Origin of the sequence: Nostoc sp., from assembly GCF_036919575.1 — a bacterium.
GTDB lineage: Bacteria > Cyanobacteriota > Cyanobacteriia > Cyanobacteriales > Nostocaceae > Nostoc.
Genome location: NZ_JBALBY010000007.1, coordinates 1 through 57,083 on the forward strand (window position 1 = coordinate 1; position 57,083 = coordinate 57,083).

Consider the following 57,083-nt stretch of genomic DNA (forward strand, 5'->3'; position numbering starts at 1 on the left):
TATTTAATTTGTATATTGGACGCGCTCATGTTGCCCGCACTACAATATTTTTGGGTTTTCGTGTTATACAATTTAGCTGCACATCAACTTATCAGTTAAAACCGACTTTAGCTATTAGAAAAGGAACTTCAGTTCCGGGCGGTTTATGTCTAGTAGGACTTACGCAAAATATCTCTCAAACTCTGATTTCTCCGTGCCGCGCCAGTTGCTACAAACTCCTCCACCCCCGCAACGCACTGGCTTCTCTGTGCCTCTGCGGTTCGTTATTCCGTAACTCGTGCGTCAGTCCTATCTAGAATGAAATAGCCCTGTGTTTCGACACGATTCAAAAATTTGAAGTTACAGTCATGGAGTTAGTGTTTTACTACTCAAACAAATATACTCAATTACGCGATCGCTTGAACCTCATTGAGTAAGTATCTAGCTAGTGTGTCTACTAGGGTAGGAGAAATCTATGCTTAATAAGCTTTATCAGCGTCGTCGCTTTCTTCAAAATACCGCGCTATTCTCTACTGGTTTAATCACCTCACTAGTCCATCCTCGTCCTACGAGTGCTGGAATTGTCGAAAATGAAAAGGCTCAATACGATTATGTGGTGATTGGTGCCGGCTCTGCGGGTAGTGTTGTCGCAAACCGTTTGACAGAAAATCCCGCAACCAGAGTTTTGTTACTCGAAGCGGGTAATCCCGATACCAAGCCAGCAATTCAGGTTCCTGTAGAGTGGCCTACCTTACTAGGCACGGAGGTGGACTGGGCATACTTCACTGAAGAAGAACCGTACTTGAATAAGCGGAAAATCTTTCACCCTCGTGGCAAAGTCTTGGGCGGTAGCAGTTCGATCAATGCCATGATTTACATCCGAGGTAATTGTCATGATTATGATCACTGGCAAGAGTTAGGCAATCCGGGCTGGAGTTATCATGATGTCTTGCCTTACTTTAAGAAATCGGAGGATCAGCAGCGAGGAATATCATTATTTCATGGGGTTAATGGGCCCCTTGGCATCAGTGATCCAGCGGCTCCAAGTCCGGTGTCACAACGCTTTGTAGAAGCAGCGATTTCGAGAGATTATGAATCTAATCCCGACTTCAATGGCATACAACAGTCAGGCGCGGGACTTTACCAACGGACTATTCAAGATGGCAAACGCGAAAGTACAGCGATTGCGTTCCTGCGTCCGATTTTCAATCGGACTAATTTGACCATTAAAACCGGAGCATTGGTGAGTCGAATCCTCTTTGAGAAAACGCGCACGGTTGGGGTGGCGTATATCCAGAATGGAACTGAATATCAAGTAAGAGTTAGCCAGGAAGTGATTCTAAGCGCTGGCACATTTGATTCCCCCCAACTGCTAATGCTTTCTGGAATTGGGCCAGCAGAACATCTGCGGGCGTTAAACATTCCTGTAGTCGTTGATTTGCCGGGTGTCGGTCAGAACCTCCAAGATCATCCGATGGTTTCTGTAGCCTACCAATCCCTGCAAGAACTCCCTCTTGCACCAAGCAGCAATCTCGGTGAAGCTGGGCTGTTCGTGCGTACTAATCTGAGCTTAGATGCGGCACCAAATATCCAGCTGACCTTGGCTCCCATTTTATTTGTCAATCCTGCTTTTGCCCGTCCAGGTGCGGCATTTAGCATCCTTGTTATTAACAACCACCCCCAAAGTCGTGGCAGTGTCAGTTTGCATTCTTCTAACCCCAAAGAGCCGCCACTAATCCGGGCGAACTATCTCCAGAATAAATCTGACTTGAAAATATTGGTTAAAGGAATTAAGATTGCGCGTCAAATTGCCCATTCGAGCCGATTAAATGAGTTTCGGGGTGAGGAAATTGCCCCTGGCACTGAGGTGTCTAACACCAAAGCGATTCAAGCCTATATTCGGCAAGCGTGTGATACTGTGAACCACCCTGTCGGGACGTGCAAAATGGGCAAAGATCCAATGGCAGTTGTTGACTCCCAACTCAGGGTACGGGGTATTGATGGGTTAAGAGTTGTAGATGCATCAATTATGCCACTCATCACTACCGGAAACACAAATGCACCCACGATCATGATTGGCGAAAAGGCAGCCGATATGATTAAAGCTGCACAAAGTGTTTCACAAAAGCGTGTGTTACCTAGTTGATCCTATTTTGCGAAAAGCCTGATGCAATTTCCCCCCCTTGCTCAACAACAGAACAACAGCTTGCCGTCCGCTTATCAATTTTAGGTTTTGGAGAGCGGATATGGCGAACGAGTAAACTTTTTTGAACTCAATCACTCCATCGCCTTAATCTGCTGATTAGCATCATTCTGCCCTCGCGCGATCGCCTGCTTTAATGGTTGTTGTCCCAATAAGGCGCTGATAAACTGGTTATCAAAGTTATTGACGATCGCACTTGGATACTGACCTACCTGCCACGGTGTAGCATAACTAACTCCCGCCACTAATGGCGATCGCAACGGGTCTTGGTCATAGCCCAAATTCTTGGCCACTGATTTACGTGTTGGCAAAGCAAACCCTGTTCCTGTCCACTTCTGCATCCCTTCTTTACCCGTGAGATAGGAAATCAACTCCCAAGCCTCGGCTTTGTGCTGTGCTTGTTTATTCATCACGTAGGCAACCGTAAAAACCATCGTGCCTTTTTTATTATTAATAGTAGGTAATTGCGCGGTAGCAAACTCTAGCTGAGGAAAGGTTTCAGTTAAATAGGGAATTGCCCAATTACCTTCAATCACCATTGCCACTTTACTCTGACCAAACATTTCACTACCTGAGTTTGTCCCCACATCAGATTTTTGGGCTGAAGAGCGGTCTTTTTGATACTGGTCTACCACCAACTCTAAACCCTGTAAACCTGCGTCACTGGCAAAGATAGCATAACCATTTTGATCAACGAGTTGTCCACCAAAGGCTTTAATTTTATAAGCCTGACGCGCCAATTCGGGGATTTCTCCAAAGCCGTATCTGTTAATTTTGCCTGTCAATTGTTTCGAGTAGCTACGTAATTCATCCCAAGTAGCTGGCGGATTACTCAAGCTGGCGGCGGCGAAGGCTTTTTTGTTATAAAACAGCGCCAGGGTGGAATAGTCTTTAGGAAGTCCATAAATGTGGTTTTGATACTTAAAGCTGTTAAGTAGGTTATCCTCGAAGTCTACTAGGTCAAATTTAGGGGTGATGTAAGCATCTAACGGTTCCAGGACATTTTGACTCATTAAAAAAGGAGCTTCCAGCGCATCCAGATAAAAAACATCAGGTGCGGCTTCCCCAACCAAACGAGTTTTAATTACATCCATATATTGGTCAGAGATTACTTCATATTTGACCTTAATAGTTGGATGTTGTGCCTCAAAGTCTTGCAGTACTTGTCTCAAGAGTTTTTGCTCAACAGGAGAGCCTCCCCAACCACTGAGTTTAATGGTGACTGCGGTAGATGCTGAGGGTTTACTTGGTAATTGTAAGCTTTGACAAGCAATAATCGCGATCGCGATCGCCATCACCAATCCCAAAAAATTAAATAATCTTTTCTTGCCCACAGATAGATAACAATCTCTTTCTTCTAACTTATACCTTCTGTTGCTAAGGAGTGATATTTTACTTCTCGGAAATTTCTGTTGAGAATTGCAAGCTAAAATAACGAAAAATTATCAAGGAATGCAAATTAAAGCCTACTGAGTTCCTCTGCAACCGGATTTATCGACCAGAATTCAGGAGTCAGGAGTCAGAATTCATTCTGAATTCTGACCGAAAAAGCGGATGAATAACCTCTTTTTAGACCCCCACCAAATTAAAAATTTGGTGATGCAACAATTCAGTGGCGGGTCCAAATCCCCCACTGAAAGATTGGTGAATTCTGAATTCTGAATTCTGCATTCTTCTTCAATCCAGGGTATTTCACCCATAAACATAGATTATGGATTCTGTTCAGATTGAAACAACTGCGCCACTAACTCTGGAATTTCCCCAGATTGCCTCACCACCAACAACACTTTCTCCAACCTCTCGAATTCCCAAAGATGCTGTTCGCACCAGCTTAAAAGCTTCAACTGCGGATTCTGTTTTAGCAGCGGTTTACTCCCTTGGAACTAGCGGGATTTTACTCAGCAATTTCTTGGTGGAATTGGGTGCTAGTCCAATGGTATTTGGGATGCTGTCCTCTATCCCCATGTTGGTCAATCTTATTCAGCCGTTGGGTGCTTACTTGTCTGAACGCACCACCAGTCGCTTTCAATATTCTCTTCGGACACACGGAATTGGTCGGCTGCTATGGCTGGTTTTAGTAATTGGTATTGCCAGCGCCAGTTGGGGAGTGGTTAATACTCACCAGTTAGTGATATTGACACTCTTGATTGTCCTATTCAGCCATCTTTTGGGAGGATTAGGAACCGCATCGTGGCTAAGTTGGGTGGCAATGATAGTTCCCCGGCGATTACGAGGCAGGTATTTTGGGATACGCAATAGTGTCGGTAGTCTCACCAATTTGCTTTGCGTACCAATGGCTGGTATAGCTGTATCACATTGGTATGGGGGAACTCTACAAGGCTATGGGGTAGTTTTGCTGGTAAGCATTGTATTTGGGATTGTGGGATTGGGGTGTCAATATTTCCAGGTGGATATGAATCCGCGATCGCAAAATAGTTATATAAGTGAGATTCAGTCAGAGGTTGTAAAAGATGAATCCTCTGAAATACCTGAATCAATTCATATACCAAAAAACCAGTTAACTAATAGTATTTGGAAAAATAGTAACTTTTTGATATTTCTACTGTATTCTAGCTTCTGGACGCTTGCTGTTAACCTCAGCGCTCCTTTTTTTAACCTCTATATGCTGGACACGCTGGATTTAGATGTAAGTTACGTGACTATCTACAACAGCCTTCAAGCGGGAGCGACTTTGCTAATGCTCATCCTGTGGGGCAAATTAGCAGACAAGATAGGTAATCGTCCCATCCTCATCTGTATTGGGATTTTAGTTGCAGTCACACCACTGCTGTGGCTGGGGATTAGTGCTAATCGCCTTGACATCTGGTTGTGGTTCCCACTGTTACACATCTTTCTTGGAGGTACTTGGGCGGCGATTGACTTGTGCAGCAACAATATACAATTGGCGATCGCACCAATTAAAAATCAGTCTATCTATTTTGCGATCGCAGCTGCCGTTGCTGGAGGGAGTGGTGCTTTAGGCGCAACTATAGGCAGCTTCATTATCCAATTTTCTCAGTCTGGAGGATTACTAGGCTTGTTCGCCCTCTCTAGTCTATTCCGACTAGTAGCCCTTGTTCCACTCATGTTTCTCAAAGAGCCGGGGAGAGGATGAGGGAGTGGGGAGTGGGGAGTGGGGAGTGGGGAGTGGGGAGTGGGGAGTGGGGAGTGGGGAGTGGGGAGTGGGGAGATGAGGGAGATGAGGGAGAAATAACCAATGCCCCATGCCCAATGCCCCATGCCCATGCCCCATGCCCAATGCTTTATTCTGCGGCGGTAGAAGTCAAAGACATTGTTTCCCACAACACCATATGAGGTGGTGTTGTTAATACAGGCTGGTGTAGGGCAATCAGCTGGGTTAGGGTGTTCTTTAATAGGGTACGGGGTACGATATCATCAACAAAACCGTGCTGGAGCAAATCTTCAGCAGTCTGAAAATTATCGGGTAGTTTTTCGCGCAGGGTTTGCTCAATCACTCGCCGACCGGCAAAACCAATGGTTGCTTTGGGTTCTGCCAAAATGATATCGCCCAACATCGCAAAACTTGCGGTAACGCCGCCTGTTGTGGGATTAGTCAAAACAGGAATATACAATAGTCGGGCATCTTGATGGCGCTGGAGGGCTGCGGAGATTTTCGCCATCTGCATCAAAGAGAGCATTCCTTCTTGCATTCTTGCACCACCAGAGGCGCAAACGATAACTACAGGATATCGCCGTTGAGTGGCTTGCTCAATCATCCGGGTGAGTTTTTCTCCCACGACTGAACCCATGCTACCACCCATGAAACGAAAATCCATAACCCCAAGGGCAATGGGCAAGCCATTGATTTGACCTAAACCAGTTTTAACCGCGTCTATTAAGCCAATTTTATCTTGTGTTTCTCGTAGGCGATCGCTGTAGAGTTTGCGATCGCGAAATTCTAGGGGATCGGTTGGACGCAAATGCTCGTCCAGAGGTTTCCAGGTATTGTGATCTATCAATTGACGGATGCGCTCATCGCTGTCTACCCGATTGTGATGACCACATTCGACACAAACCATCTGATTGGCTTTCAGGTCTTTTGTATATGCCAAGACACTACACTTAGAACATTTATGCCACAGACCATCAGCAATTTCACGTTCTTGGCGTTCGAGGCTGGTAGATCCTGATTTCCGTCGATTTGCAAACCAATCAAATAGAGACTTTAAACCGCGTGATTCTTCGTTGTTAGCCATTTTTTATTTTATTTTAAGTGGGTATGAGGTCGAAAACACATTAAAGTACGCTTTTAAGCAGTTGGAACCTTAATTTTCATCTTTGGTTGCCAGCTTAACGAAAATACTTATGCCAATACAAGTCTCTTGCTCTTTTTTTCAGCAGACTTAATTATCTGGACGTAGTGACAAAGCCATGAGAATACCAACCTCCAAATAAGATGCTTTCTCCCTCCTACCCAAATCAATTATTCGTATTGCTAGGTTATGAGCAATCAGCATCTGTTGCACTAGTTATGCTTGCCAACGGTTAATCGTCGTTAAGAGGGTAATACAAGTCACAAGCTGAATATTATCAAAATATGAAGGGCAGATGGGGTAATGCTGGTTACAGTCACGAATTATAAATTTTTCTTATGAAAGGGTATTGGGCAATTCAATTTTGGATTTTGGATTGACGATTTTGGATTGACGATAGCGCCACGGAGAGTGAGTCCGCGTACCCCTACGGGAAGCAAGCTACGCGCAGCGTCTCGTAGAGAGCGTCTTTTGGATTAAATTTCAATCCCAAATCTAAAATCTAAAATCTAAAATTCTTTCTCTCCACTCCAGTTTAAGACGCTGGAAAAAATAACCGTAGGTAGCTGGACAATATCGCTTCGCCGCTAAACAGAGTAATCACTGATCCTAAAGCCAGAAAAGGGCCAAAAGGGATCTTTTGTCCTAACCTTTGTCGCGATCGCCGTATAATCACACTGCTACCAATTAACGCTCCTAGCGCACAAGCAATAAAACTAGCCAATAACAAATATTTCCAGCCTAACCAGGCTCCCATCATGGCTGCTAACTTGGCATCACCGGCACCCATTGCAGCTTTACCAAAGGCAATTGAACCCAATAGGGCGATCGCATCAAACAGCCATAAACCCAATACTGCACCAACTATCGCCATCATAAGATGATTTACCAATGCTACAGAGCTAGCTTCTGGTAAAAAACCAACCACCATTTGAAACAAAATCCCTACCACTAAACCCGACTGAGTAAGTCGATTGGGTAGGGTCATTGTATCTAGGTCGATAAGCGATAGCGCCAATAACCAACTACAAAAAGCCCAATAGCCTATTGTTAAAGTCGAAACTTGAAATACCAAAAAAATTAGTAAAAAAATTATGCCCGTTACCCCTTCTACCACGGGATAACGGACAGAAATTTTGCTTTTGCAATATCGACACCGCCCTCTTAAGGAAATCCAGCCGAATACTGGTACATTGTCGTAAGCTTTTAGCTGGTTTAAGCATTTAGGACAACGAGAAGGCGGCCAAAGAATTGACAACCCAGCAGGTAGCCGATAAACAATAACATTGAGAAAACTACCAATAGATGCACCTAAAGCAAAGACCATTACACTCGCCGGGACGGCGAACAAAATGTCCATACAATCATTTGTCCTTTGTCATTTGTCCTGTGTCATTTGTCGTTTATCTTTTGTCCTTTGTCGAGATGTCCTTTGTCAAGAACTAATGACTAATGACTAATGACCAATGACCAATGACTAATGACCAATGACCAATGACTAATGACTAATACATATGAGATTCAATTTGACTCAAGGGCACAAAACACTCTTGAGGTAAGAGAACTGGTTGGTTAGTAAAAATAACCTTACCTCGATGATTGATGCGATTAATTGCTACACCGGAAGGTTGCCCAGCTATTTCGGGATGTACTTCACAGTGAGTGTAGTATATCTGCCCAGCAGCTCTGATTACGGCGGGATCAATCAAAGGCGGCTGGTTTTTAGGGGCGGTAAAATTTGCTTGTCCTTGTCGTAATGCGTACACTATCGACTGTTATTTGATTGCTAGATTTCTCTCTAGTCTACCCGAAACTTATAGCAAAGGTTGCCAAATTGCCTAAGTTGCATTATTTAATTATTTTCCTTCAATGGCTCTAATCAGTGCATCGCCCATAGCGCGGCAACCTAAAAGATTTTTTCCTGGAGAAATTATATCCCCTGTGCGATCGCCTTGTTCTAAAACTTGCAATACGGCTTGTTCGATGTGGTCTGCCGCTTTTGGCTGGTCTAAACCGTAGCGTAGCATCATCGCCGCACTCAAAACCTGTGCTAGAGGATTTGCTTTATCCTGTCCGGCAATATCTGGGGCGGAACCATGAACTGGTTCAAACACACCAGGCCCAGAAGCGCCCAAACTAGCTGAGGGTAACATCCCAATACTACCCGTGAGCATGGCAGCAGCATCAGAGAGAATATCACCAAACAAATTGCCTGTAACGATGGTGTCGAACTGCTTGGGAGCGCGTACCAACTGCATAGCAGCATTATCTACATATAAATGAGAGAGTTCGATATCTGGATATTCTTGTGAAAGTTGAGTGATGCGATCGCGCCACAACTGAGATACTTCTAATACATTCGCCTTATCCACCGAACAAAGTTTTCCGCCGCGTTTTCTAGCCGCCTCAAAAGCCACCCGCCCAATGCGTTCAATTTCTGACTCGGTGTAAACCATTGTATTTACACCGCGTTTCTCACCAGTTTCTGTAGTAAAAATCCCCTTGGGTTTACCGAAGTAAATCCCGCCAGTGAGTTCACGCACCACCATAATATCGACGCCTTCCACAACTTCGCGTTTCAAAGTCGAGGCGTCGATTAGCTGGGGCAAAATTTTTGCTGGGCGCAAATTGGCAAATAATCCCAACCCTGCACGTAGTCCTAACAAACCTGCTTCTGGGCGTAAATTAGATGGCAGGGAATCCCACTTATAGCCACCAATCGCAGCCAGTAACACAGCATCACTGTGACGGCAAGTCTCTAGAGTCGCAGATGGTAGGGGTTCACCTGTAGCATCAATTGCTGCACCACCGATGAGGGCTTCTTGGAATTCAAACTGAATATCAAATTGCTTTCCTACGACTTTTAGCACATCTACCGCCACTGCCATTATTTCAGGGCCAATTCCATCGCCGGGGAGTAGAGTAATGCGGTAGTTCTGTGTCATAGCTGGTTATTACTGGGTAAATGCTTGCAGATTAAATATCATACCCAGCAAAATGTACCGATGGAGTTTTTAATTTATTTAGATGTGTGTTGTCTGAATCGCCCTTTTGATGACCAGGAGACACAAAAACGGATTCGTTTGGAAACTGAGGCGGTGCTTCGCATTTTGGCTATTGTTCAAATGGGTGATTGGCGGCTGCAAGGAAGCGAAACCTTTGATGATGAGCTTCGGAAAACTCCTGAAGGAGCAAGAAAACGGCAGATGCAGATTTGGGCTGCTTTAGCGATGAGCAAAGTTGATATAACCCAACAAATCGAGTCTCGTAGTAGGAAACTTGCTCAAAAGGGGTTTAAAGATTACGATGCGTTGCATATTGCTTGTGCAGAAGCTGGCAAAGCCGATGTTTTGCTCACAACTGATGACAGAATGTTACGTTTGGCTGCAAAGTACAAAGACTTGCTACAAGTTAGAGTAGAGAACCCGCTTCAGTGGCTCAGAGAGGTTACAAATGATCGATGTGAGTAAGTTGACTCAAACTGAAATTCAGAAATTAGGAATAGATACGCTGAGTTTAGCTCTTGGCCCAGCAGGAATGGGGCTATTTATGCGTCAATTCGATATAGGCAGGGGTGATTACACGCGAGATAGGAATGAAATATTGGGAAATTCTACTATTAAGGAAATAGTTGCCCGAATCAAAAAAAGGCGGATATCACAGGTTGAAAGTTCAGATGTTCTGCCCAAAGTTACAAATATGAAAATGCTAGATGTAACTAAACTTTCTCAGAGTGAGATTAGCCGGTTGGGAATAGAAGCGCTAACTAAAACCCTTGGTCATGATGGCATGACGCTATTTATGCAGCAATTTAAGAGGGGTAGTGGAGATTATACGTGAGATCGGGATCAAATATTAGGAGATATCACTCTTGAGTAAATCTTCGTCAGTATTGAAGAGGGACGACAATAGCATAATAAATGTGAGTAAGTTGACCCAGACGCGAGAACAGCACAAGCAAGGCAAGAAGTAGAAAAAAACTGTTATGTATTAACGATTATCTAGACTAGAAAATCCAGATATAGCGGTTCTCGCTTGAGTGGAGTAGAGTTTTGACCTCTCTCCAAACTTCTCTCCTACGAGTAGAGAGGCTTTGAATCTTACTCCCCTTCCCTTGTAGGGAAGGGGTTGGGGGTTAGGTCTGTATTGGACTCAACTGCAAACCCCTATAATCGCTACAAATGCCATCTGAATTTATAACCTTTTCCAAGCATGGATGAAGGCAATCACCGAATGTCCACAAGCATTCATCATTGCCCCATTTATCGTACCAATGATCGGAGGCCCTATGAAAGGCACTATTTTTACTACGTTGACTAAAGTTTTCTCGCCTGCTTTGGAAATTAACTTAATTCCTAAAGCTTTGTTTATCTCAGCAAATGTTTTACCAGGAATGGACCTCAAAGCTTTTTGAATAGCTTGAGTTCCTACTTGAGTTCCTACTTGAGTTCCTAATTGATTAGCCAGTTCAGATACACCAACTCCAGCAGCAGCTGCTAAGACTAAGGGCTGTGCAGATGGGTTGTAGGTGTTAATTTCATGTATAGCGAAAAGAGTAGATGCCAGCTTTACTTGGGCATAGAGTGTACTAGCAATTTCAAACGGTATCCCAGCTATGCCCACAACCCCACTAGCAATTCCGTTGCCCACAGACCACACTGTTGACTCATATATGGCATGATTTGCCATGCTATCTTTATCACCGTGCCAGCTTGAATCGTTGAGAAACGTTTGCCCCCACTTTCTGCCATCTTCAATTGCACTAGTAATAGTTTGCCCGATAAAAGGCATATTCATAATCGATTCAAAATCCATACAATTTTTACCTGATTAACTGAGAAGACCTAGAGATTTCTAGTTTTAGTATTCCACGTAGCAAAAGTTAAATATTGGTATTAATTAAAGCTTTAATGAAGTTATGTAAATTTAGTGTAAATAATGCCCATTACACAAAACGACTTTACATAAAGCCAGTTTCAATTTATGAAACCAGCCTGACAAAAGCTGTAGAAAGAGGTTAGGTTAACTATTAATCACAAGCCGATTCTTGCTGCTTGCTTTTTCCAACATGATGATGTCTCTAAACCCGCTTGTGAATAGCATTTGAGATCAGCTTACTCTAGTTGCGGCGGTTGGTTAATCAGTTCAAAGAAAGTGCTGGGGATACTTTGAAAGATCCGATAAAAGATACTGTCTGTTTTCAATGTAGGTTGTTTTACAGTTGATGAACATATTTTACACTTCGATGTTCATCTGCGTCACCGAACAGCCCGCACTTCGACAAAGCTCAGTGACCATCGTAGACATTGCTCACTCAAATTTTGCATCAAATCACTTGGACAACTGATGCCTTGATTCTATTTTGATTTGGTAGTAACGTACCACCAAAAGTTTTGATAAGTTTAAGATAAAGCGAAGTTTAAACTTTGGCGCACTCTATTGTTTTAGGATTTCGGTTGTGCAGCTTGCCTAACAACTTGTTCGTCCAAGCCTAAGCCTTGAGCTATCTGCTCAATACTCAACCCAAACGCTAATAACTGAGGTATTACTTCTAACTTAGCTTCTTGTTTAGCTTCTTCAAAAACTTCTTGCTTACCTTCTTGTTTAGCTTCTTCAAAAACTTCTTGCTTACCTTCTTTTTTACCTTCTTCAAAAACATCTTGGAAAAATCTAGTTTGCCTCAAGTCATTTAATTCAAACATTTTTCCTATCTCCTCCTGGTCAATCGCGGCAACTTGTAGATTAATATCGTCTCTATTAAACGCACTGTTAAGCCTTCGCGCACCCTATTGTTTTAGGATTTAGGTTGTGCAGCTTGCCTAACAAGTTGTTCGTCCAAACCTAACATTTGAGCTATCTGCTGAATACTTAAACCCAACGCTAATAAGTGGGGTATCATTTCTAACTTACTTTCTTGTCTGCCTTCTTGTCTGCCTTCTTCAAAAACATCTTGGTAGAATCTAGTTTGCTTTAACTCATTTGATCCAAACATTCTCCCTATCTCCTCCTGGGTCAATCGCGGCAATTTGTAGATTAATATCGTCTCTATCAATTGTATAATTTCTCTAATAGTAGCGACATCTGGAATTTGCTGTCGGACACTGTTGACTATTTCTACAGCTTTTGTTGTCGCAGTTGATTCGGGTTCGATAATCAGTTTAACTGTCTCTATGCCGATTGATGATGCTTCAATTGAGCTTAATTCGTCAAGATAGACGCGAGTCACTCGTTGTGAGTTGAGTAATTCTGTATATCTTTCGGTATCTCCAGTATCAACGCTGCGGTTGGGGAAGATGACAACACCACGCCAATTGTTGGTTAATTCGGTTTTGTCGAGATAGTTAAAGATTTCGGTGAATAAACGTGAGTAGAGTTTTTTGTCGGGTTGAAATTGGACTTCGGCAAAATAAATCGGTAACTCTGGTGCATTGGGAAGGAATACACCATCGATTCTAAACGCCAGTTGTTTGACTTCAACTGAAGAAAATTGATAAGCGCTAGCTAGTTGCGGTGGTTGGTTAATCAGTTCAAAGAAAGTGCTGGGGATACTTTGAAAGATCCGATAAAAGATACTGTCTGTTTTCAATGCAGCTTATTTTACAGTTAATGAATATATTTTACACTTCGGTGTTCATCTGCGTAGGCGTAGCCCGTCGTAGACATCGCACACTCAAATTTGGCATGATACAAAAAATATTTTAAAAATGTCAGGTGTTTAAAGCTGACATTAATATTGGCAATTCCCCCCTAGAATTTTAGGAATAGGGTGTTTTATAGTAAAAAAATTGATTGAGCATGAGACATTGGGCATGGGGTCAACTTTTTCCCTAGTTCCTAATCGCTAATCCTTAGCCCTAGTCTCAGACAACAAAGGGGAAATTCCGCCTAAAGGACTCGAAGCCTGCGTAAATCAGTATGGCCCGTGATGAGATGCGATCGCGTGTTTCGATCATTCGTGGGCGTTGACAGACTCAATTTCCAATTGGCTAGAGTACGGCAGAGTTATGACCCCCAGCATTACAGATTCGGCGGTGAAGGCTGCGATCGCAGCTATTGCATCGGAGTCAGCCACAGCAGAGGAAAAAATCCAGATGCTGATCGAGATAGCACAGGGCTTTCAAAAAAAGCCCAAAACTGCCCAAGATTTGCGGAATGCAGTTGGCTTATATTACCGGGCTTATGAAATGTGTGGTGAGGAGTATCCCCTACTGAAAGCCAGGGCGCAAGTGGGTATGGCAGGGACGTTACAGGCAATACCGGATGCTGAGTACCAACTGCTGCTGCAAGCAAAAGCAGGTTATGAAGAGGCATTACCAATTTTACAACAATTAGCAACGCCTCAGGAAGTAGCAGAGACGCAGATGAATTTTGGGCTGGTGTTGCAGTCGCTTGTACCATTTAATTTGGCACGCATAACCGACAGCATCCAAGCTTATCATGAGGCTTTGCGGGTGTTTACTTGGGAGAATTACCCGCAGGAATACGCGATTTTATATAACAATATTGCGATCGCTTACCTTTCTATGCCTCTAGCATCGGAACGGGAATACTTACGTCAAGGGTTAGCAGTGCAATCATTTGAGGTGGCGCTAAAGCATATTAATTTGATTGATCATCCCAGAGAATATGCGATGTTGCAAAACAACTTAGGTAACGCTTTGCAATATTTAGTGAGTTCCCATCCTGTGGAGAATAATTTAAGAGCGATCGCGGCTTACGATGAAGCGCTAAAAGTGCGTAATCTCAAAGATACACCCCTAGAGTACGCTAACACAATTTCAAACAAAGCCAACGCCCTATTTAACTTACCAGATGACCAAGAAAAACCAGAAGCTGGTAATCCTAAAAATCTTTTACAAGCGCGTATCTACTATCAAGATGCTTTAGAAATATTTACGAAATACCAACAAATTGGACAAGCAGAAGTAGTAGTTCAAGCATTACAAGATGTAGAAGCAGAAATAGGGAATAGGGAATAGGGCATTGAGCATTGGGCATTGGTTATTTCTCCCTCATCCCCCCACTCCCCACTCCCCACTCCCCACTCCCCTAATTAGGACAAAACAGCATGAGAGATATTTTAACAACCCAAAACGTGATAAATTTTATCACAAGTTTAGCAGATGGTGACTTAAACTTAGCAACAGAATTCGTGTGGATAATCATTGCAACAGCCTTGTCTATGATTGGCGGTGCAATTGGTGGAATGCTGTTAGCTGGAAAAGATATAGGCTATCAGTTTTCAGCAATGCTTGGCGCATTATTTGCCCCTGCGGGTGTAATTCCCGCTATCCTCTTAGGGCTTGTTGTCTTAAATTGGTTGACAAATTATTAGGAGAAAATATGTTAGAGATAGGGTGGTTTTCTGCCAAGTTATTTTTTAAAGGCAAGCTATTACGCGACCCGATGTATTTTGTCAAGCAAACTATCATTGGTATTGCTGTAGGTTTCTTACTGCTAGTGTTACTCGCACAAGCCCCAATTCCCTTCTACTTACCAATAACACTATCTAGCTTAGTGACCGGCATGATTATGCCATTTCTCCTCAAAGATTTCAAAATGAAGTGAATTGTCCTTTGTCCAAAGCTAACGACTAATGCCTGATGCCCCATGCCCAATTTGGGATTTGCAATTTTAGATTGTTCAATCCAAAATCCAAAATCCAAAATCCAAAATCCGAAATCTAAAATTCTTCTCTCCCATGTCCAACCTTGAAGAATTAGTTCAGGAAATTAACCGGTTTGAGGCGATTATATCCGAGTGGGATGAAAGCCAACGGTGTGTAGCGGTGGGTTTAAAAAGAGCAATTGAAGCTTTGCACAAAGCAGCATTGACTAATTTGATTAAAAGCCTAAAACAAGAATCAATGTCAGCTTTGCGTGATGCTGTTGCTGATGAAGTAGTATACGCAGTACTGCTTTATCACGAATTAGTTAAACCACCAAAAGCACCATTAGCACAACGCATTCAGATAGCCATTGAAGAAGTTCGCCCAGGTTTAAACAGCCATAATGGGGATGTAGAACTAGTAGCAATTAAGCCACCAGATACAGTAGAAGTCAGATTAATCGGAACTTGCAACAGTTGTCCGGCTTCTACTTTGACTTTATCTCAGGGAGTAGAACAGGCAATCAAAAACCATTGTCCCGAAATTACCAAAGTAGTTGCAGTCAATAACAACCCTACTGTTAAGAACACGAATTCTGGTTTAATCAGTCCATTTTCTTCAAAAATAACTTCTACTTGGATCAAAGTGGCGACTATTGATCAAGTTCCTGAATTTAGTGTATTGGCAGTACAACTTGCTGGTAATTCACTGATTTTACATCGTCAAGGTGCTACAGTAAAATGTTACCGTAATGCTTGTACTCATTTAGGATCTCCCCTAGAAGAGGGTAAGGTTGAAAATGGTATTATTACCTGTCCTTTCCACGGATTTCAGTACAAGTTAGAGACAGGTGAATGCTTAACTGCACCTGATATTTCGCTTCAGTCGTATCCAGTAAAGATTAAAGACGATAAGGTTTTTGTGAAACTGCAAAAATGATGATACGAAAGTAACATATCAGCAAATATAGCAGTCATAAATGATTCGTAGATATTTTCCTTCTTCTCTTGGCGCTATTGGCGACTTAGTGGTTCGATAATTTTTACAACTCAAATAGGATTGCTATATACTGTGTAATTAGGAAATCACAGATACTTTGCTTTTTCATTTCAGTAGACCTCTGGCAAAAAAGTTTTGTGATATTATTGTAGTTTGACAAAATTTCAAGTTAATTAGCTTTATATGCTAGTTGATACAGAAGGTAAATTATGACTTTTGAAGAATTGTTGCAAAGGTACGCTGCTGGAGAGCATAACTTTGCTGGGATTAACTTCGATAAATCTAAGATACTCAAAAATGTTGACTTGACAGGAATTAATTTGAGAGGCGTTAACCTGAGTGGCGTTCGCATTGAAAGAAGTAACTTAAGTGAGGCTGACTTGTTCGGAGCTTGTATGATTGGGAGTACTTTGATTGAAGTTAATCTGAGCAGAGCCAATTTGACTGGTGCTAGTTTGTGTCGAGTCGATTGGCGTGATGTTAACTTGAGCGAAGCCTGTTTGTCGGGAGCTAATTTGACTAAAGCTGGTTTGCAGAATGCCAATTTGTTCTTCACTAATCTGGAAGAAGCTATTTTGGTTCAAACTAGTTTGAATGGTTCTACTAACACTGAGTCGGTATTCCGAATCCATGATGCTTTTATTTGGAACCTGCGGCTACCTGACGGAAGTATTGATGAAGGGCCTCGGTTCGAGTTTCTGGAATATTGAGGAAGGGTCTAGATAGACTGGTAATCGAGCAGTAGGAAGATTTAAAAGCTTATTGATATCAGTATTACTTTCAATTGATTAATACGGAAGTTTATTAAAGGTTTTAACAATTGGAAAAAAACATAATGCAAAATTGTTACTGTTGTTACATGCTGATCAACATTAATGTTTTTAAATAATTATCAGCGTCTATCTGCGGTTCATGGATATCCCAATTAAAATTAATCCCATATCACAATTACCGCCAGAAGCAACAGAAATTTCTCAAGATTTACCTCTATCACCTCAAGGTGCAGAGGTAATTTTAGGTAACATTATTGAACCACAACAATTAGTGATACCTGTAGCACCTAGTCCCACAACAATGTTCGGGCCTCGTGCTGCTTGTTTGTTATCAGAAACAGGCCCTTTATGGGTATCAGATACAGGACATCATCGATTATTGGGATGGCAGAATTTACCCACCAGAGATAGTCAACCTGCTGATTGGGTAATTGGACAATCTGACTTTTATCATGAGGGACAAAATGCTAAAAGTACACCGGGAAAGGCAACCCTAAATGTACCAACAGGGATTTGTGCTTGCGGCCAAGGATTAGCTGTAGCAGATGCTTGGAATCATCGGGTTTTAATTTGGAAAAACTTACCAGAAGATAACAATGTTCCAGCAGATTTGGTGTTAGGACAAGCGAATTTTACGGATAATGAATCAAATCGGGGAAGTCAACAAGCATCCGCCAGTACAATGCACTGGCCTTATGGTGTTTTCTATCATCAAGGACGGCTATTTATTGCTGATACTGGTAATCGAAGGGTATTAATTTGGCATCAATTACCAACAGAAAATGGTCAACCTGCTGATTTAGTTTTGGGACAACCAGATATGATATCTCGCAATGAAAACGGCGGTGCTTCTCCCACCGCAGCGAGTATGCGTTGGTGTCACGATATCACCTTTTGGGGAGAGAATTTGGTTGTCAGTGATGCAGGTAATCACCGAGTAATGATTTGGCAGGGAATACCAACAAAAAATAATGCGCCTTGTGCGGTAGTTTTAGGACAAAAAAACTTTGATTTTATGGAAATGAATCAAGGAATTTATTATCCTAGTGCTAGTAGTTTAAGTATGCCTTATGGTGTGGGGGTGGCTGGAGATTGGTTAGTAGTTGCAGATACAGCCAATTCCCGTTTGTTAGGATGGAGAAAGCCAGAATCAATTTTATCATTGCAAGGTGTAGTGGCAGATGGTTTGGCAGGACAAATAAATTTTCAAAGTAAAGGTGAAAATCGTAATTTCGGACTACCGAAACGAGATAGCTTAAATTGGTGTTACGGCATAAAAATTTGTGGCAATACGGCGATAATAGCTGATTCTGGAAATAACCGAATTTTGCTGTGGCAGTTTAACTAATTCGTAATTCGTAATTCGTAATTCTTAATTCGTAATTTTGGAAAGTCACATTTTTATGCCGACTGAAGAAATAAGGGTTCGTGGTACTGTTCAAGGAGTAGGATTTCGCCCTACTGTATATCGTCTTGCTAAAGCCTGCGGTTTGCGTGGAGATGTTTGTAATGATGGTCAAGGTGTATTAATTAAGGTATCTGGTAGTGAGGAAGCAATAACCGAATTTGTTGCCAGATTGCAAAGAGAATGTCCACCGTTGGCAAGAATTAATCAACTAACAAGAATTATTTATGAAGGTGAATTTAAATTTGATAATTTTGTGATTTCTAATAGTGTCAGTAATGCCATTAAAACAGAAATCACTCCTGACGCAGCCAGTTGTCCGCAATGTCAACAAGAAATATTCGACCCCTTTAGCCGCTTTTATCGCTACCCCTTTAATAACTGTACTCATTGCGGTCCCCGCCTGAGTATTATTCGTGCCATTCCTTACGACAGATGCAATACCAGTATGTCTGCGTTTGCCATGTGTCCCGAATGTGCAAAGGAATACCATGATGTCGAAAACCGCCGTTTTCACGCTCAACCTATAGCTTGTCATGCTTGCGGCCCCACAGCTTGGTTAGAACGTGCCGATGGTAAACCGGTTACTGCTTCTATGTTCTCCATGCTAGATGATGTTGATGCCGTTTGTACCCTGTTGCAAAAGGGTGAGATTGTAGCAATTAAAGGGTTAAGTGGTATTCATCTAGCTTGCGATGCAACTCAGGAAGCTGCTGTTCAAAAACTGCGACAGCGTAAAAGGCGCTATCATAAACCCTTTGCTTTAATGGCGCGAGATATTGAAGTAATTGAAGAATATTGTACTGTCAATGTCAAAGAAAAAGAATTATTGACAAGTGCGGCTGCACCAATTGTTTTGCTACAGGCTTCAGGTAAAAAACAACTATCATCGTCAATTGCAGCAGGGCAAAATACCCTCGGTTTCATGCTACCTTATACGCCCTTACATCATTTAATTATGCGGCGGATGAATCGCCCAATTGTTTTAACAAGTGGCAATCTTGCTGATGAACCGCAATGTATTGATAATGATGAAGCCAGAGAAAAGTTAAGGACAATCGCTGATTATTTTCTCTTTCATAATCGGGAGATTATTAATCGGGTAGATGATTCGGTTGTGCGTGTTGTCGGCGATAAAGTTAAAATAATTCGCCGTGCCAGAGGATATGCACCAGCAGCGATTAGTTTACCACCGGGATTTCATAATGTACCACAAATTTTAGCAATGGGTAGTGAGTTAAAAAATACCTTTTGCTTATTGCGTGAAGGAGAAGCAATTCTCTCTCAACATTTGGGAGATTTAGAAAATGCTGCGGCTTTTAATGCTTACCAAGATACATTGAATTTATACTTAAATTTATTTGAGCATAAGCCAGAAGTAATTGCCATTGATAAACATCCTGAATATATCTCAAGCAAACTTGGTAAAGAACTTGCGGATACAAATAAAATTAAAATTTATCAAATTCAACATCATCACGCGCATATCGCCGCTTGCATGGCGGAAAATGGTATTCATCTAGATTCACCTCCAGTATTAGGCATTGCTTTAGACGGTTTAGGTTACGGTGATGATGGTACACTCTGGGGCGGAGAATTTATTTTAGCAGATTACCGGAAATTTAAACGATTAGCAACATTTAAATCAGTAGCAATGATTGGTGGTGAACAAGCAACTTATCAGCCTTGGCGTAATACGTATACTCAATTAATATCTGCTAAACTTTGGGATGATTGCCAACAACAATATGCTGATTTAGAAATAGTAAAATTTCTGAATAAAAAGCCACTAAAACTACTCAATCAACTTATAGAGAAAGGGATTAACTCTCCTCCAGCTTCCTCAGTGGGGCGATTGTTCGATGCAGTGGCTGCGGCTATGGGTATTTGCCGTGAAGAATGTAGCTATGAAGGACAAGCTGCGATCGCAATGGAAGCTATAGTAGATGTTAGGAGCTTAAATAATGATAAAGAAACGCTAATATACCCTTTTAGTTTTAGCATTTTAGATAGTATTTATTGTATAGACCCGCGTCCAATGTGGCAAGCCTTGCTCAATGACTTACAGCAGCAGATTTCACAACCAATTATGGCTGACAAATTTCACAAAGGTTTAGCGAATACGATTGTGGAAATGGTTAAGCATCTTTGTCAAGAAAATCTGATTAATCAGGTTGTCCTAACAGGAGGAGTATTTCAAAATTGTATATTGTTAGAGCAAGTTAGCAAAGGATTACAAACATTGGGAATAAAAGTACTGACTCACAGTTTAGTTCCAGCTAATGATGGCGGGTTATCTTTAGGACAAGCAGTTATTGCAGCCGCACAATTGATACATGAGTGTTGATAATTGAAAAACTTTGTCTCATAAATAAATCTCTCTGCGTCTCTCTTGCCTCGTGCGGTTCGTTTATCTTAAAAAAATAATGTGCTTAGGAATCCCCGGACAAATTATAGAAATTACCAACGTTAACCATAAATTAGCCATAGTTAACATTGGTGGAGTTAAGCGCCAAGTAAATATTGCTTGTATCGTAGATGAACAACATCCACCCGAAACTTGTATTGGTGATTGGGTGCTAGTGCATGTTGGCTTTGCCATGAATCGAATTAACGAACAAGAAGCGGCGGAAACATTACAACTATTCCAAGAATTAGTAGCAGCACAAACAGGGATTAGTACTTAAATAATAGACTGTTTTCGTCTCACCCAAAGGCACAGAGAAAAAGTTTAAAACTCATGCCTTTCTTTCTTTCTTTCTTTCTTTCTTCCTTCGCGCCCTTTGCGTCCTTTGCGGTTCGTTAAAAAAAACTCCTTACCACAAAAGCGAAATTAACTGATACACATCCTATGAAATATGTTGACGAATTCCGCGAACCAGAAAAAGCTGAAGCTATACGCCGTGAAATCGCCAAATTATGCAGCCAGCTAGAAAAACCCATCAAAATCATGGAAGTATGCGGCGGACATACCCATTCCATATTTAAATATGGTATCGAAGAAATATTACCCCAAGCCATTGAACTAATTCATGGGCCTGGTTGTCCAGTATGCGTTATGCCAAAAGGGAGATTAGATGATGCGATCGCAATCTCCCAAAATCATAACGTCATTTTTGCCACCTTTGGCGACGCAATGCGAGTTCCCGGTTCCAAAACGAGTTTACTGCAAGCCAGGGCACAAGGTGCAGACATCCGTATGGTGTACTCTCCCCTAGATAGCCTGCAAATTGCCAGAGATAACCCCGACAAAGAAGTAGTCTTCTTCGCTTTAGGCTTTGAAACTACAGCCCCCAGCACCGCCTTCACCATCCTGCAAGCCGCAGCCGAAGAAATTCATAACTTTAGTATGTTTTGCAATCACGTCCTTGTGATTCCCGCCCTCAAAGCATTATTAGATAATCCCGACTTGCAACTGGATGGATTTGTTGGCCCGGGTCATGTCAGCATGGTAATTGGCACTGACCCTTATGAATTTATTTCCCAACAATATAATAAACCAATTGTTGTCTCAGGATTTGAACCCTTAGATATTCTCCAATCAATTTGGATGTTATTGCAACAGCTAGTAGAAAATCGTTGTGAAGTTGAAAACCAATATAACCGAATTGTCGAAAAAAGCGGGAACACAGTAGCGCTACAAGCTATAAATAAAGTTTTCGCAGTGCGAGATAGTTTTGATTGGCGCGGCTTAGGTGACATCCCCTATTCAGGATTACAAATTCAACCTGAATATGCTCAATTTGATGCCGAACTTAAATTTACCATTCCTAATCTTAAAGTAGCCGACCATAAACTTTGTAAATGTGGAGAAATCCTCAAAGGAATCTTAAAGCCTTGGGAGTGCAAAGTATTCGGTACAGCTTGCACACCAGAAACACCCATTGGTACTTGCATGGTATCTTCCGAAGGTGCTTGTGCAGCCTATTACAAATATGGGCGACTCTCTACAATTGCCAAAAGAACAATCGCCCAAAAACCAAAAGTAACTATAACTCAAGAACCTCTCCCCGCCTGCGGCTTCATCTCAGACTAAATAATACTCTGCGTACCTCTGCGCTTCCCTCTGCGTTCCTCTGCGTTTAAAAAAATCCTCAATTTTAATATGAATATTTACCCCATAAACTCAATACAAAATCCCCTATTTCAAAAAATGGAACAAGTCCGCCGCCGCCAAGGTAAAGTGCGAGACACTCATATAACTCTCGCACATGGTAGCGGTGGTAAAGCCATGCGTGATTTAATAGATGATATCTTTGTCAGCAATTTTGATAACCCAATTCTCTCACAATTAGAAGACCAAGCTAGCTTCAACTTAGCGCCTCTTCTACAACAAGGAGACAGACTCGCATTTACTACAGATTCTTATGTTGTAGACCCGTTATTTTTTCCCGGTAGTGATATAGGAGAACTAGCTATCAACGGTACAGTTAATGATTTAGCTGTTAGCGGTGCTAAACCTTTATATTTAACTTGTAGCGTAATTTTAGAAGAAGGATTGCCTGTAGAAACTTTGCGGCGTGTTGCAGCCAGTATGAAAGCAGCCGCAAAAAAAGCTGGTGTTCAAATTGTCACTGGTGACACAAAAGTTGTACATCGCGGTGCTGCCGATAAACTCTTTATTAATACTGCTGGTATTGGTATCATTCCACGAGGAGTTAGTATTTCCGCCCACAATATTCAACCTGGAGATGCAGTAATAATTAATGGTGAAATAGGTAATCATGGGGCAGCAATTTTAATTGCCCGTGGGGAATTAGCTTTAGAGACTAATATTGAAAGTGACTGTCAGCCGTTACATAATTTAGTAGAAACTATTCTCCATGTATGTCCCCAAGTTCATGCTATGCGAGATGCTACACGCGGTGGTTTAGCCACAGTCTTAAATGAATTTGCCCTCAGTTCTAATGTGGGAATTCGTCTTTATGAAGAATCTATTCCAGTGCGTGAAGAAGTCAACGGAGTTTGTGAAATTCTCGGTTTAGACCCATTGTATTTAGCTAATGAAGGTAAGTTAGTGGTGGTGGTTCCAAAAGAGAATGCTGACAATATTTTATCCGCCATGAAATCTCACCCAGCAGGTAAAGATGCTTGTATTATTGGCGAAGTTATTCCTTCACCTCCAGGTATAGTTTTGTTAAAAACAGTTTTTGGTGCTGAAAGGATTATTGATATGCTGGTAGGCGACCAATTACCACGAATTTGTTAATAGATTTTATAGTATGCACGAATTCGGAATCACTCAAAATATTGTGGCAATTGTGACTGAACACGCCAGAGGTGCAAAAGTGCAGCGAGTTTTATTAGAAATAGGTAAACTTTCAGCCATTATGCCCGACGCTATCCGATTTTGTTTTGATATTTGCACTCAAGGTACAGTTTTAGAAGGGGCGATATTAGAAATTTTAGAAATCCCCGGTTTAGCAAAATGTCGGCAATGTGGTGCAGAAAATGTTCTAGATAAACCATTTGGTATCTGTAGCTGCGGTAGCGTGCAATTAGATTTAATTACTGGTGAAGAATTGAAAATTAAAGAAATAGAAATAGAGGAATTATGTGTGTAACCTGCGGTTGTTCTGATGATGGCGAAACTAAAATTACCAATATGGAAACAGGTGAAGCAGAACATAACCATCATCATACTCACACTTTACCAGATGGTACTATCGTCACTCATTCTCACAGTCCCGTAGAAGCGTCTCAAATTCATAGCGAAATACACAACACAACAATATCCTTAGAACAGGATATTTTGGCAAAGAATAATTTAATAGCTGCCCAAAATCGGGGATGGTTTAAAGGTCGAAATATTCTCGCCCTAAATTTAATGAGTTCTCCCGGTGCTGGGAAAACAACTCTTTTAACGCGAACCATTAATGATTTAAAGCATCAATTATCTATCAGTGTCATTGAAGGCGATCAAGAAACTGCTAATGATGCCAAAAAAATTAAAGAAACAGGTTGTAAAGTCATCCAAATCAACACCGGAACAGGCTGTCATTTAGATGCATCAATGATAGATAGGGGTTTACAACAACTGAATCCGCCACTAAACTCAGTTGTGATGATTGAAAATGTGGGAAACTTGGTTTGTCCAGCCTTATTTGATTTGGGAGAAAATGCAAAAGTCGTGATTCTCTCCGTCACTGAAGGAGAAGATAAGCCGATAAAATACCCGCATATATTCCGTGCTAGTAACATAATGATTCTCACGAAAATTGATTTACTACCTTATGTAGATTCTGATGTGCAAAAGTGCATAGAATATGCTAAACAAGTAAATCCCCAAATTCAGATTTTTCAGGTTTCTGCAACGACTGGTGCTGGGTTAGAGAATTGGTATGCATGGCTAACTCTATCGTCATAGCAAAAACTTTGCGCCCCTCTGTGCTTTCCTTTGCGTTCCTCTGGGTTTAAAGTAAAACCTTTTTTATCCAGCCCAAAATACCTCTTTGAAATAAAAATATAGATGATATTGTAACTCTTCTAAAATTGCAACACCCTGCACTTTATGAGTACAGGGTGGAAGACAGCGATAAGGATGAATAAGCTATATTTTTTGTGATTCCCAATTCATGCCTATTTACCTCAAAGCCAATCTCGATAAGCTGATATTTCATTTACGCTGATTTCAAACGGCATGCCCTTGCCAAATGGCGGATAAACGCGAATTTTCCCATTCTTAGCAAACCGCTCTAACCTATTACCCAACTGGGGAATATTGCTGACAATATGCCAGTAAGATAATATGTCAGGGCAGTCAATAATTAATGTTAGAATGGTAGCATTTGTTGTGAGATACCACTGACAATTAGATAACAGTACTCGCGTAATGCGATCGCACGCTAGATAAAAGCATCTCCCAGTAGACTGTTCTAGCTCCATTTGCAGCATTCCATCCTGTTTCGTTACCTCAGTGGGAGGTAAATCATCGGGAGGAAGCAGGTATAGTTTAGAAGACATAATTTCGCACCTCTTGGTTGTAGCGCGTCAAACTCTCCAGGTTTTTTTGCATATCCGCAGACGAGGGTTTGAGTGCTAGCGTACCTAAATTTAATTCGTCCTGAAATTTCTTGATTTTGTCTCGACAAGTCTCCACATCACCGATAATTGAGTTTTCAATCAAATAATCTTCGTCGAAACAAATGTTTGTGCGATCAAATGGTTTTTGGTTGGGATTCGCACTATTCTGTAATACTTCAGCCGAATTAGCTTTCATTTTCTGGCTAAATTGGCGAACGAAAGGTAACGCTTCACTCACTGCCTCATCAAATGTTTTGCCAACAAAAAAGAAGCGTGCTAGCACAAAGTTTTCCGCACCACTAGAATTTAAGGCTCGATATTTGGCAACAGTATCCTTCAATCTCTCTAGAGAAAATGGCGGCCCACCCATCAAGCTGAAGGAATGTTTAGCGGCAAACTCGATACCGTCATCACCGCCAGTGGCAACATACACTGGTATTTTACTCTGCAATGGTTTTGGGTAAATTGTCAGGCGATCGCATTGAAAATATTGCCCATTAAATGATACATCAGTTTCATATAAAAGCTTTTGAATCAATGCGATCGCTTCTAGCATCTTGGGACGGGATTCACTCGGTAGTGTCGCAAAATGCTTGTTTTGTTGAGGAAAGGGACCGCCTTTAGCAACCCCAAATAATAATCGTCCATTGCACAGGTTATCCAAAGTGGCAATATCTTCCGCTACCCTAATCGGGTTATGGAATGGCAGTAACACCGCCGCAGTCCCTAATTGGATAGTTGAAGTCAATCCCGCCAAGTGTGCCATTAACACCAACATGGACGGGCTGAGATTGGATTCACTAAAATGGTGTTCACTCACCCAGGCTTCTTCAAAACCTAAGCTTTCAGCCTGTTTTACCAGTGCGGTTTGCTCAAAGATGGCACGACGAGCATCTTGGTGAAAATTATCGTAATTGCAGAAAATTCCAGTTTTCATTAGTTGCGTTGATACTTTGTACTCACCATAGGTGCTGGTTATTCTAGTGGTCGATAGGTTTGTAGTAAGCACTTTACTGCTTAAATATTTGAGGAATAAAGTCCTCTCTACAAAAGTATTTACCCCTCTCAATTAATGCGATTAATCACTAAGTTGCAACCCACTGCAACTCCAACCATAGGCGTGGGTTGTTCTCTTTGACCTTCGACATCGGATCGCGCAACAATCGCTTGGCATTCATGCAGACAACTTGGATTAGACCCATATTGTTTGCTACTTCTCTGAGTATTTCTTTTTGAGCTTGCACACAGGAAATCATTTCGTCAGAGCAATAAATTCCTATATATTGCAAACGTCTGGCAGGTCGTCCCCAAAAACAGGTGATGACTTTCACATAACACCCATCCAGCAATTCCCCAACTTGCGGGTAGTAATGGTTGACGACTCTTGTGAATTCTTTGGCTAAGATATCTTCAGCAATCATTGGAACTGATATTTCTGTAGCGTCCATCACGCTATTTAATATAACATAATTTTGTCAGTTAAATATGACAAAATAACCTAATAGACTTAAATAAAATATTAAAATTAGACAAAAAAAGAGGCGTACCTTATTTGGTATCACCTCAGATTTGCGTAAAGCATTTCATACAGTCCGCGAAGGCGCACTTTGTTTGTGTAGCCGCGATTTCTAATCGCTAGGTATATTTGTAAAGGTGAGATGCTCCCAAATACTATGGTGTTGAATTCTAACTTTTGGATTTTTAATTATTATTATCGAGCATTGCGTTCACAAACTAAGACCTCTGCTATGATATCCGGCACATTTATAACGTCCGTAAATCGTTCAGAACCGCCGATAGGTGAAATAAATGTATAGTTTGGGTCACACACTCCATTGTCATATACTTGAATAAACCACCTATCGGGAAATCCTTCTACACCTAATTCCACAGTGTACCAACTCTCGCCAATCAGACGAGAGTTAAAGATTGTGAACCACTCTCTGTCCTCTTCTGAAATATTCCAATCTGCCATCAGCAGTTCTAAAGCAATTTGTCCCGCATCCGTTGATGTCAACAGCATTTTTACTCCTTATTTGCAACTTCAGGATTTGCAACTTCAGTATTGGGAACTTCCGGGTATAAACCCAATTCTTTAGCTAATTCACGCGCCACAAAAAATAAAAATTGGGCACCATCTTGATTACCTTCATGGGCAAACATAGTTGCTACTTGTAACATTGTTTGTACTAGACCAGAATCAATCAATTCTGGCTTAGATTCCAAAATTTCTGGTTCTTGACCATTAGGGCATTTAAGTAACTCATCAATCAGATTAAAATACAGCTGTTCGCGTTGTTCTGTCATGGTAAATTTGGTGATTTGAGTGAGTAAATTGTGAGTTGATTACTGTTCGATACTTTGCTGCCACAGTCTTTCCAACATTTCAACTTGTTCTCTTAAAACAGCCGCACGATGAACAAGATATCTGTCATAAAAGAGAATCCCTAAGCCAACACAAATAGGGGTTAACAAGAAGAACCATTGCAGGATAGTGGCAAATTTATATTGTTCAGCAACAGTCAGCATTTGATGAACCACATTACGGTCAGAGGATTGGATGCTAGTCTGAGAGGAATGTGTACCCTCTGTCTGGGGAGCAAAGGCGGGAGTATCTGTACTAGTCTTGTTGACTTCGCAGGCTAAATTCTGGGATTTTACTAACTCCAGATGTCGCTCCCAAACTATGCCAAATACTACTAGTCCTGGAGAAAGCACTGCTAAGGTAACTACACAAACTGTGAGAACATTTAAAAGTTTGGTTTTCATCTTGGCTCTCCCTTGCTAGGTAGTATGCACCCAGAAAGAAAATATCTTTTGCTGTTTATCTAAAGTAGGTATATCTTGGGAGCATCTCAATGAGTGTAAAAAGCCTTGTAAAACCTCACCCCAACCCTCTCCTTGGTAAGGAGAGGGAGCAAGAATTTTGTTTCTCATCTGGTATATTTGCAAAACTGAGATGCTCCCTATATATTTCTACCTCTCAAACAGTTTTGATATTAAAATATGTGTAATCGGTAATTTTCACAATCGTTAGTTGTCAGTTATTTTTCTAATTACCACTGACCAATGATGGCTAAAAAGTTACCAAACTTTTCACAAAATATCGGATTAATCAGTCAGAAATAACGCACTCACATTCCCCGAATGTGGTTCCATCCTACTCTCAAAAGAGAGATTAAGAAGTCCCCCCTAGTTCACTAAGCTTTCGCTCAGGAATGTTGGGGGGTAGAGGGGAATCTCTGCGTAAATCCTATACGATTTATATCAGCCGCTCTCCACAAAACAGTTTACCCCAGCCCAGTTAAGATTATTAAATTCATTAGAATAGTACTCAAAGCCTGTAATTCCTACCTGATAAGTCTTACAAAAATTAATTGGGGTATGGGTGCTAGTGTTTTTGGGATAGGGTTCTAGTATTTCCGAGGTGGGGTTCTGGTATTTTTGCACTCAACCTCAAAGCAATGTAGGCAATGGTTAAGGGACTGTTTTTGATGCAGTTTTGGGCGGACAAAACCTGCACTCAAAAGACAATATCAATGTCTCCTGATCAAGATAGACTAATAAATTAGGAAAAACAATTAAATATTTTGAAAGTAAATTATATTTCCATAACAAATAGAAAATAATGGTAAAAATTATTCATATATACAGAATTAAAGGCGAGTATCTCAATGAGTCTAAAAAGCCAAAACCTCACCCCAACCCTCTCCTTACCAAGGAGAGGGAGCAAGAATCTTGTTTTTCACCTGGTATATTTGGAAAACTGAGAAGCTCCCGAATTAAAGTAACCGAATCTCAGCCCAAGAGATAATAGTCAGCAATTGCAAATGGTAAAATACAAGTATGGTGAGCTAGACCTCTATTGAAGTGATAATCAATGGGAACATCTGATAAAAGTTCTTCCTAAACTTTCATATTTTGTGGTTTAGTTAGAATACATAGTATATGCACTCATTGCCACTAAACTAAAAATTCAATACACAAAAGCTTATTGTTATAAGTAAATACTTTGTACTAAGATTTGGGATTTTAGGAGTTAAATAATGCGGATTGCTCAAGACATAACAGAACTTATCGGACGAACTCCTTTAGTTCAACTGAACAAGATTCCCCAAGCTGAGGGAGTAGTAGCAAGGATAGTTGTCAAATTAGAAGGCATGAACCCGGCGGCTTCGGTGAAAGACCGCATTGGGTTAAGTATGGTACTCTCAGCAGAAGCAGCTGGCTCAATTTCCCCTGGAAAAACCATTTTAGTTGAGCCTACTTCAGGTAATACAGGTATTGCTCTAGCGATGGTAGCAGCTGCGCGTGGCTACCGTTTGATTTTGACAATGCCAGAGACAATGAGCCAAGAACGACGGGCTATGCTTAAAGCTTATGGTGCAGCTTTGGAGTTGACACCAGGGGTTGAGGGAATGCGGGGAGCAATTCGCAAAGCCGAAGAAATTGTGGCTAATACTCCTAATGCTTTTATGCTGCAACAGTTCCGCAACCCTGCGAATCCCAAAGTTCACCAAGAAACCACCGCAGAAGAGATTTGGGCAGATACAGACGGGGAAGTAGATATCGTCATTGCTGGGGTAGGTACTGGTGGGACGATTACTGGGATTGCAGAGGTACTCAAACAGCGCAAGCCGACTTTTAAAGCGATCGCAGTTGAACCCAGCAACAGCCCAGTCCTCTCTGGTGGTGAAGCCGGTCCACATAAAATTCAAGGTATTGGCGCCGGATTTATCCCAGATGTTCTCCGCCTAGAATTGGTTGATGAAGTAATTAGAGTCAGCGATGAACAAGCGATCGCCTATGGACGCCGTTTAGCAAAAGAAGAAGGCTTATTGTCTGGGATATCCTCTGGTGCAGCTTTGTGCGCCGCAATTCAAGTAGGTAAACGTCCAGAAAATGCCGGACGTTTAATCGTGATGATTCAGCCTTCCTTTGGCGAACGTTACCTCAGCACACCCATGTTTCAAGACTTGGACAAGTTACCGTAAAATCAATACTTTCAGCCTCAGCACTGACTAAGGTAAACTGATTTATTGGTTTAGCAGTCCGATAGCCATCTCAAGGTGCATCTTAGCCTTGTGCAAGTTCAGCAGGTTTTCCTGATCGTATCGGTCAGGATAGTTCATCACTTTACCTTCCATCGTCAGCTTAATCAGCGCGGCTTGCTCATCTGTGGGTGAGTTCATCTCATCTACCACCCCTTCAAGGAATTGAATAACGCTAAAACCTGGGGACTTTAACCCTCTTCCCTGCCTTAATTGAGCGATCGCTATTTGTGGGAATGCCATCAAAGAAACAATCCAACTAATCTTGTATCCCCCATTCCCAGTAGGCTTTAGTCCGTAACGCCTACACAAGTCTTTCAACTCACCAATGGTTTTGATTTCGAGTTCTGACCGTGTGAACATAAAATAGAATTACCTCTTGATAAAAGTGGTATCGGTGGTGAACTTGTTTTGCTGACTGTGAACACCACCGATTAAACATTCTCCACTGATATACATGTGGAAAATGACTTTATTCATATTTCTACACAATGTCTAAAAATAAAGGTAATCCAGATAATTTAAAGCCATTCACCACGGACAGAGAGCAACCACTAACTGAATATCTACATTTGCGTGTCACCAAGGAAATGAAGGAGGAGGTAAGGGCTAAGGACGACCCTCCAGAATTTTGCCGTGAAGCAATTCAAGAGAAGCTAGATAGAGAGAAGTAGTTCTTCAGATGCACCTCTAATCGCAGCGTCATGGCGGATAAGAGTATCGTCTAAGTCGAAAAGGACGGTTTTCATTGCAAAGCTAACTATGTCAGGACTTACGCAAAATCATGAAAAAACGAACCGCAAAGGAGAGGCAGCGCGTTGCGGGGGTTCCCCCGCCACTTGCTTTATGCCGGGGAACCCGTCCACCGCAGTGGCTCCCCGTTGTAGCGACTGCCGTCGCAAAGGACGCAAAGGAATAAAAGTTTCAGAGAGTTATTGCGTAAGTTCTATATGTATCAATACAGTTCAGTTAAGCATTTCTTCCTTCTCTTCCTTCTCTTCTTTGCGTCCTTTGCGCCTTTGCGGTTCGTTAAAAAAATGACTTTTACAAAGAGTTTTAGCCTTAACTGAACCGTATTGCTATATGTATTACAGCAGAAATCATGTATTTTAACCACATCTGTCGTAGGGGCGCAGCATTGCTCATGCGTGTCAACAAAGTTAAGCGATCGCAGCCGTATTTCACCTTCTAGACGCCAACAGCAACGTTGTCACGGACTTCCTGGCGAACTGGAATGCGGATTTGAAACTCGACTCCCTCGCCGGGTTCTGAGGTGCAAGAGAGTGAACCACCATGTTTTTCGGTGACAATTTGGTAGCTAATCGATAAGCCCATACCTGTGCCTTTGCCCACAGGTTTTGTGGTGAAGAAAGGATCGAACAGGCGTCCCCGAACGGACTCTGGTATACTTAGACCATTGTCTGCAATCCGAATTTCGATTTGATCGGCATCAATTTGTTCAGTGTAAATACTAATAGTTGGAGTTATTATTTGTTCTTGATTGTTCATTAATGACTCCTCCAAAGCATCGATCGCATTACTCAACACATTCATAAACACTTGATTCATCTGCCCTGCATAGCATTCCACTTCGGGCAAATCGCCGTAGTATTTAACAAGCTCAATACCGACACGATCTGACTTTGGTTTGAGGCGATGTTGCAGAATCATGATTGTACTGTCAATGCCGTCATGAATATTAACGGTTTTCATCTCGGCTTCGTCCATGCGTGAGAAGTTTCGCAGGGAAGCGACAATTTGGCGAATCCGATCTGCCCCAACCCGCATGGAGGAAAGTAGCTTGGGTAAGTCTTCTAGCAAGAATTCCAAATCAATTGCCAGAGCTTCTTGCTGAATCTCTGGATGAGGCGATGGGTAATGTTTCTGGTAAAGTTCCAGCAGTCCCAACACATCTTGAGTGTAGGTGTTGGCATGGGTCAGATTGCCAAAGATAAAATTGACCGGATTGTTGATTTCGTGGGCAACACCTGCTACCAGTTGCCCTAAACTTGACATTTTCTCGGTCTGCACAAGTTGAGCCTGGGTTTGTTGGAGTTTGTGCAGCGATTGTGCAAGCTGTTCAGCTTTTTCTCGCTCTCGTGTTTCGGATGCTTGGAAAGCTTCGTTTTTAGCTTCGAGTTCTTGTGATTTGGCTTCCAGTTGTTGCGAGTAGGTTTGCAGATTGCTGTAGAGACGGGCGTTGTCGATCGCAATCGAAATTTGTGCGATCAATAAACTCAGCACTTTCACCCGTTCTGGAGTAAAAGCACCAGAAATCAGATTATTTTCCAGGTAAATAATCCCAGTAAACTTACCAGAGTGAATCAAAGGTAGACACAAAATCGATTTAGATTGGTGAGTGGTGATATAAGCATCAGCCGCAAAGCGGGAGTCTTTAACACCATTATCTAAAACCAGATTGCTTCTGGTTCTTTCGACATAATTGAATAAGGCAACCGGGAGTAAGGGTGAATTAGTTTTGTCCTTTGCGTTAACAACAACGCTAATCTCCTTACCTACAAGCATTCCCGTCGCTTCTAGCAGCCATTGATTCTCGTGTTTGGTAATAAAGTAACCTTGTTGAGCGCCAGCATTTTCGATGACAATCTTCATCATTTTTTGAAGCAGGTGAGTTAGCACCATTTCTTCTGATAGTACCTGTGCAGCTTTCATCACTGTCATGAAGTCAAGAATATGAGCGCCTCCAGTAGTTGTAGAGCTTGTTTGAATAGTTTGCAGGTAATTCGTTTCTGGCTTTTCTGTGTTTGATTGCACAATCAATTGCGGATAACGTACTTCTAAATCTTTAACTTTAGCAACAGCCCCCCAACGACTATAGGCGTAGTAGGCATTTGTCATGTAGGTTTTAGCAATCGTTTCTTTACCCCATGACAAATAGAATTTAGCAGCGAGTTCATGAGCGATCGCTTCTTCGTTGATGTATTCGTTTTCTTTAGCCAGAGCGATGGCGCGATCGTACATCTCCATCGCTGCGAGTTTTTCGCCGAAAACACGATGCCTTTCTGCCTCTACTAAATAGAACTTGTGTAAATAATTCATTGGGGCATGATGCGCCCATTTCTGCATTTTTTCTTGATTAGCTTGGACGCGATCGCTAATTTCCTGTTGCTCTAACTCTGAGCGATCGCCATACACCGCTAGCCGTATTAAAGAATCGTAAAAATGGAATAGAGGAATCAGGGGTAATCCTACCACTGCGTCCAAATATTTCTCTGCGATCGCAATATTCTCAATCGCTTCTGAGTAATTGTCAAACCAGTAATTAAGTAAAAGTTTGTTCCAATATATGTAGTAAAGTCCCGTTTTGTCGTTCGCTTGCAGGAGCAATGGCAACCCGATCTGCTCATCGTAGGCTTCACCCTTTACAACGCAGGGATTTTCACTCTTTCCGAGCATATTTAAGATAGCTTGCCAATACATTTCTATATAACTAACCGCTATTTCTTGCTTCATTTTATTAGCAACATCTCTGTAGCCTGCTATCTCTCTTTCAAGGACAGTCAGTTCTTTGCCGCTAAAGTAGGCGAAATAGGAGTAAAGCATTAAACCAAAGGCAGCCCATTGTAAATCTCCCGTCTCCATGCCGATAGAGTAAGCTGACACTAAAGGTTCTAAGGTTTCTCTAAGATGCTCTTTCCCATGTCGGGTAAATATATTTACTGTGACGACTGTCTTGGCTTTGATTTCTTGAGCATTTAACTTTGACAATAAATTTAAAGCTAATTGACCGAACTGATGACCTGAATCAATATCTCCCACAATGCCACAAAGCAGAAGACCATAATTTGCATAAGCAGAGGGAGACACGGAAGCATTGCCATATTGGACGGATAAATCTACTTGTTTGCACAACGTCAACAGCAACAGTTGTGGGGCTGCAATATATGCAGGAGCAAAGAGACTTGATAAAATTCTGATGGCTGCTAGTTTATAGCGATCGCTCATTTGAGGCAGATCAATTAAATCCTCAATTCCCAAACCATTCAAAATGGCCGCAGTTTCTTCTAGTGCTTGCCCAATATCTGATGAGTTTGGCTCTGGGGGAAACTCTACTCCCAATAGCTTTAAAACTTCTAGCCCCGTGTTAACCCCTTCTAGCAGCCTGTTCTGCCCGACGTAAGCTTGCATCTGGACTTCATACACTTTAATTTTGTCCAGCAGCGTTTTGGCGCAGTTTTGGACGATCTCAACGAATTTCTGCATTCCTTCAAAATCACCGCTCAAAAAAGCTGCCTCTGCTGCTTCTGAGTGCAGTACTAATGTCAGTTCATATTGATTGTCCCAACTATCAGATGCCAACAGTCCTAAACCAACTTGCAAATATTTGATAGCGGAATCGTGCGCTGTGGCTGCTTTAGCTCTCTGACCAGCGATGAAATTGAGTTCTGCAAGTTGATATTTTTCTGTTTCAGATATCAGTAAATCAGTCCCGTAATTGAGTTGATTAACTAAAGCAAATACATTTTCTTGGCGTTCTTCTGGTGTAGTATTTTGCAGCAGTAATTGACCAATTTTCAGATGCGTTGCTTTCTTCTGGTCATCGGGAATCAGAGAATAAGCTGCTTGCTGTACTCGGTCATGTAAAAACTTATAATCAACCTTGATATCTGTCAAGACAATTCCGCCAGATTCCTCCTGATTAAACACTAAGGGAATCTTGTAATCCTGATTTAACGGCAAAATCAACCCAGCTTGCAGCGCTGACCATAATTGCGCCGCAGTTGTGAGAGAAGATGCTTCATTAACGATCGCCAATACATCTAAGTTAAACGTATTACCAATACAAGCAGCCAGTTTCAGGACTTTTTGCGTTTCTAATGAGAGTTTACGAATATTTCTCGCTGTCAGTTCAACCACATTCAGGTCGCTAATCCCGATCGCTTGAATATGTTGGATATTCCATTGCCACACCCCAGACTCGAAGTTATATGTTAACAAGTCTTCTTGATGCAGGGTTTTCAGCAGTTGCGTTAAGAAGAAGGGATTGCCGCCGGTTTTGTGTAATAGTAATTCTGCTAGTGGTTGACTTTGTTCTACGTGATTCAACGTATCGCCAATTAACGCTTCCACATCCGTTAACTGCAATGGTGCCAAAACGATGTTATCCACCACCGCACCAGATGCTTGAATCTTGGACAAACTCATCATCAGTGGATGGGTCGGCGAGACTTCATTATCACGATATGCCCCGATTAAAAATAAATATTTGCCATCGCTATTTGTCATCAATAGCTCAATTAAGTTCAGCGATGCCGAATCTGCCCACTGTAAGTCATCAAGAAACACAACTAAGGGATGGTCTTGATTCGTGAATACCCCAATGAATTGCCCAAAGACGCGATTGAAGCGATTTTGAGATTCTGTTGCTCCCAATTGGGTTACAGGTGGCTGAACACCAATAATTAGCTCGACTTCAGGAATCACATCGATAATAACTTGCCCGTTTTCTCCCAACGCGGTTAATAGTTTCTCTTTCCACCCTTGGATTTGGGCAACGCTTTCGGTAAGTAATTGCTGAATCAAAGATTGGAACGCCTGAATCAACGACGCATAGGGAATATTGCGCTTGAACTGGTCAAACTTGCCTGCAATGAAATAACCCCTTGCTCCCACAATCGGTTTATGAACTTCATTAACAACACTCGTTTTACCAATCCCTGAATAACCGGAAACGAGCATGAGTTCGCTGCTACCAGTTGCCACACGCTCAAATGCAGCCATCAATGTTGCTACTTCTGCTTCGCGTCCGTACAGCTTTTGCGGAATTAAAAAATGCCCTGATTTGTCCTGTCTTCCTGGCACAAAGTTTTTAATCTTGCCAGTCACTTGAAAGTGAAACAAGCATTCCTCTAAATCCGCTTTCAGTCCCCAAGCGCTTTGATACCGATCCTCTGCTGTTTTCGCTAATAACTTCAAAATAATTGCACTAATCGCCTCTGGCACATCTTCCAGAACGCGACACACAGTTTCTTGACAGGGTGCGGCTGGCATTTTGGCAATGTGACAGTGGATCAACTCCATCGGATCAGCAGCATCAAACGGCAAAGTACCCGTCAGCATTTCATATAAGGTGACACCCAACGAATAAAAGTCGGTGCGGTAGTCGCACACGCGGTTCATTCGGCCTGTTTGCTCAGGCGACATATAGGCAAGAGTACCTTCAAGCAAATTAGGATTGCTCAAAGTGGGATTTTCTTGATCAAGGCGCGAGGAGATACTGAAGTCAATCAGTTTGACTTCAAAAGATTCGGGATTAATTAAAATATTGTGCGGCTTAATATCTTTATGTATAATTTTTTGGGCGTGCAGTTCTCCTAAAATATGTGCCAGATTAATCCCCACCTTCAGGAAAGTAATCAAGGTGGTTGTTTGATTTGCAATCAGTTCTTTGAGCAAGCAACCCGGAATATCTTCCAAAACCAAAGCCAGACCATGCTGATAATTCTTTAACTCGTAGGCTTTAACAATGCCAGGAATTCGCAGTGGCTCAATGATTTGATATTCGTGGCGTAGTCGAGCAATGTCTTCTAGGGGTGGATGTTCGCACAGGAGAGTTTTGACAATGACAGAGGCGTTATCGGTTTCTCGCCGTCCACGATAAATGACGGTTTTGCTACCAGAGTGAAGGGTTTCGACGAGTTGATAACCGGCTAAAGTGGCTGTCATTGTTTTTTATTGCTATGTAAGCATTCTTAATATGCCCATGCAAGTTTAGATGTCTAATATATAACACAAAAGTATACATATTTTTACGAATACTAATTCCCTCCGAGGTTTTATTTTGATACATAAATTAGCCAATGTTGTGGGGCGGGCAAGATGCCCACCCCACAAGAAGTAGTTGAGTATTTTTTTATTTGTCAGTCGCTAAGTCGTGTACTAATGGTTACATTGACCTTGCTTTTGGTGTTGTTGAGAACCGTCACCGTGATTAGAGCCACGTTGCTGATTGTGGTGTTTATGACCGTGACTGTGGGAGCAGTTTTGTAAATCTTGCTTCATCAGATTTTCGCTGATTTCTCGCAAGGACTCATCTACAGGCTTTAAACCAATCCAAGCATCAATCTTTTCTACATCGAATCCTACCTCGCGGCGGTCGCCTATTTCTAACAAAGGACGGCGAATTAACAGAGGCTCTCTCAACATCAGCCCCAAAGCGGTTTCTGCATCAATTTTTTCAGGAACCACCTCACCAGATTTTACCTTTGGAGAGGAACGATTAAACCATTCGGCTACGGGGCGATCGCCAAAAAATGAACGCAACCGCTCAACTGTCCAAGGTTCTGTTAGCAGGTTGTATGCTATCACCTCATGACCAGCAGCTGTGAGCAAAACTTTTTGCTTAGTACCACCTTGACAGCCTGGTTTGCTATAGAAAATTACTCTTGCCATTTAACTATCTCCTAATTACTCAATTGTTTGTAGTTGCGCTTTAGCATTAAAGCGCCAACTACGAGCCGATGGGGAGCATCTCAGTGAAAGCAAATATACCAGATGAGAAACAAGACTCTTGCTCCCTCTCCTTGATAAGGAGAGGGTTGGGGTGAGGTTTTACAAGGTTTTTTACACTCATTGAGATGCTCCCAGCCGATGAAATTAATCCTGACGATTCCTAATTAAAAATTCCTAGCCTGATGAGTAACTGAGTCAAACTCAAATCTCTCATTTGGATCAGTTTCGCCGTAGATATTAAAAGTCACAGTTGGTTCATCACCCACTGCTTCTACACAGTGAATTGCATCGGGAGTAAAGCTAATAATGTCTCCTGGAAATAGAGCTACCTCTCCCGTTGCTTCAATTTTGTCCTGAAAATCTGGGTTATTAGTGCGTCGCCAAAAAGTATTTTTTTCCTGACCTTTTAACACCGCCACTATTCCCCACGTTCCATGATTATGAATGTTTGATCGGGTTCCTGGTGCAAATGTTACTGTTTGCACAGTCAACGGAAAACCCAATTCATCATATAGGAGTAAAACAGAGGTTCCCGTTTTGGGTGAAGGCTCTAAATATTGACTTCGCACCCAGTAGGAATTTACTATCAAGCGCCTTACGAGCATCCGAATTTCTGGCAGACGACTGGCTTCATCGTCAACACCATTGAGAACATCTTCCACCTCAGTTAAAAACCGATAAAGACGATAATTCTCTCTCAACAAATCCCATGCTCTCACAGATTTACAGGCTTGATACTGACCATCCCCTGTTAGCAGCCAATCTCTACCTTTCATAACTTTTAAATTGATAGCCCAGAAGATTGGATGACAATGATCGGAGAGACATTAGGAAGACTGCCTACAGGAGCTTTAGTAGGTATGATGATAGCAGGGAAGATAGAGTTACTATCAGTAGCCGCTCCCAATAGGGAGTAAGAGGAATATGATGTAGTAGATAACCAATTGTTCATGATTGTTCACCAAAAGGGCATTAGGCATTGGGCATTGGGAATTGGGAATGGGGCATTGGGAATTGGGCATTGGGCATTGGGCATTGGGCATGGGGCATTGGGCATTAATTCTTCTCCCTCATCCCCCTCATCCCCCTCATCCCCCTCATCCCCCTCATCCCCTACTCCCCATTCCCTACTCCCCACTCCCCACTCCCCACTTTGTTTCTAGAGAAGCACGTTGACTAATTAATCATCTTCTTCTACTGGACGTGTCAAAATATCCAGCAGAATCCCGGCACCAAAATCATTCTTTTCGTCTATCTGTTTGACTCTGGTGCTGATTTCTTTTGCTTCCTCGATCGCTCCCAACTTTGCTAGTACTAATCCAGAAGCAGCATAAGCATTTAAGTACAATCGAATTTGTGGGTCTTCTTTGCGATTGACTAATATAGGCTTAAGTTGCTCCCAGTCATCAGGCAATTTTTCTACTTCTTTAATTTTATCTAATAATTTGACTGTTGTTTGTAGTGCAAGAGAATAATTATTTTTATAATAGAAAAATCTATATGCTGCTACTAAGACATCTGTATTTTCACCAGTCTGTGCTAAAGCTTGTTGAATATACTTTTCCGATTCTGATGTGTTCTCCCAGCTTTGTGCAGCTAAAATTAATAGGTTTTTGATATCTTCTGGAACCTGAAACCATGAGAATTTATTTGTATTAGCTTGCATAATTTATTGGGGAGTGGGGAGTGGGGAGTGGGGAGTGGAGAGTGGGGAGTGGGGAGTAGGGGGATGAGGGGGATAAGGGAAATGAGGGGGATGAGGGGGAAGAATTAATCCCCAATGCCCAATGCCTAATGCCCTATGCCCAATGCCCCATGCCCTATGCCCAATACCCAATTTAAAACAAAGTGAGAACGTACACCAAAGTGAATAAAACAATCCAAATAATGTCTACGAAGTGCCAGTAAATTTCTGCCATTTCGATGAAAGTATGATTGGTTGCAGAATATTCACCGGGAAGACGCGATCGCCACAATGCACGTAATATCAATAACAGTCCCACAAAAACGTGTAAACCGTGGAACCCTGTCATGATATAAAAGCAGTTGGCGAAGACGTTGGTAGTCAGTCCGTATCCTAAAGTTGAGTACTCATAAACCTGACCACCTAAGAAAATTGCCCCCATGATTGCAGTAATTGCATACCATAGTTGCATTCCCTTGACGTTATTCTTTTTAATCGCTGTATCACCGAAGTGAATGACGAAACTACTAGATACCAAAATAATGGTGTTAATCGTCGGTACAAGTAGTTCTACTTCACTTCCTTCTGGAGGCCAAACTGCTGTAGTACCTCGGAAAAATAGATAAGTGGCAAAAAATCCCCCAAACATCAAGGATTCAGAAGCGAGAAACGTCAACAGTCCCCAAACTCTTAAATCTGGATGTTCTTCGTGTCCTACACTGTGATCTTCGCTTGTCGTAGCTATGGTCATATTGTTTACCCTCAAAGGTGAAGCGTCGGGCAATTCAATTCTTCACAGTCCTGATTTGCTTGTGGGATGGGTGTCTCACTTGTCCTAGATTAAGGCAGGATGCCCAAGCCCACAAGAGTTATTTCTTAACTAAGTACAGCATTTCATTAATTCGTAGCGAATTAAATTTGGTAATACCCAACAATGCTAATGCATCGGCTTACATTGTTAATGCGTCGGGTTACATTGTTAATGCTTTGGCTTGCATTGTTAATGCGTCGGGTTACATTGTTAATGCATCGGGTTACATTGTTAATGCGTTGACTTGCATTGTTAATGCATCGGCTTGCATTGTTAATGCATCGGCTTGCATTAGACCTCTTGCAAAAGTCCCTAACACCCCACCCCCAACCCCTCCCCGTTTGCGGGGAGGGGAGACAAAGCGTAGCTTTGGCGGGGTGGGGTTCTTTCTTATTTTTGATTTATGCAAGAGGTCTATTAAAAACGCTACGCTTTTACGCAAAGCTGTACTAAATACTAGCTTCCGGTGTTGCAGATGGCTGTACTTCTGTACTATGACTATGACCGTAGTCATAAGGCCCATGAGTGACAACCGGCAACACTTCCCAGTTTTCAATTGCGGGTGGTGAGCTAGTTGTCCATTCTAAAGTCAAAGCTTGCCAAGGATTATCACCTGCCAAGGGTCCCTTCAGCCAACTGTAGATCATGTTGATGGCAAAGGGAATTACCGATATCCCCAAAACAAATGAACCAAAGGTACAAAGCTGATTAAGGTCGATAAATTGGGGGTCATACATTGCCACTCGTCGCGGCATTCCTTTTAAACCCAACTCGTGCATCGGTAAAAAGGTCAAATTTGTGCCGATGAAGGTAAGGGCAAAGTGAATGCGTCCCCAGGTTTCATTCAGCATTCGTCCGGTCATTTTGGGGAACCAGTGATAAATACCGGCGTAGATGCCAAACACAGAACCGCCAAACAGAACATAGTGGAAATGTCCGACAACATAATATGTGTCGTGGACGTGAACATCAAAGGGGGCTGTTCCCATCGTCACACCGCTTAAGCCGCCCATGACAAACATCGACAACAAGCCAATGGCGAAAAGCATCGCAGTGGTGAAGCGGATTTTACCACCCCAGAGGGTCGCAACCCAGGCAAAAATCTTTACGCCAGTGGGAACTGCAACGATGAGAGTGGAGATAGTGAAAAACATCCGCATCCAACCGGGTGTACCACTAGTAAACATGTGGTGTACCCAGACGAACAAACCGACAACGCAGATTGCTACACTAGAATAAGCGATCGCTTTATAACCAAAGATTGGCTTGCGGGAGTGAACTGGAATTACCTCCGACATGATGCCGAAGATGGGCAGAATCATTAAATATACTGCCGGGTGAGAATAAAACCAGAATAAGTGTTGATAAATTACAACGTTACCGCCTGCATCTGGTTTAAAGAAGGAGGTGCCAAAGTTGAGGTCAAACAATAGCAGTATTAAACCTGCTGCTAATACAGGTGTGGAGAGAAGCGCCAGCAGAGAGGTTGCCAAGATTGCCCAGCAAAACAGGGGTACTTGATCCCATTTCATGCTAGGAACTTTCATCATCAAAATGGTGATTACAAAGTTCAGCGAACCCAAAATTGAAGAAGTTCCTACCAAGACGATCGCCAGTATCCACATAGTTTGAGCGATTGGTGCTGTCACCAAGCTCAATGGTGGGTAAGCTGTCCAACCAGATTGCGAACCGCCAAAGATGAAACTACCTAATATGAGCGCACCTGCTGGTGGATTTAACCAAAAGGCGATCGCGTTCAGCTTTGGAAACGCCATATCCCTTGCACCAACCATCAACGGCACCAAATAGTTACCAAATCCCCCAATGGCGCTAGGGACAATCCACAGGAAGATCATAATCGTCCCGTGGTTAGTCATGAAAGCGTTATACAGATTGGGGTCGAGTAAGTCTGCATCTGGTGTTGCTAATTCGGCACGGATAGCGATCGCCATCAGTCCACCAATCAGATAGAACACAAACGCCGTGACCAGGTATTGAATACCAATAACCTTGTGGTCAACATTAAATGTAAAATAATCCTGCCATTTCCACGCCGGGGGATGGGAGGTGTGGCCAACCACCAGAGTTTTCGGTTTATTTTCTTCTGGTGGAGTATTCCGGGGAAATTCTACCTGCGTCATATTTTTGTCCTTTGTCGTTTGTCATTTGTCATTTGTCCTTTGTCTTTTGTCCTTTGTCATTTGTCAGTTATCTAATGTCGCCCATAGTAAAAGCACCCCACCAAAGTTGCGCTTTTGCTCCCCTCCCCGCCAAAGTTGCGCTTTTACTCCCCTCCCCGCTTGCGGGGAGGGGTTGGGGGTGGGGTTCCTAATGGTTAATTGAGCGGACATAATATTACCAATGACCAATGACCAATGACTAATGACTAATGACTAATGACCATTGACTCTAGAGTTGCTGCACTAATTCCCATATCATGGATGTGGGGCGCGAGAAACTCTGATGTTGATAAGTCGGCTGAATTAATTGCAACGACTTGATTGAGGTTTTGCTGTTGAGCAATCTGGTTTTCTGTCCGCCAGCTATTATATTCTTCTGGTGTGTGGACAATTACCTGTGTCCGCATTGAACCGTGATAACCACCGCATAACTCAGCACAAACTACGGGATATGTACCTGGTTTGGTGGCGACAAATCGTAATTCAGTGGGAATACCGGGAAGTGCATCTTGTTTCAGGCGGAAATTTGGCACCCAGAATGAATGAATTACATCTTGTGCTGAAAGGTTGAGTTGCACATCAGCACCGACGGGTATGTGCAATTCTCCAGAGGTAATGCCACTATCAGGATAGTTAAATATCCAGGCGTACTGTATGCCTTTAACATCAACAACTAAGTCGGCTGGTTTGTTTAGAGTTTGAGGAGACGCACCAATCCCAATTGTCGGGGCAATTGTTGGAGCAGTTGTTGCTTGGGAAGTATCGCTTAATGTCGCTGCAAGAGCAGTTCCCGGCATCTGAGCAACATGAGCTGCTGAATGAGGATGACCCGCAGGCTCAAAGCCTCCCATTCGGTTAAAAACATCTACACTGTAGATGCCCAAGAGGAGGACAATCACTGTTGGGATTGCTGTCCAAAAGACTTCTAAAGGAACGTTACCTTCCACTCGCACGCCATCGGTATCGTCACCCGGACGGCGACGAAACTGAATCAAAAAAACTACAATTGTTCCTTCTACCACTAAGAAGAGTGCGATCGCAATGGTAAACATGACGTTGAAAAAACCGTCTACCAAAGGCGCTTGTAACGATGCCTGCACCGGCATTAGAGTATGATTCTGACCAATCCAAATGCTGATTGCTGTAACTACTATTCCAGCAACCAGAGTCCATAGTGAAACAGGAACTTGTTGCATACATGCTACCTGCTTTGTAAACCGTCTTTAAACGTGTGATTTTCTAGCAATTGGGAATTGAGCACTTGTACTGAGCGTTGTCGAAGTATTGGGCATTGGTTATTTCTCCCCCATCTCCCTCATCTCCCTCATCTCCCTCATCTCCCTCATTCCCCACTCCCCACTCCCCATTCCCTTTTCACTTATTAACTTTCTAACGTGCAGCCATAAAAAATGGGGGAAACTTCCAGATTTTTTCCATATCTTTCCCCCAGAAAATTACAAATTATATTTCAACTCCTATGACAAAGTTAGCCCCCTGCTTTCACAAAAGCTAGTTGTTCCAAGGGACACTGTTAGACTCAGAGCTATTTAGTTCTAGACATAAACCGCCCGGAACTTTAGTTCCGGGCTAATAGCTAAAGTCCGTTTTAACGGACTATAATCTTTTCTCAGTCGTCTTTAGACAACTTTCGCTATTAGACTCAGAATTCATTCTGAGGCGGGCTAGATGAGAATGAAATAGCACTGTTGTTAGACCTAATATTGATTAGGCTATATTAGCAGCAAGTTTAAATTTGTTAATAGCTAACATTTAGCGATTTACGGATTTGTTTACTGTGAACTTTTTCTTAGTTCCGGTAAATATTTAATATTCCCCTCAAGTTACCTTGCCTAGCGCATTTGCGCTTTCTACAAACAGTGCTTCCTTGAATGAACAACAATTTTAACTACTTCCAAAAACCTTAATTGTTTAATGCAACATGGGTGTAGCAGTTCTTCGGACAAATCCGTGAACACGCTTCACAACCAATACAGTTATCTGGAGAAGTAACTGCCATTACTTTCCGTTCAATTTCTTCATCATCTTCATCTTCTACAAATTCACCTTCTTCATTCAGCGCCTTCAAACCTAGCACATTGTACCCGCATACTTTAACGCATCTGCCACAGCCGATACATTTGTCCTTGTCAATTTCCTGAGCAAATTTTGGTGTCCAAGTCTTACCGCCAAATGTCAAACCTGTTAGTTGTGCCATGAATAAATCCTCGGCAATTTTGCCTGTCAATCTGTTTGTGCATTAATCATCATATTATCCTAACCTTTTCTTTTGTTGTATTCAAAAATTACTTTTATCTCATCAAATTTCGATGACTTTGAACACAATACAAAATTATTTTTATTTCAAGAAGTTATTGACAGTAATTATTATAAATATTTAATTATCCTCGTTCCTATGCTCTGCATGGGAACGCATTCATTGAGTCTCTGACTCAATTTCTGACTGAAGGCAGCAGCCCCTAATCAGCCATTCCCACCTACAGCATAAGGAAAAATTGAGGTAAAGCCTCGTGTAGATGCAGTTTTATTATTTCCAGCAAATGCAACTATATCTATAACAGTGATGATATTCTTTTTCAAATATATTTAGGTTTAAGCAAATAAATCTAGATAAACAGTATACCTATATACAAAATTATATGTTCATTAGTTACAGTTTGATATATGCAATATGTATTTTATCAAGCAACAATTTTAATTTTTTTTGATCAAATTATTTAGATAAATGGTGACAAAAGGAATATTATGATTTCATCTCAATAAACAGAATTAATTTATGAAGGAACTGTAAACTTGATGGCAGAATATTACCCTACATTAAATATTAAAATTATTAATAAATCCGAGGAAGTCCAATTGCAATAAGCTTAATTTTTCCTTATAAACACCTTGAGTAAGGTTTTATGGTCAAAGCTTAAATGTTCATTAAGTACCTAATAAAATAAATGTTAAGATTTTTTTCTAAGCTCAGTACGAACAAATTAATCATTTTTTTCATGAAATGTATAGTTAATAAGAAGTTTTCTTAGGCTCAGTTTTAAAGCCTTAAATATCTTCCAATTGGATGCGAAGTCAAAATATGGATGTGGGGATTGAGTGTGGTGAGAAAAGATAATTCTCGCCAGAAAGATAATGTTGTAGCGAGTCATGATTGAAGAAGAATTCAGAAGTCAGAATTCAGGAGCGGAGCCGGAGACTTCCGAAAGCTCCGGTCAGAATCAATCAGTCGCGGGTCTGAATCCCCGACTGAATTGTTGCACCACCAAATCCTAGATTTGGTGGGGGTCTAAAAAGAGGTTATTCATCCGCTTTTTAGGTCAGAATTCATTCTGAATTCTGACTCCTGACTCCTGAATTCTGTTCGATAAACAGGACTCATCCAGGGGAGACCTGAAACAGACATCTCAACGATTAGAGTGGGAAAAGAGCCAAATGCCTTATACAATTCCTAACAACAGTTGCGTTGGATGTGACAACTGCCGCCCCCAATGTCCTACGGGTGCAATCAAAATAGAGGACAATGAATACTGGGTTGATCCTGGTCTTTGTAATAATTGTGAGGGCTATTATTCAGAACCGCAATGTGTAATAGCTTGTCCAACTAATTCCCCCATTCCCTCGCAGGCGAAAAAGGGGAGATGCAAAGTTGAGCCGAGAGATGCTACCAGCTTAGACTTGTTTTCTAATGGCAAGAATAACCCATTTGCTTCAGCGATCGCAATTTGGGAAGCTTGTAATGTATTGGCGCAACGCACATCTTTACATTGGGAAACCGATGAAGATGGCTACATAAGTTACAGCCGACAAGTCAACCAAGGCCGAGGTGCGATCGCTTTTCACATCCAAGATCCATTCAAAGTTAACGACAAGGCCACAGATATAGCAGCAATTGAGGGGCTTGACATCAGAGCCGCTTGCATACATCTAATTTTTGCAGCTTATGCCACAGCCTTAGATCAACCTTGGGAGCAAGAATTTGCGATCGATGAACGACAAATCGAGAAATATTTGGGGATGGAGAAACGCAAAGATTTGAGCAAAGCTGCCAAGCTAGCTTTAATGAAAAATATCGTTCAGCAAGCTTGCTCACTGATTATCTCCATTGACTGGCCTCAACAAGGTCGAATTAACGGATTCTCTGTTACAGGAAGCCGCTTATGGCACTTAGTAGACATTCAGCACCACTTTCAAGAAGACAATCTCGGATGCAAATATCTGATTGGGCTAACTTTTAAAGTAAAAGTAGGTATTTGGGCAAAATATTTCTTAAACAAACAAGCATGTAAAGAGCGAACCGCATTCTATCAATACGGCAGTCTTCCCAAAACGCTGCTAACCACAGTCATGAGCATTTGGCAGCAACATGAAGGCGCAGTCCGACTAATGCTGTGGTTGCTGTTTAAAACCAAAATGGGCAAAGAACAACGCATTACCATTCCTACCTTGCTGCGTATTGCTTACGGTGAAGAAAAAGTCGCCCTCGCATCCAGACAACGGGAAGAACGCAAACGTCTGCTGCGAACTTTTGAAAGCGATTTAGAAATTCTCAATCACTATGGAATGAAACCACTTTTCGATCCAGTTACCTACCCACCAGAAATTCAACCTTTGTGGGCAAAATTAGTTGATCTTCCCGAAGATCCAGATGAAGCATTAGAATTTTGGACTAATGACGGTGGTGCCGAAACTCGCCTCACAGACACAGGCCCCCGTGGTAAGTGGAATCTGCTAATGAATGCGCGAATTTTGGCTTTTGAACTCCCACCAGAATGGGAACAGCAAATTTCAGAATCAGAAAAAAAGCAACGACGAACTGCTAAAGCCAAAAGGAAGCCCAAAGCTACAAACGATTTGCTGGGTGAACAGATTTTGCAGGCGCGAAAAAATTTGAATCTCTCCCAAAGGGAGTTAGCAAAGCTTACAGGTAAAAGTCAAAGCTGGATTCGAGATATCGAAAATGGTCGTTTAAAAGCTAAGTTAGAAGACCAAGTACTATTACGGAAAGTCTTAAATATGGCTTAATCTTAATTTTGGATTTGGAATTTGGAACTTAAACGCAAAGGGGCGCAAAGGGAAGCGCAGAGGGGCGCAGAGTCTTGCCAAATTTAGTTCACTACGAATTAATTAAAAGCTGTATCTAGTAAAACATTGTACTAATTAGTAACAAAATCTCTGCGTCCCTCTGCGTTTAAAAACTCTCTACTTTTATGTACTATAACTCATCACTTTATTAGAGGTAAGCCAGAGACTACCTACAGCATATTTACTAACTACCAACTCTTGTGTAGCATTACATGAACTCTTCAGTTGTTGAGTCTTAGTTTCATCTTTCACAAGTTTAGCCTGGTAAGTGTAGAGAGAACCAGAAGGCTTTTCAAAACTTAGTTCAGCGAGAATAGTATTATTGTCTAAACTTTGCTCCAAAATTTTGCCTGCAACTTTGTAGTTAAACCAATCCCATCCGTTCTGGAGGATTAGTTCTCTTTCCAAAATCTGAAGTGCAGCAGGCAGAATTCCCCAGCCTCGATAGACTTTATTTAAGCATTGAATATCTCCAGTCCGCGTCAAAATCGATCGGAATGAATCTTGATCGAGAACACCGTAATATCTTCCTTCTGGCAAATCTATAACTGTTGGTGCAAACCGATGTCCACCAAAGTGCGATGATTTCCAAATTCGCACGTTCTCCAAGCACAAATCAGCAATAGTCGCTGTTAACTTGAAGTAAAAGGGAGCGCCATATCTGGCACAGCATTTATCATGGCTACCGTGGGTACACACTAAAATATCTCTAGTTGTACTTGTTTCTAACTCAGAATTAGAATTGATACCCCATAACCATTTTTGGACAACTGCTGCTACTTGCTCAATATTTGTTAGCTTAAACTCTTGCTTGCAGAAACCATTACTCAGCCCCTCTTTTCTTTGATAAATCAAAAGTGTAGTGTAGTTTACTTTGTGTGATATATCATTAGCAATTAAGAGGAATCTAATTGGTAGTTTAGCACGCTTCACTTCTTCTACCAAAATCCTCAAATTATGGGGCACCCACTTGGAATTAAAGGCTTCTGATGTCCAAGGTAAAGGACACTCAACTAAAATATAGGTTTGGTAATTAGTGGCATTACCAATAATATCTTCTCCTGCTAGCCGTGAATTGTCAGAACAAAAAACAGTATTCATCTAACTATACTCATTAGCGTATTTTATGGACAAAAGGTATTAGAAAATACAATTGTGTTCTTAGCTACAATATCCTTAACTCAAGGAGATAAAAAAGAACAATATGTATTTGCCAGTTCAAACTAGGTAGCAATTTTATAACATCATTTCTAATCAACCTCTTCCCCGTTAATAAATTCTCCACAATAGAGATAAACAGTGTCAAGAGATATTTTTCCGTAATAGCGGCGTTAATTTTGTATCTAGTTTTATAGTTATCTGGTATTTCATAAATTTTCACTTGCTGAAACTCGGTTTTTCTGAAGTTGGTTTTTTTGGCAAAGTCAAATATATTACTTGATAAACAGTTGGTGCTTTGGCAAGCCAATACTGTTTTAAGACTTTTTCCACACTATCTGCTTTTAATGTATCTATAGATTTATACATATTGCAAATAATTCTCAATTAGATGAGAAAAAATAAAAATAATTAAATCAGGGGTAAATGCTTTACTGCCCTTTACTCCATGCGGGATAAGTTAATGATCAAAACTAGTGACTAATTATTAGCAGCGTCACTGACATCAACATTAACAAAACTGGTATTTAGCTTTTTACCTAATCTAACTTCCTGAAGCTCTTGTCAGGGTTTGATGATAGGCATCTGCTTTGACTGTAACTGAAGTCAATAATAAATGCAAGTATTTGATAATCTTTATAAGTTTTTACAATTTGTCGCCTCCAGGAAGTTGGTTAAATCAAGGTTAACGGGCATTTTATAATGGAAATAGCTGACTAGAACAAGCATTGATACTTTCAATCTAATAGATAAACTTTTGTAATTGTAACAAATTGTTGCTAGTAAGGGCGCACTTACTAATCCAAATATCTGTAGCTATGGCGATCGCATATTTCTACTTTCATGCAGAATTGAATCATTTTTTACCACAACATCACAAGCAGATGAGAATCTCTCATTTTTTTGAGGAGAAAGCCTCAATAAAGGACATGATTGAGTCGTTGGGTGTCCCTCATCCAGAAGTTGATTTTATAAATGTTAATGGTGAATATGTAAATTTTTCTTACATTGTTTCGGATGGAGATACTATCAATGTTTATCCAATTTCAGCTAGGAGTGTTATTATACCAAGCGTTTCTGTTCTGCCAGAACCGCTTAGTATTATCGGCTTTGTTTTAGATATTCATTTGGGCAAGCTAGCGACATCTCTACGACTTTTAGGTTTTGATACTTTATACCGCAATGACTACGAGGATGAGAAATTAGCCCAAATATCCTACAGCCAAGCGCGGATTCTCTTGACTCGTGATAAAGGTCTATTGATGCGTAGTTTGGTAAAGCACGGGTATTATGTTAGAAACACTAACCCTCAACAACAAATCCTAGAAGTACTGCAACGCTTTGACTTGTTTAAATTAATCTCACCATTTAAACGGTGTTTGCGCTGTAATGGGTTATTAGAGCCTGTAGATAAGCAATTTATCATTGACCAAGTGCCAGAAAATGTGCGATGCCTACGGCGGCAAGCTACGCAGATTGATGAATTCCGCCGTTGCCAAGACTGCGTAGTTTACCGCCGTAGGCATCGCATTTATTGGAAAGGTTCCCATTATGAACGATTACAACAGTTTATTGATGGGGTACTTAACTCACAAAGAGGTGAGTAACTTAAGTCATGCCAATTATTTAACCACCTGAAATATTGGCACTAATTATTTGAGTACCCCCGATTCTAGGATCTTCATCTTCCCGATTCAAATCATCAGGAGTGGGGTTTTGCTTACTCTGTCCACTAACTTCGTCTGGTTCAATAGGATCTGCCTCTTGAGCTTTATCGATATCAAGAGAGCGAGGAGCTTCTTTGGCGTGAGAGAAATCGATGAGTGGATTGGGTTGATCGGGAGTCATAAGTTACTAAATTATTATGGCGTTTTCTATAGTGTTAAATTTATTTTGCTTGCAAACATCTTTCTTGAGAAAGAAACCACGTATTCTAATAATTCAAAAGAGGTATAAACAACTATGACATTAATTTTAGCTCTCGATTTTGGTGGAACTAAACTGGCGGCAGGATTGGTAAATATCGGTTCTAGAAAGTGGTTGCGTTATGAACGTCGTCTCTCGCCAGTAGGTGCAGATGCTAGTACTGACTTGGAAATTATGCGATCGCTCATTTACTCGCTGTTAGAAGACGCAAAACCTGCTGCGATCGGTGTCAGCTTTGGTGGCCCAGTTGACGCTTCGACAGGGACGGTGCGATTATCTCATCATGTCGCCGGATGGGAAAATATTCCTCTCAAAGAGTTGTTGGAGAAGGAGTTTGGCGTTCCTGTTGGTGTAGATAATGATGCTAATGTTGCTGCTTTGGGTGAACATCGTTTTGGTGCCGGTCAGGGATACGATAGCCTGTTTTACATAACTGTTAGCACTGGCGTGGGTGGTGGTTGGATACTCAACGGGCAGCCTTGGCGGGGTGCTGGTGGGATGGCTGGCGAAATTGGACATATAGTTGTAGATCCTGCTGGGCCAGTATGTTTATGTGGTAAGCGGGGATGTGTGGAACGTTTGGCTTCGGGGCCTTATATGGCGCAAAATGCTAGGGAAATTTTGGAAAACGAACCGCAGAGGCGCGGAGGACTCAGAGATGGAGAGGTTTTGAGGGGTTTGGTGGGGGATAATTTAGAGTTACTGACGGGGCAGTTGGTAAGTGAGGCGGCGGCGGCTGGTGATGATTTGGCTAAGGAAGTTTTGCATAAGGCTGCTTGGGCGCTGGGTGTAAGTATTGGCAATGTGGCGAATTTGATGAATCCGCAGCGCTTTGTGTTGGGAGGCGGTGTGACGAAGGCGGGGGCGGATTTTTGGCAGATGGTGCAACGGGTGGCGCGGGAGACGGCTTTGCCGGAAGTTGATTTTGAAATTGTGCCGGCGGTGTTGGGGGATGATGCGCCATTGTGGGGCGGTGTGGCGATCGCTTTGATCACAAATCCCGAATTTGTAAATGAGTGATGCCTGGAGCGAAATGCAAACAGAATTAGTTATTTTTGATTGTGATGGAGTATTAGTAGACAGCGAGGTATTAGGTAATCGCGTTCTTGTGGAATTTGTCGCTGAGTTTGGACTTGCAATGAAACTTGAAGAAGCCATTTTGTTATTTAAGGGTTGCAAAATGGCTGATTGTGTTGCTGTCATTGAGCAAAGACTTGGGAAAAAGATGCCGCAAGATTTTGTAACTCAGCTTCGTTTGCGTACTGCTGAAGCATTCAAGCGTGAACTACGTCCTGTAGAAGGAATAGAAGCAGCTTTAGACAAGATTAATCTACCTATTTGCGTTGCTTCCAGTGGCCCACCTGAAAAAATTAAGTTAGCTTTGCGTGTAACTAACCTACTGCCTCGATTTGAAGGACGTATCTTTAGCTCATATGAAATTGGAAGTTGGAAGCCAGCACCTGACTTATTCTTATACGCGGCTAAAAAGATGGAAGTTCAAGCTGCATCCTGTACGGTTGTAGAAGATAGCGTTTTGGGTGTACGTGCAGGTGTTGCCGCTGGTATGAGAGTTTTAGGTTACACCGAGCCAAGTGAGGCTACTCTATTTGAGGCATGTGGAGCGCGTGTGTTTTACTCCATGTACCAACTGCCTTCTTTATTGTCACACCATTAGACTTATTGCATGAATCAGAGGATGTATAATTCAGAATCAGAATATTTCATGACCTACAGGCTTTCCACTGTCAATTTCATCATGTAAATTATCGGGTGTTAATCGTGATAGTAGTTCATCGGGGTCATGTACTTTTTCACGGGAGCATCCCAATTTTGCCAAAAGACACAGGACTGGTACAAAAACCCTGTACAAACCTCTTACCTTTGCGTTCTTTGCGTCCTTTGCGGTTCGTTATTTTATTCTCCGCATGAGTTCAAATACCGTATAAAAATAAACTTGCACATTTGGGATGCTCCCCTTTTTCACTTAAGCAAGGTAAGTTGCTCGTAATGCTTTGCAATGCTAAGGATTCTATAGATTGACCAGTTAACTCAGCAAAATGATGCAATTGCTCAAACAGAGATTCTGGAATTTCTAACGTCAGCTTTTGGTTAGTCATCTTTGGACAGATTTGATTATTGTTTTCTTTAACCTACTATAGCAATCCTATTTGAGTTGTGAAAATGCGCGATGTCCAGATCCCCGACTTCTTCGAGAAGTCGGGGATCTAATTTTTCACGAATGATTTAGGATTGCTATATCATTGTTGAATATTTTGACGAAATTCTCTAATCGCTTCCAAAGGAGAGGATAACAAAAGACAACGATTGAGTAAGGATAAATCTAATTCTGGTAGCAACTCACTTTTAACAACTTTTTCATATTCTTCTTCTCGTAAGCAGTAAACCTCAAATGTGCCATCTTCCCAAAACCAAACTTCCGGCACTTGCATTAATTTGTACTTCTGTAATTTGATGGGACTACCGCTAGTAATCACTACTTCAATACAGAGGTCTGCTACAGGTTTGTCGGTTCCAAAGCAATAAGATAAATCTGCTTGATATTCTACTATCTTGGGAATAATCTGGCTAAAACTGCCACTGGGGAAAAATTCAATGCCTTTGACTTCAAAATAAGTAATCAATAGTCCAGCGATTAAACACTTAATCACTTCATGAGGCTTACCAATAGTCACAATTTCTAAAATTCCCTCACAATAAAACAACCGCACCCCTGGCACATTTTCAAAGCTAGCTTGAATCGCTTTGAACTGTTCCCAACTTAATCCACGCTTGAAGAAGCGTTGTTCTTCTGGTAAACTAACAGCATTTTCTAATGTTTGAGTCATAATATTTTTCGCTCTCACGGTTAGTAGTCACGAAATTTATCTCATTTCCATCTTAAGTCAAAACCAAATTATCCCGGTGAATCACGGTTTCCACACCGGCATAACCTAAAATTGTCGAAATTTCCCGCGAATGACACCCGCGAATCTTTTGCAGTTCATTACTGTTGTAATTTACAAGTCCTCTAGCAATTTCGTTACCGTTGGTGTCACATAATTGCACGGCGTCTTGTGTGTCAAACTCTCCTTCTACTACCTTAATTCCAGCAGCTAATAACGATTTTCCCGCCAGAGAAATTGCCGCGATCGCACCTTCATCTAAATACAATTTACCCGCAGGTACAAGTCCGTAAGCTATCCAACGTTTACGCGCCGAAGTTGGTTCAGGTTGCGGTTCAAAATGCGTCCCAATAAGTTCACCTTGGATAATTTTTTCGATATTCCGGGGAAATCGCCCTTGGGTAATTACAGTCCGCACTCCAGCCGCGATCGCAATCCTCGCAGCTGAAATTTTTGTCACCATACCGCCAGTACCCCACTGAGAACCTTGGGAACCTGTTTGTATTTGTAATTCTGCTAATTCCTTAATGCTACTAACTAAAGCGATCGGTCGCGCATCTGGTACGGAACGCGGATCAGCTGAGTATAACCGATCGACATCAGTGAGCAAAAATAGCCAATCTGCTTCTACTAAACTGGCAACCAATGCCGAAAGGGTGTCATTGTCGCCAAATTTTAGTTCGTCTATTGCTACGGTATCATTTTCATTTACTATGGGGATCACTCCCAGTCTGAGTAGTTCCTGAAAAGTGTTGTAGACATTGAGATAGCGGCTGCGCTGTACCAAATCACTACGAGTCAGTAATACTTGGGCGATCGCCTGTTGCAGAGTAGTAAATAAATCATCATATATACGAATTAACCTGCCTTGTCCAACTGCTGCTACAGCCTGTTTTAGTGCGATCGCTTTGGGACGTTCAGTTAAGCCCAACCGCGCACAACCTACCCCCACAGCGCCAGAGGAAACCAAAATCACCCGATGTCCTTGGCGTCTTAAATGGCACAGTGTTTCCGCCAAGGTAGCGATCGTAGAAAGTGCTAATTGTCCCGTTTCTGGTTGAGTTAGGCTAGAAGTGCCGATTTTGACAACAATTGTTTTAGTCATTGGTCATTAGTCATTGGTCATTGGTCATTAGTCATTTTCGGCTATTAACAAATGACAAATGACAAAGCACTAAAGAAATTGTAAAGCGCCAATCCTTCTATAGTGAAGGCTGACGCTTTACGGGAGTATATTTACTTAGTATGCTTTAGGGTCTTTTTTGGCTGACCCCATGTTATTAATACTTATGATCCCCGATTTTTGGATGACAATAAGATTCCTTAATCATTTCTTTAGATTTACTTTCCTGACGATTTCTTAACTTTTGTGAATCTTAGTTTTCTTGGGGGTAATAGAGGCTCCCAGAATTTCTGATATCCAGACTTCAAAGTTGCGGATGGGATGAGAACGGAGGGCTGCGTCGGCATGAATAATCGGTTCGACTAAAATGGTAAACATTCCCAGGCGATTCCCTGCTAAAACATCGGTAAATAAGCGATCGCCTACCATCCCCACTTGATGCACTGGTAGATCCATTCCCCTAAGTGCTGCCCTAATTTTGCGTCGAGAGGGTTTGGCTGCACCTAAGTAGTAAGGTAGATTAAGCGATCGGGCAATTCCACCAATTCGCGCTTCACTCAGGTTGTTACTCACCAAGCACAATGCAGTACAGGGGCGAATTTGCTCTACCCAATCTCGTAGTTCTGGGGAAGCTATCCCGACTCTAAAGGGTACTAAAGTTTCATCTACATCCAATACCAGCCCCTTCAGCCCGTATTTTTGGATAATATCTGGTGTTAGGTTTAACACTGAACCCTCTAAAATCAAGTCAGGCTGTAAAAGATTGTTCCAGGTCATAGTCAACAGTCAAATTTAAATAGCTCAGACAAATGAGCATAACCCAATATAGTTTAGTTAGTCGAACTCGATCCTGGAATATCTCCCTGAACATTTTGAGATAAAATCCCTAAAATCTTATCTATCTCTTTAATGTAATAATTACTCAAATCAATAAATATATCGTTTTCTTCTAACTTCAAAAACTTCCAAATATCCCCCGTTGTTACCGCGCCGTAAATTATCCTAATTTCATTTCCTTCTTGTTGATTAAACAATTGTGCTGCCAACATTGCCGCCGCACATTGACCTAATCCACCTTTAATATTTTCATTTTTTGCTTCAATAATAACCACCACTGGTACATTAATCGTTAGTTGCTCTTTAGAACGACTGATGATAAAGTCACAATAGCCATTCAGACCTTTTTCTGCATCTACATTAAAATCTGTTCCCGAAAACAAACTAATTGGATAATTAGCCCTGCGTCTTACCTCCAACAATATCGGAGTAATAATCATTTCGGAACGAGCTTTTTCAGTATTAATTGCTAAAGCTAGTTCTGTAGTTTCTTCTAAAGAATTTTTGAGTTTATCGCTTGGCTGTAAAGGTTCTATCTTGGCAAATAAATCAGCTTCTTCATCAATGCGGATGCTGAATGACTTTTTAAATTTACCTAATGTAAAGTCACTATAAGCCATTTTCAGCACCTCATACCAATTTTGGATTTTGGATAATGGAATTGAAAATCTCTAGCAACTAAAGGGACTTCCAAATAAAAAAATATCCCAAAACTGACGCGAAAACCCTCTCTATTTCTCTCCTCTCTGTGTTCTCTGCGCCTCTGTGGTTCGTTTCTTTGGATAATTTATTTCTTGGAAGTCCCAAAATGCTTTTTTCAGGATTTTAAACAATACTAATAGTCCCAATTTAGTGTCAATGTTTCATTGCTTCCACATTAAAAGGGACATGGCAAAAGATTTAAGTAAATTTTGATTACAATGAAAAATTCCCAATTAAAAAATTCAAAATGAAAATATTACATTTTGAATTTTTAATCTTATTCGACTTCATTAAACAGATGTTCCTCTAACAGAGGTTGCACTTTGCGAAACTCCTCTGGCGAGAGTAATTCAGGTTGACCTGTTTTCGCTATCCGTGCAAAAAATAACAGGGGATCGAGGGGTGTATAAATTGCATACTCCTGATCTTCATCATAAAAGCTAGCGAGTAGCTGTAATTGCTCAGGCTCTAAATCTGCCTCTTCGTCTTCAATTTCTAAGGTGAAAAGCTCTGATTCTTCAACTGGCGGTAAATCACCTGCAACAGTCAGAGCATAGGCTGTGTTCTTCAATATCAGGTTCTGCTCAGATAGTACAGCTTGGGCAGTGCCAAAAATTTGCTCAATGGTGCTGTCGTCTTCTACCAGAACCGCCTCTTCTTCCTCACCCTCACCTTCCCAAGAAAAAATTTCTACAGGTGAGTCTACAGGAAGAAGTAAAACGTATTCTTGCCCATCTACCTCCAGGGAATGCTCTATGTAACATTCGAGCGATCGCCCTTTGTCATCGGTTAAAGTGATGGAACCCGCATGAGCGTTATCATTTTCTTCAGGAAATGGAGAGGAAAACATAGCCGAAATGTAGAATTTTAA

The 57,083-nt window shown here is 41.6% G+C and carries 59 protein-coding genes; 24 read left to right on the forward strand and 35 right to left on the reverse strand.

Annotated elements, in window-relative coordinates; translation table 11 throughout:
- Together V7K27_RS02480 and V7K27_RS02485 are read left to right on the forward strand one after the other, a co-directional pair.
- Positions 1 to 296, forward strand: a 296-nt coding sequence (locus V7K27_RS02480) for a hypothetical protein (protein WP_334943970.1), incomplete at its 5' end; no start/stop codon positions are given.
- A 158-nt stretch (positions 297 to 454) separates the two neighbouring features.
- Positions 455 to 2,125: a GMC family oxidoreductase gene (locus tag V7K27_RS02485; protein WP_334943972.1), complete on the forward strand. Its 1,671-nt coding sequence runs from the start codon at positions 455 to 457 to the stop codon at positions 2,123 to 2,125.
- Between the two features lie 131 nt (positions 2,126 to 2,256).
- On the opposite strand, the gene V7K27_RS02490 is transcribed toward V7K27_RS02485, so the two are convergent.
- Positions 2,257 to 3,477 (reverse strand): ABC transporter substrate-binding protein, encoded by a 1,221-nt coding sequence (locus V7K27_RS02490; protein WP_334944151.1) that lies wholly within the window; start codon positions 3,475 to 3,477, stop codon positions 2,257 to 2,259.
- A gap of 416 nt (positions 3,478 to 3,893) precedes the next feature.
- On the opposite strand from V7K27_RS02490, the gene V7K27_RS02495 reads away from it, so the two are divergent.
- Positions 3,894 to 5,297, forward strand: coding sequence for an MFS transporter (locus V7K27_RS02495; RefSeq protein ID WP_334943974.1), 1,404 nt, complete (start codon positions 3,894 to 3,896; stop codon positions 5,295 to 5,297).
- Here V7K27_RS02495 and V7K27_RS02500 read toward each other — a convergent pair.
- The 5 genes from V7K27_RS02500 to leuB form a co-directional block, all read right to left on the reverse strand.
- Positions 5,275 to 5,400, reverse strand: coding sequence for a hypothetical protein (locus V7K27_RS02500; RefSeq protein ID WP_334943976.1), 126 nt, complete (start codon positions 5,398 to 5,400; stop codon positions 5,275 to 5,277). The two genes, V7K27_RS02495 and V7K27_RS02500, sit on opposite strands and share 23 nt — an antisense overlap.
- Before the next feature lie 45 nt (positions 5,401 to 5,445).
- Positions 5,446 to 6,399 carry an acetyl-CoA carboxylase, carboxyltransferase subunit beta gene (accD, locus tag V7K27_RS02505; protein ID WP_334943978.1) on the reverse strand — a complete coding sequence of 318 codons (954 nt, stop codon included), beginning with the start codon at positions 6,397 to 6,399 and terminating at the stop codon, positions 5,446 to 5,448.
- 592 nt (positions 6,400 to 6,991) lie between these two features.
- Entirely contained in the window at positions 6,992 to 7,816 is an 825-nt protein-coding gene (locus V7K27_RS02510) for a prepilin peptidase (protein ID WP_334943980.1), read from the reverse strand.
- Positions 7,817 to 7,961: 145 nt separating this feature from the next.
- The gene (locus V7K27_RS02515) at positions 7,962 to 8,222 is read right to left on the reverse strand and encodes a hypothetical protein (protein WP_300415205.1); all 261 of its coding nucleotides are present in this window, start codon (positions 8,220 to 8,222) and stop codon (positions 7,962 to 7,964) included.
- 90 nt (positions 8,223 to 8,312) lie between these two features.
- Positions 8,313 to 9,401: a 3-isopropylmalate dehydrogenase gene (leuB, locus tag V7K27_RS02520; RefSeq protein ID WP_334943982.1), complete on the reverse strand. Its 1,089-nt coding sequence runs from the start codon at positions 9,399 to 9,401 to the stop codon at positions 8,313 to 8,315.
- A gap of 60 nt (positions 9,402 to 9,461) precedes the next feature.
- On the opposite strand from leuB, the gene V7K27_RS02525 reads away from it, so the two are divergent.
- Together V7K27_RS02525 and V7K27_RS02530 are read left to right on the forward strand one after the other, a co-directional pair.
- A complete protein-coding gene (locus V7K27_RS02525; RefSeq protein ID WP_334943984.1) occupies positions 9,462 to 9,926 on the forward strand; it encodes a PIN domain-containing protein in 465 nt (154 codons plus the stop codon).
- A complete protein-coding gene (locus tag V7K27_RS02530) occupies positions 9,910 to 10,296 on the forward strand; it encodes a hypothetical protein (RefSeq protein WP_334943986.1) in 387 nt (128 codons plus the stop codon). The genes V7K27_RS02525 and V7K27_RS02530 overlap by 17 nt, the downstream gene beginning before the upstream one ends.
- A 354-nt stretch (positions 10,297 to 10,650) precedes the next feature.
- Here V7K27_RS02530 and V7K27_RS02535 read toward each other — a convergent pair whose 3' ends face one another.
- The 4 genes from V7K27_RS02535 to V7K27_RS02550 form a co-directional block, all read right to left on the reverse strand.
- Positions 10,651 to 11,271 carry a hypothetical protein gene (locus tag V7K27_RS02535; RefSeq protein WP_334943988.1) on the reverse strand — a complete coding sequence of 207 codons (621 nt, stop codon included), beginning with the start codon at positions 11,269 to 11,271 and terminating at the stop codon, positions 10,651 to 10,653.
- 299 nt (positions 11,272 to 11,570) lie between these two features.
- On the reverse strand, positions 11,571 to 11,660 hold the full coding sequence (locus tag V7K27_RS02540) for a DUF2887 domain-containing protein (protein ID WP_442937009.1): 90 nt from the start codon (positions 11,658 to 11,660) through the stop codon (positions 11,571 to 11,573).
- A 240-nt stretch (positions 11,661 to 11,900) separates the two neighbouring features.
- Entirely contained in the window at positions 11,901 to 12,158 is a 258-nt protein-coding gene (locus V7K27_RS02545; protein WP_334943991.1) for a hypothetical protein, read from the reverse strand.
- A gap of 92 nt (positions 12,159 to 12,250) precedes the next feature.
- Entirely contained in the window at positions 12,251 to 13,042 is a 792-nt protein-coding gene (locus tag V7K27_RS02550; RefSeq protein ID WP_334943993.1) for an Rpn family recombination-promoting nuclease/putative transposase, read from the reverse strand.
- 418 nt (positions 13,043 to 13,460) lie between these two features.
- Between V7K27_RS02550 and V7K27_RS02555 the strand changes: the two genes are divergently transcribed.
- The 12 genes from V7K27_RS02555 to hypB all read left to right on the forward strand — a co-directional run bounded on the left by V7K27_RS02555 (position 13,461) and on the right by hypB (position 24,608).
- Complete coding sequence (locus V7K27_RS02555; RefSeq protein ID WP_334944153.1) at positions 13,461 to 14,435, forward strand: hypothetical protein; 975 nt, start codon at positions 13,461 to 13,463, stop codon at positions 14,433 to 14,435.
- 89 nt (positions 14,436 to 14,524) lie between these two features.
- On the forward strand, positions 14,525 to 14,791 hold the full coding sequence (locus V7K27_RS02560; RefSeq protein WP_334943995.1) for a hypothetical protein: 267 nt from the start codon (positions 14,525 to 14,527) through the stop codon (positions 14,789 to 14,791).
- Between the two features lie 8 nt (positions 14,792 to 14,799).
- Positions 14,800 to 15,024, forward strand: coding sequence for a hypothetical protein (locus V7K27_RS02565; RefSeq protein WP_334943997.1), 225 nt, complete (start codon positions 14,800 to 14,802; stop codon positions 15,022 to 15,024).
- A 133-nt stretch (positions 15,025 to 15,157) separates the two neighbouring features.
- The gene (locus V7K27_RS02570) at positions 15,158 to 16,003 is read left to right on the forward strand and encodes a NifU family protein (protein ID WP_334943999.1); all 846 of its coding nucleotides are present in this window, start codon (positions 15,158 to 15,160) and stop codon (positions 16,001 to 16,003) included.
- Between the two features lie 269 nt (positions 16,004 to 16,272).
- The gene (locus V7K27_RS02575) at positions 16,273 to 16,773 is read left to right on the forward strand and encodes a pentapeptide repeat-containing protein (RefSeq protein ID WP_334944001.1); all 501 of its coding nucleotides are present in this window, start codon (positions 16,273 to 16,275) and stop codon (positions 16,771 to 16,773) included.
- Positions 16,774 to 16,975: 202 nt separating this feature from the next.
- The gene (locus V7K27_RS02580) at positions 16,976 to 18,184 is read left to right on the forward strand and encodes a hypothetical protein (RefSeq protein WP_334944003.1); all 1,209 of its coding nucleotides are present in this window, start codon (positions 16,976 to 16,978) and stop codon (positions 18,182 to 18,184) included.
- Positions 18,185 to 18,239: 55 nt separating this feature from the next.
- Positions 18,240 to 20,588 carry a carbamoyltransferase HypF gene (gene hypF / locus V7K27_RS02585; RefSeq protein WP_334944005.1) on the forward strand — a complete coding sequence of 783 codons (2,349 nt, stop codon included), beginning with the start codon at positions 18,240 to 18,242 and terminating at the stop codon, positions 20,586 to 20,588.
- A gap of 79 nt (positions 20,589 to 20,667) precedes the next feature.
- Entirely contained in the window at positions 20,668 to 20,928 is a 261-nt protein-coding gene (locus V7K27_RS02590; protein ID WP_334944007.1) for a HypC/HybG/HupF family hydrogenase formation chaperone, read from the forward strand.
- Positions 20,929 to 21,092: 164 nt separating this feature from the next.
- Positions 21,093 to 22,277, forward strand: a complete 1,185-nt coding sequence (gene hypD, locus V7K27_RS02595; RefSeq protein WP_334944009.1) for a hydrogenase formation protein HypD — start codon at positions 21,093 to 21,095, stop codon at positions 22,275 to 22,277.
- Between the two features lie 69 nt (positions 22,278 to 22,346).
- Positions 22,347 to 23,450, forward strand: a complete 1,104-nt coding sequence (gene hypE / locus V7K27_RS02600; RefSeq protein WP_334944011.1) for a hydrogenase expression/formation protein HypE — start codon at positions 22,347 to 22,349, stop codon at positions 23,448 to 23,450.
- A gap of 13 nt (positions 23,451 to 23,463) precedes the next feature.
- Complete coding sequence (locus V7K27_RS02605) at positions 23,464 to 23,805, forward strand: hydrogenase maturation nickel metallochaperone HypA/HybF (RefSeq protein ID WP_334944014.1); 342 nt, start codon at positions 23,464 to 23,466, stop codon at positions 23,803 to 23,805.
- Entirely contained in the window at positions 23,796 to 24,608 is an 813-nt protein-coding gene (gene hypB / locus V7K27_RS02610; protein WP_334944016.1) for a hydrogenase nickel incorporation protein HypB, read from the forward strand. The genes V7K27_RS02605 and hypB overlap by 10 nt, the downstream gene beginning before the upstream one ends.
- 221 nt (positions 24,609 to 24,829) lie before the next feature.
- Here hypB and V7K27_RS02615 read toward each other — a convergent pair whose 3' ends face one another.
- The 6 genes from V7K27_RS02615 to V7K27_RS02640 all read right to left on the reverse strand — a co-directional run bounded on the left by V7K27_RS02615 (position 24,830) and on the right by V7K27_RS02640 (position 28,033).
- Positions 24,830 to 25,204, reverse strand: a complete 375-nt coding sequence (locus V7K27_RS02615; protein ID WP_334944018.1) for a hypothetical protein — start codon at positions 25,202 to 25,204, stop codon at positions 24,830 to 24,832.
- On the reverse strand, positions 25,194 to 26,201 hold the full coding sequence (locus V7K27_RS02620; protein ID WP_334944020.1) for an LLM class flavin-dependent oxidoreductase: 1,008 nt from the start codon (positions 26,199 to 26,201) through the stop codon (positions 25,194 to 25,196). Before V7K27_RS02620 ends, V7K27_RS02615 begins: the two co-directional genes overlap by 11 nt.
- A gap of 148 nt (positions 26,202 to 26,349) precedes the next feature.
- Positions 26,350 to 26,712, reverse strand: a complete 363-nt coding sequence (locus V7K27_RS02625; RefSeq protein ID WP_292774660.1) for a hypothetical protein — start codon at positions 26,710 to 26,712, stop codon at positions 26,350 to 26,352.
- 263 nt (positions 26,713 to 26,975) lie between these two features.
- A complete protein-coding gene (locus V7K27_RS02630) occupies positions 26,976 to 27,287 on the reverse strand; it encodes a hypothetical protein (RefSeq protein ID WP_334944022.1) in 312 nt (103 codons plus the stop codon).
- A 2-nt stretch (positions 27,288 to 27,289) separates the two neighbouring features.
- Complete coding sequence (locus V7K27_RS02635; RefSeq protein ID WP_292753941.1) at positions 27,290 to 27,571, reverse strand: hypothetical protein; 282 nt, start codon at positions 27,569 to 27,571, stop codon at positions 27,290 to 27,292.
- Between the two features lie 39 nt (positions 27,572 to 27,610).
- A complete protein-coding gene (locus tag V7K27_RS02640; RefSeq protein ID WP_334944026.1) occupies positions 27,611 to 28,033 on the reverse strand; it encodes a hypothetical protein in 423 nt (140 codons plus the stop codon).
- 1,277 nt (positions 28,034 to 29,310) lie between these two features.
- Between V7K27_RS02640 and cysK the strand changes: the two genes are divergently transcribed.
- Positions 29,311 to 30,258, forward strand: coding sequence for a cysteine synthase A (cysK, locus tag V7K27_RS02645; RefSeq protein ID WP_334944028.1), 948 nt, complete (start codon positions 29,311 to 29,313; stop codon positions 30,256 to 30,258).
- Positions 30,259 to 30,300: 42 nt separating this feature from the next.
- Here cysK and V7K27_RS02650 read toward each other — a convergent pair whose 3' ends face one another.
- Positions 30,301 to 30,678 (reverse strand): hypothetical protein, encoded by a 378-nt coding sequence (locus tag V7K27_RS02650; RefSeq protein ID WP_334944029.1) that lies wholly within the window; start codon positions 30,676 to 30,678, stop codon positions 30,301 to 30,303.
- Positions 30,679 to 30,806: 128 nt separating this feature from the next.
- Here V7K27_RS02650 and V7K27_RS02655 point away from each other — a divergent pair, with 128 nt between their 5' ends.
- Entirely contained in the window at positions 30,807 to 30,989 is a 183-nt protein-coding gene (locus V7K27_RS02655) for a hypothetical protein (RefSeq protein WP_334944031.1), read from the forward strand.
- Positions 30,990 to 31,503: 514 nt separating this feature from the next.
- On the opposite strand, the gene V7K27_RS02660 is transcribed toward V7K27_RS02655, so the two are convergent.
- The 3 genes from V7K27_RS02660 to V7K27_RS02670 form a co-directional block, all read right to left on the reverse strand.
- Entirely contained in the window at positions 31,504 to 37,002 is a 5,499-nt protein-coding gene (locus tag V7K27_RS02660) for a trifunctional serine/threonine-protein kinase/ATP-binding protein/sensor histidine kinase (RefSeq protein WP_334944033.1), read from the reverse strand.
- A 213-nt stretch (positions 37,003 to 37,215) separates the two neighbouring features.
- Complete coding sequence (locus tag V7K27_RS02665; protein ID WP_334944035.1) at positions 37,216 to 37,728, reverse strand: ArsC/Spx/MgsR family protein; 513 nt, start codon at positions 37,726 to 37,728, stop codon at positions 37,216 to 37,218.
- Between the two features lie 224 nt (positions 37,729 to 37,952).
- Positions 37,953 to 38,564, reverse strand: a complete 612-nt coding sequence (locus tag V7K27_RS02670; RefSeq protein ID WP_334944037.1) for a cupin — start codon at positions 38,562 to 38,564, stop codon at positions 37,953 to 37,955.
- Between the two features lie 174 nt (positions 38,565 to 38,738).
- On the opposite strand from V7K27_RS02670, the gene V7K27_RS02675 reads away from it, so the two are divergent.
- Positions 38,739 to 38,951: a hypothetical protein gene (locus tag V7K27_RS02675; RefSeq protein WP_334944039.1), complete on the forward strand. Its 213-nt coding sequence runs from the start codon at positions 38,739 to 38,741 to the stop codon at positions 38,949 to 38,951.
- Positions 38,952 to 38,968: 17 nt separating this feature from the next.
- On the opposite strand, the gene V7K27_RS02680 is transcribed toward V7K27_RS02675, so the two are convergent.
- From V7K27_RS02680 to fdxB, 6 genes are all read right to left on the reverse strand, one after another.
- Entirely contained in the window at positions 38,969 to 39,454 is a 486-nt protein-coding gene (locus V7K27_RS02680; RefSeq protein ID WP_334944041.1) for a hypothetical protein, read from the reverse strand.
- Positions 39,444 to 39,569, reverse strand: a complete 126-nt coding sequence (locus tag V7K27_RS02685; RefSeq protein ID WP_334944043.1) for a hypothetical protein — start codon at positions 39,567 to 39,569, stop codon at positions 39,444 to 39,446. The genes V7K27_RS02680 and V7K27_RS02685 overlap by 11 nt, the downstream gene beginning before the upstream one ends.
- A gap of 57 nt (positions 39,570 to 39,626) precedes the next feature.
- A complete protein-coding gene (locus V7K27_RS02690; RefSeq protein WP_334944045.1) occupies positions 39,627 to 40,223 on the reverse strand; it encodes a cytochrome c oxidase subunit 3 in 597 nt (198 codons plus the stop codon).
- 509 nt (positions 40,224 to 40,732) lie between these two features.
- Complete coding sequence (ctaD, locus tag V7K27_RS02695; RefSeq protein WP_334944047.1) at positions 40,733 to 42,424, reverse strand: cytochrome c oxidase subunit I; 1,692 nt, start codon at positions 42,422 to 42,424, stop codon at positions 40,733 to 40,735.
- 245 nt (positions 42,425 to 42,669) lie between these two features.
- A complete protein-coding gene (locus V7K27_RS02700; RefSeq protein ID WP_334944049.1) occupies positions 42,670 to 43,659 on the reverse strand; it encodes a cytochrome c oxidase subunit II in 990 nt (329 codons plus the stop codon).
- A 725-nt stretch (positions 43,660 to 44,384) separates the two neighbouring features.
- Positions 44,385 to 44,678 (reverse strand): ferredoxin III, nif-specific, encoded by a 294-nt coding sequence (gene fdxB / locus V7K27_RS02705; RefSeq protein WP_300423816.1) that lies wholly within the window; start codon positions 44,676 to 44,678, stop codon positions 44,385 to 44,387.
- Positions 44,679 to 45,913: 1,235 nt separating this feature from the next.
- Here fdxB and V7K27_RS02710 point away from each other — a divergent pair.
- The gene (locus tag V7K27_RS02710; protein WP_334944051.1) at positions 45,914 to 47,503 is read left to right on the forward strand and encodes a helix-turn-helix domain-containing protein; all 1,590 of its coding nucleotides are present in this window, start codon (positions 45,914 to 45,916) and stop codon (positions 47,501 to 47,503) included.
- A gap of 183 nt (positions 47,504 to 47,686) precedes the next feature.
- Here V7K27_RS02710 and V7K27_RS02715 read toward each other — a convergent pair whose 3' ends face one another.
- Both V7K27_RS02715 and V7K27_RS02720 read right to left on the reverse strand, forming a co-directional pair.
- Positions 47,687 to 48,664: a sucrase ferredoxin gene (locus V7K27_RS02715; RefSeq protein WP_334944053.1), complete on the reverse strand. Its 978-nt coding sequence runs from the start codon at positions 48,662 to 48,664 to the stop codon at positions 47,687 to 47,689.
- A 276-nt stretch (positions 48,665 to 48,940) separates the two neighbouring features.
- A complete protein-coding gene (locus V7K27_RS02720; RefSeq protein ID WP_334944055.1) occupies positions 48,941 to 49,090 on the reverse strand; it encodes a hypothetical protein in 150 nt (49 codons plus the stop codon).
- Positions 49,091 to 49,539: 449 nt separating this feature from the next.
- Here V7K27_RS02720 and V7K27_RS02725 point away from each other — a divergent pair, with 449 nt between their 5' ends.
- Entirely contained in the window at positions 49,540 to 50,328 is a 789-nt protein-coding gene (locus V7K27_RS02725; protein WP_334944155.1) for a Mut7-C RNAse domain-containing protein, read from the forward strand.
- Positions 50,329 to 50,347: 19 nt separating this feature from the next.
- On the opposite strand, the gene V7K27_RS02730 is transcribed toward V7K27_RS02725, so the two are convergent.
- Positions 50,348 to 50,569: a hypothetical protein gene (locus tag V7K27_RS02730; RefSeq protein WP_334944057.1), complete on the reverse strand. Its 222-nt coding sequence runs from the start codon at positions 50,567 to 50,569 to the stop codon at positions 50,348 to 50,350.
- Positions 50,570 to 50,683: 114 nt separating this feature from the next.
- Here V7K27_RS02730 and V7K27_RS02735 point away from each other — a divergent pair, with 114 nt between their 5' ends.
- Together V7K27_RS02735 and V7K27_RS02740 are read left to right on the forward strand one after the other, a co-directional pair.
- Complete coding sequence (locus tag V7K27_RS02735) at positions 50,684 to 51,667, forward strand: ROK family protein (protein WP_334944059.1); 984 nt, start codon at positions 50,684 to 50,686, stop codon at positions 51,665 to 51,667.
- Entirely contained in the window at positions 51,660 to 52,322 is a 663-nt protein-coding gene (locus V7K27_RS02740) for an HAD family hydrolase (RefSeq protein ID WP_334944061.1), read from the forward strand. The genes V7K27_RS02735 and V7K27_RS02740 overlap by 8 nt, the downstream gene beginning before the upstream one ends.
- 256 nt (positions 52,323 to 52,578) lie before the next feature.
- Here the strand turns inward: V7K27_RS02740 and V7K27_RS02745 are convergent, their stop codons facing one another.
- From V7K27_RS02745 to V7K27_RS02770, 6 genes are all read right to left on the reverse strand, one after another.
- Positions 52,579 to 52,764 carry a hypothetical protein gene (locus V7K27_RS02745; protein WP_334944063.1) on the reverse strand — a complete coding sequence of 62 codons (186 nt, stop codon included), beginning with the start codon at positions 52,762 to 52,764 and terminating at the stop codon, positions 52,579 to 52,581.
- A gap of 141 nt (positions 52,765 to 52,905) precedes the next feature.
- On the reverse strand, positions 52,906 to 53,493 hold the full coding sequence (locus V7K27_RS02750; RefSeq protein WP_334944065.1) for a Uma2 family endonuclease: 588 nt from the start codon (positions 53,491 to 53,493) through the stop codon (positions 52,906 to 52,908).
- Positions 53,494 to 53,545: 52 nt separating this feature from the next.
- Positions 53,546 to 54,655: a glutamate 5-kinase gene (proB, locus tag V7K27_RS02755; protein WP_334944067.1), complete on the reverse strand. Its 1,110-nt coding sequence runs from the start codon at positions 54,653 to 54,655 to the stop codon at positions 53,546 to 53,548.
- A 255-nt stretch (positions 54,656 to 54,910) separates the two neighbouring features.
- Positions 54,911 to 55,450, reverse strand: coding sequence for a YqeG family HAD IIIA-type phosphatase (locus V7K27_RS02760; RefSeq protein WP_334944069.1), 540 nt, complete (start codon positions 55,448 to 55,450; stop codon positions 54,911 to 54,913).
- Between the two features lie 53 nt (positions 55,451 to 55,503).
- Positions 55,504 to 56,130: a hypothetical protein gene (locus V7K27_RS02765; protein WP_334944071.1), complete on the reverse strand. Its 627-nt coding sequence runs from the start codon at positions 56,128 to 56,130 to the stop codon at positions 55,504 to 55,506.
- Positions 56,131 to 56,489: 359 nt separating this feature from the next.
- A complete protein-coding gene (locus V7K27_RS02770) occupies positions 56,490 to 57,062 on the reverse strand; it encodes a DUF3727 domain-containing protein (RefSeq protein WP_334944072.1) in 573 nt (190 codons plus the stop codon).
- Between the last annotated feature and the right edge of the window lie 21 nt (positions 57,063 to 57,083).

What these genes read in the sequence shown, in the direction of transcription:
- V7K27_RS02725 (WP_334944155.1), top strand. Translation starts at nt 49,540, where the DNA reads ATGGCGATCGCATATTTCTACTTTCATGCAGAATTGAATCATTTTTTA.
- V7K27_RS02605 (WP_334944014.1), top strand. Translation starts at nt 23,464, where the DNA reads ATGCACGAATTCGGAATCACTCAAAATATTGTGGCAATTGTGACTGAA.
- accD (WP_334943978.1), bottom strand. Translation starts at nt 6,399, where the DNA reads ATGGCTAACAACGAAGAATCACGCGGTTTAAAGTCTCTATTTGATTGG.
- proB (WP_334944067.1), bottom strand. Translation starts at nt 54,655, where the DNA reads ATGACTAAAACAATTGTTGTCAAAATCGGCACTTCTAGCCTAACTCAA.
- V7K27_RS02745 (WP_334944063.1), bottom strand. Translation starts at nt 52,764, where the DNA reads ATGACTAACCAAAAGCTGACGTTAGAAATTCCAGAATCTCTGTTTGAG.
- V7K27_RS02700 (WP_334944049.1), bottom strand. Translation starts at nt 43,659, where the DNA reads ATGCAACAAGTTCCTGTTTCACTATGGACTCTGGTTGCTGGAATAGTA.
- V7K27_RS02615 (WP_334944018.1), bottom strand. Translation starts at nt 25,204, where the DNA reads ATGTCTTCTAAACTATACCTGCTTCCTCCCGATGATTTACCTCCCACT.
- hypD (WP_334944009.1), top strand. Translation starts at nt 21,093, where the DNA reads ATGAAATATGTTGACGAATTCCGCGAACCAGAAAAAGCTGAAGCTATA.
- V7K27_RS02555 (WP_334944153.1), top strand. Translation starts at nt 13,461, where the DNA reads ATGACCCCCAGCATTACAGATTCGGCGGTGAAGGCTGCGATCGCAGCT.
- V7K27_RS02565 (WP_334943997.1), top strand. Translation starts at nt 14,800, where the DNA reads ATGTTAGAGATAGGGTGGTTTTCTGCCAAGTTATTTTTTAAAGGCAAG.
- V7K27_RS02495 (WP_334943974.1), top strand. Translation starts at nt 3,894, where the DNA reads ATGGATTCTGTTCAGATTGAAACAACTGCGCCACTAACTCTGGAATTT.
- V7K27_RS02680 (WP_334944041.1), bottom strand. Translation starts at nt 39,454, where the DNA reads ATGCAAGCTAATACAAATAAATTCTCATGGTTTCAGGTTCCAGAAGAT.
- V7K27_RS02740 (WP_334944061.1), top strand. Translation starts at nt 51,660, where the DNA reads ATGAGTGATGCCTGGAGCGAAATGCAAACAGAATTAGTTATTTTTGAT.
- V7K27_RS02525 (WP_334943984.1), top strand. Translation starts at nt 9,462, where the DNA reads ATGGAGTTTTTAATTTATTTAGATGTGTGTTGTCTGAATCGCCCTTTT.
- V7K27_RS02545 (WP_334943991.1), bottom strand. Translation starts at nt 12,158, where the DNA reads ATGTTTGAATTAAATGACTTGAGGCAAACTAGATTTTTCCAAGATGTT.
- V7K27_RS02530 (WP_334943986.1), top strand. Translation starts at nt 9,910, where the DNA reads ATGATCGATGTGAGTAAGTTGACTCAAACTGAAATTCAGAAATTAGGA.
- V7K27_RS02710 (WP_334944051.1), top strand. Translation starts at nt 45,914, where the DNA reads ATGCCTTATACAATTCCTAACAACAGTTGCGTTGGATGTGACAACTGC.
- V7K27_RS02635 (WP_292753941.1), bottom strand. Translation starts at nt 27,571, where the DNA reads ATGACAGAACAACGCGAACAGCTGTATTTTAATCTGATTGATGAGTTA.
- V7K27_RS02765 (WP_334944071.1), bottom strand. Translation starts at nt 56,130, where the DNA reads ATGGCTTATAGTGACTTTACATTAGGTAAATTTAAAAAGTCATTCAGC.
- leuB (WP_334943982.1), bottom strand. Translation starts at nt 9,401, where the DNA reads ATGACACAGAACTACCGCATTACTCTACTCCCCGGCGATGGAATTGGC.
- V7K27_RS02670 (WP_334944037.1), bottom strand. Translation starts at nt 38,564, where the DNA reads ATGAAAGGTAGAGATTGGCTGCTAACAGGGGATGGTCAGTATCAAGCC.
- ctaD (WP_334944047.1), bottom strand. Translation starts at nt 42,424, where the DNA reads ATGACGCAGGTAGAATTTCCCCGGAATACTCCACCAGAAGAAAATAAA.
- V7K27_RS02575 (WP_334944001.1), top strand. Translation starts at nt 16,273, where the DNA reads ATGACTTTTGAAGAATTGTTGCAAAGGTACGCTGCTGGAGAGCATAAC.
- hypF (WP_334944005.1), top strand. Translation starts at nt 18,240, where the DNA reads ATGCCGACTGAAGAAATAAGGGTTCGTGGTACTGTTCAAGGAGTAGGA.
- cysK (WP_334944028.1), top strand. Translation starts at nt 29,311, where the DNA reads ATGCGGATTGCTCAAGACATAACAGAACTTATCGGACGAACTCCTTTA.
- V7K27_RS02770 (WP_334944072.1), bottom strand. Translation starts at nt 57,062, where the DNA reads ATGTTTTCCTCTCCATTTCCTGAAGAAAATGATAACGCTCATGCGGGT.
- V7K27_RS02490 (WP_334944151.1), bottom strand. Translation starts at nt 3,477, where the DNA reads ATGGCGATCGCGATCGCGATTATTGCTTGTCAAAGCTTACAATTACCA.
- V7K27_RS02730 (WP_334944057.1), bottom strand. Translation starts at nt 50,569, where the DNA reads ATGACTCCCGATCAACCCAATCCACTCATCGATTTCTCTCACGCCAAA.
- V7K27_RS02665 (WP_334944035.1), bottom strand. Translation starts at nt 37,728, where the DNA reads ATGGCAAGAGTAATTTTCTATAGCAAACCAGGCTGTCAAGGTGGTACT.
- V7K27_RS02485 (WP_334943972.1), top strand. Translation starts at nt 455, where the DNA reads ATGCTTAATAAGCTTTATCAGCGTCGTCGCTTTCTTCAAAATACCGCG.
- hypE (WP_334944011.1), top strand. Translation starts at nt 22,347, where the DNA reads ATGAATATTTACCCCATAAACTCAATACAAAATCCCCTATTTCAAAAA.
- V7K27_RS02690 (WP_334944045.1), bottom strand. Translation starts at nt 40,223, where the DNA reads ATGACCATAGCTACGACAAGCGAAGATCACAGTGTAGGACACGAAGAA.
- V7K27_RS02650 (WP_334944029.1), bottom strand. Translation starts at nt 30,678, where the DNA reads ATGTTCACACGGTCAGAACTCGAAATCAAAACCATTGGTGAGTTGAAA.
- V7K27_RS02580 (WP_334944003.1), top strand. Translation starts at nt 16,976, where the DNA reads ATGGATATCCCAATTAAAATTAATCCCATATCACAATTACCGCCAGAA.
- V7K27_RS02630 (WP_334944022.1), bottom strand. Translation starts at nt 27,287, where the DNA reads ATGCTGTTGACATCAACGGATGCGGGACAAATTGCTTTAGAACTGCTG.
- V7K27_RS02735 (WP_334944059.1), top strand. Translation starts at nt 50,684, where the DNA reads ATGACATTAATTTTAGCTCTCGATTTTGGTGGAACTAAACTGGCGGCA.
- V7K27_RS02620 (WP_334944020.1), bottom strand. Translation starts at nt 26,201, where the DNA reads ATGAAAACTGGAATTTTCTGCAATTACGATAATTTTCACCAAGATGCT.
- V7K27_RS02760 (WP_334944069.1), bottom strand. Translation starts at nt 55,450, where the DNA reads ATGACCTGGAACAATCTTTTACAGCCTGACTTGATTTTAGAGGGTTCA.
- V7K27_RS02660 (WP_334944033.1), bottom strand. Translation starts at nt 37,002, where the DNA reads ATGACAGCCACTTTAGCCGGTTATCAACTCGTCGAAACCCTTCACTCT.
- V7K27_RS02570 (WP_334943999.1), top strand. Translation starts at nt 15,158, where the DNA reads ATGTCCAACCTTGAAGAATTAGTTCAGGAAATTAACCGGTTTGAGGCG.
- V7K27_RS02720 (WP_334944055.1), bottom strand. Translation starts at nt 49,090, where the DNA reads ATGTATAAATCTATAGATACATTAAAAGCAGATAGTGTGGAAAAAGTC.
- fdxB (WP_300423816.1), bottom strand. Translation starts at nt 44,678, where the DNA reads ATGGCACAACTAACAGGTTTGACATTTGGCGGTAAGACTTGGACACCA.
- V7K27_RS02560 (WP_334943995.1), top strand. Translation starts at nt 14,525, where the DNA reads ATGAGAGATATTTTAACAACCCAAAACGTGATAAATTTTATCACAAGT.
- V7K27_RS02535 (WP_334943988.1), bottom strand. Translation starts at nt 11,271, where the DNA reads ATGGATTTTGAATCGATTATGAATATGCCTTTTATCGGGCAAACTATT.
- V7K27_RS02625 (WP_292774660.1), bottom strand. Translation starts at nt 26,712, where the DNA reads ATGGACGCTACAGAAATATCAGTTCCAATGATTGCTGAAGATATCTTA.
- V7K27_RS02655 (WP_334944031.1), top strand. Translation starts at nt 30,807, where the DNA reads ATGTCTAAAAATAAAGGTAATCCAGATAATTTAAAGCCATTCACCACG.
- V7K27_RS02590 (WP_334944007.1), top strand. Translation starts at nt 20,668, where the DNA reads ATGTGCTTAGGAATCCCCGGACAAATTATAGAAATTACCAACGTTAAC.
- hypB (WP_334944016.1), top strand. Translation starts at nt 23,796, where the DNA reads ATGTGTGTAACCTGCGGTTGTTCTGATGATGGCGAAACTAAAATTACC.
- V7K27_RS02715 (WP_334944053.1), bottom strand. Translation starts at nt 48,664, where the DNA reads ATGAATACTGTTTTTTGTTCTGACAATTCACGGCTAGCAGGAGAAGAT.
- V7K27_RS02750 (WP_334944065.1), bottom strand. Translation starts at nt 53,493, where the DNA reads ATGACTCAAACATTAGAAAATGCTGTTAGTTTACCAGAAGAACAACGC.
- V7K27_RS02510 (WP_334943980.1), bottom strand. Translation starts at nt 7,816, where the DNA reads ATGGACATTTTGTTCGCCGTCCCGGCGAGTGTAATGGTCTTTGCTTTA.
- V7K27_RS02640 (WP_334944026.1), bottom strand. Translation starts at nt 28,033, where the DNA reads ATGAAAACCAAACTTTTAAATGTTCTCACAGTTTGTGTAGTTACCTTA.
- V7K27_RS02675 (WP_334944039.1), top strand. Translation starts at nt 38,739, where the DNA reads ATGATTGTTCACCAAAAGGGCATTAGGCATTGGGCATTGGGAATTGGG.